General features: G+C 50.8%; 50 protein-coding genes and 5 pseudogenes (2 of these 55 running past the window's edge). 38 read left to right on the forward strand and 17 right to left on the reverse strand.

Translation table 11 applies throughout. The features are described 5' to 3' along the window. The 4 genes and pseudogenes from pknB to spoVM all read left to right on the forward strand — a co-directional run. On the forward strand, positions 1-1671 hold the 3' portion of the coding sequence (gene pknB / locus PVOR_RS10940; protein ID WP_006209228.1) for a Stk1 family PASTA domain-containing Ser/Thr kinase. Its footprint begins 459 nt before the window's first position; only the last 1671 of its 2130 coding nucleotides appear in the window; its start codon lies beyond the left edge, outside the window; its stop codon occupies positions 1669-1671. 53 nt (positions 1672-1724) lie between these two features. After that, a pseudogene (rsgA, locus tag PVOR_RS10945) lies at positions 1725-2634 on the forward strand (ribosome small subunit-dependent GTPase A). Positions 2635-2638: 4 nt separating this feature from the next. Next, complete coding sequence (gene rpe, locus PVOR_RS10950; RefSeq protein ID WP_006209229.1) at positions 2639-3298, forward strand: ribulose-phosphate 3-epimerase; 660 nt, start codon at positions 2639-2641, stop codon at positions 3296-3298. A gap of 159 nt (positions 3299-3457) precedes the next feature. Further along, positions 3458-3538, forward strand: coding sequence for a stage V sporulation protein SpoVM (spoVM, locus tag PVOR_RS10955; protein ID WP_034273235.1), 81 nt, complete (start codon positions 3458-3460; stop codon positions 3536-3538). 434 nt (positions 3539-3972) lie between these two features. Here spoVM and rpmB read toward each other — a convergent pair whose 3' ends face one another. Further along, positions 3973-4161, reverse strand: a complete 189-nt coding sequence (gene rpmB / locus PVOR_RS10960) for a 50S ribosomal protein L28 (protein ID WP_006209230.1) — start codon at positions 4159-4161, stop codon at positions 3973-3975. Positions 4162-4528: 367 nt separating this feature from the next. Between rpmB and PVOR_RS10965 the strand changes: the two genes are divergently transcribed. From PVOR_RS10965 to PVOR_RS10980, 4 genes are all read left to right on the forward strand, one after another. Then, entirely contained in the window at positions 4529-6307 is a 1779-nt protein-coding gene (locus tag PVOR_RS10965) for a DAK2 domain-containing protein (protein ID WP_006209231.1), read from the forward strand. Between the two features lie 77 nt (positions 6308-6384). Continuing rightward, on the forward strand, positions 6385-7242 hold the full coding sequence (locus tag PVOR_RS10970) for a DegV family protein (RefSeq protein WP_006209232.1): 858 nt from the start codon (positions 6385-6387) through the stop codon (positions 7240-7242). 14 nt (positions 7243-7256) lie between these two features. Then, positions 7257-9308 carry an ATP-dependent DNA helicase RecG gene (recG, locus tag PVOR_RS10975; protein ID WP_006209233.1) on the forward strand — a complete coding sequence of 684 codons (2052 nt, stop codon included), beginning with the start codon at positions 7257-7259 and terminating at the stop codon, positions 9306-9308. A gap of 87 nt (positions 9309-9395) precedes the next feature. Then, the gene (locus tag PVOR_RS10980; protein ID WP_006209234.1) at positions 9396-9683 is read left to right on the forward strand and encodes a stage VI sporulation protein F; all 288 of its coding nucleotides are present in this window, start codon (positions 9396-9398) and stop codon (positions 9681-9683) included. A 231-nt stretch (positions 9684-9914) separates the two neighbouring features. Here the strand turns inward: PVOR_RS10980 and PVOR_RS10985 are convergent, their stop codons facing one another. Beyond that, positions 9915-10616 (reverse strand): SOS response-associated peptidase, encoded by a 702-nt coding sequence (locus PVOR_RS10985; RefSeq protein WP_006209236.1) that lies wholly within the window; start codon positions 10614-10616, stop codon positions 9915-9917. Positions 10617-10786: 170 nt separating this feature from the next. Between PVOR_RS10985 and PVOR_RS10990 the strand changes: the two genes are divergently transcribed. Continuing rightward, positions 10787-12088 carry an NCS2 family permease gene (locus PVOR_RS10990; protein ID WP_006209237.1) on the forward strand — a complete coding sequence of 434 codons (1302 nt, stop codon included), beginning with the start codon at positions 10787-10789 and terminating at the stop codon, positions 12086-12088. A 353-nt stretch (positions 12089-12441) separates the two neighbouring features. Here the strand turns inward: PVOR_RS10990 and PVOR_RS10995 are convergent, their stop codons facing one another. Together PVOR_RS10995 and PVOR_RS29570 are read right to left on the reverse strand one after the other, a co-directional pair. Beyond that, the gene (locus tag PVOR_RS10995; RefSeq protein WP_006209239.1) at positions 12442-13062 is read right to left on the reverse strand and encodes a putative glycolipid-binding domain-containing protein; all 621 of its coding nucleotides are present in this window, start codon (positions 13060-13062) and stop codon (positions 12442-12444) included. Positions 13063-13445: 383 nt separating this feature from the next. Next, positions 13446-14353 (reverse strand): annotated as a pseudogene (locus tag PVOR_RS29570) (AraC family transcriptional regulator). A gap of 93 nt (positions 14354-14446) precedes the next feature. On the opposite strand from PVOR_RS29570, the gene PVOR_RS11005 reads away from it, so the two are divergent. From PVOR_RS11005 to PVOR_RS11055, 11 genes are all read left to right on the forward strand, one after another. Then, complete coding sequence (locus PVOR_RS11005) at positions 14447-15358, forward strand: DMT family transporter (RefSeq protein ID WP_006209242.1); 912 nt, start codon at positions 14447-14449, stop codon at positions 15356-15358. A gap of 217 nt (positions 15359-15575) precedes the next feature. Next, positions 15576-16466, forward strand: a complete 891-nt coding sequence (locus PVOR_RS11010) for a COX15/CtaA family protein (RefSeq protein ID WP_040680483.1) — start codon at positions 15576-15578, stop codon at positions 16464-16466. 153 nt (positions 16467-16619) lie between these two features. Next, the gene (gene cyoA, locus PVOR_RS11015; RefSeq protein ID WP_036636606.1) at positions 16620-17540 is read left to right on the forward strand and encodes a ubiquinol oxidase subunit II; all 921 of its coding nucleotides are present in this window, start codon (positions 16620-16622) and stop codon (positions 17538-17540) included. A gap of 14 nt (positions 17541-17554) precedes the next feature. Beyond that, positions 17555-19528 (forward strand): cbb3-type cytochrome c oxidase subunit I, encoded by a 1974-nt coding sequence (locus PVOR_RS11020; RefSeq protein WP_006209245.1) that lies wholly within the window; start codon positions 17555-17557, stop codon positions 19526-19528. Continuing rightward, positions 19528-20154 carry a cytochrome o ubiquinol oxidase subunit III gene (cyoC, locus tag PVOR_RS11025; protein ID WP_006209246.1) on the forward strand — a complete coding sequence of 209 codons (627 nt, stop codon included), beginning with the start codon at positions 19528-19530 and terminating at the stop codon, positions 20152-20154. The genes PVOR_RS11020 and cyoC overlap by 1 nt, the downstream gene beginning before the upstream one ends. A gap of 1 nt (position 20155) precedes the next feature. Then, a complete protein-coding gene (gene cyoD / locus PVOR_RS11030; RefSeq protein ID WP_006209247.1) occupies positions 20156-20479 on the forward strand; it encodes a cytochrome o ubiquinol oxidase subunit IV in 324 nt (107 codons plus the stop codon). After that, positions 20476-21348, forward strand: coding sequence for a heme o synthase (gene cyoE, locus PVOR_RS11035; RefSeq protein WP_006209248.1), 873 nt, complete (start codon positions 20476-20478; stop codon positions 21346-21348). The genes cyoD and cyoE overlap by 4 nt, the downstream gene beginning before the upstream one ends. A gap of 25 nt (positions 21349-21373) precedes the next feature. Further along, positions 21374-21787 (forward strand): FixH family protein, encoded by a 414-nt coding sequence (locus PVOR_RS11040; protein WP_040680486.1) that lies wholly within the window; start codon positions 21374-21376, stop codon positions 21785-21787. 32 nt (positions 21788-21819) lie between these two features. Continuing rightward, a complete protein-coding gene (locus tag PVOR_RS11045; protein WP_006209250.1) occupies positions 21820-22179 on the forward strand; it encodes a c-type cytochrome in 360 nt (119 codons plus the stop codon). Continuing rightward, on the forward strand, positions 22176-22736 hold the full coding sequence (locus PVOR_RS11050) for an SCO family protein (protein ID WP_006209251.1): 561 nt from the start codon (positions 22176-22178) through the stop codon (positions 22734-22736). The genes PVOR_RS11045 and PVOR_RS11050 overlap by 4 nt, the downstream gene beginning before the upstream one ends. A gap of 42 nt (positions 22737-22778) precedes the next feature. After that, entirely contained in the window at positions 22779-23300 is a 522-nt protein-coding gene (locus PVOR_RS11055; RefSeq protein ID WP_006209252.1) for a redoxin domain-containing protein, read from the forward strand. A gap of 98 nt (positions 23301-23398) precedes the next feature. On the opposite strand, the pseudogene pdxR reads toward PVOR_RS11055, so the two are convergent. Continuing rightward, a pseudogene (gene pdxR, locus PVOR_RS11060) lies at positions 23399-24836 on the reverse strand (MocR-like pyridoxine biosynthesis transcription factor PdxR). Between the two features lie 306 nt (positions 24837-25142). Between pdxR and PVOR_RS11065 the strand changes: the two are divergent. The 9 genes from PVOR_RS11065 to PVOR_RS11105 all read left to right on the forward strand — a co-directional run bounded on the left by PVOR_RS11065 (position 25143) and on the right by PVOR_RS11105 (position 32134). Beyond that, positions 25143-25607: a disulfide oxidoreductase gene (locus PVOR_RS11065; RefSeq protein ID WP_036636620.1), complete on the forward strand. Its 465-nt coding sequence runs from the start codon at positions 25143-25145 to the stop codon at positions 25605-25607. A 108-nt stretch (positions 25608-25715) separates the two neighbouring features. Next, positions 25716-25865 (forward strand): 50S ribosomal protein L33, encoded by a 150-nt coding sequence (gene rpmG, locus PVOR_RS11070; RefSeq protein ID WP_006209254.1) that lies wholly within the window; start codon positions 25716-25718, stop codon positions 25863-25865. A 113-nt stretch (positions 25866-25978) separates the two neighbouring features. Beyond that, positions 25979-26455 carry a hypothetical protein gene (locus tag PVOR_RS11075; protein WP_006209255.1) on the forward strand — a complete coding sequence of 159 codons (477 nt, stop codon included), beginning with the start codon at positions 25979-25981 and terminating at the stop codon, positions 26453-26455. 43 nt (positions 26456-26498) lie between these two features. Beyond that, a complete protein-coding gene (locus tag PVOR_RS11080; protein ID WP_006209256.1) occupies positions 26499-27113 on the forward strand; it encodes a DUF1349 domain-containing protein in 615 nt (204 codons plus the stop codon). Between the two features lie 80 nt (positions 27114-27193). Beyond that, entirely contained in the window at positions 27194-28963 is a 1770-nt protein-coding gene (gene dhaK / locus PVOR_RS29575; RefSeq protein WP_006209257.1) for a dihydroxyacetone kinase subunit DhaK, read from the forward strand. A gap of 167 nt (positions 28964-29130) precedes the next feature. Further along, positions 29131-30048 carry an alpha/beta hydrolase fold domain-containing protein gene (locus PVOR_RS11090; protein ID WP_006209258.1) on the forward strand — a complete coding sequence of 306 codons (918 nt, stop codon included), beginning with the start codon at positions 29131-29133 and terminating at the stop codon, positions 30046-30048. Between the two features lie 162 nt (positions 30049-30210). Further along, positions 30211-30411 (forward strand): hypothetical protein, encoded by a 201-nt coding sequence (locus tag PVOR_RS11095; protein WP_234972837.1) that lies wholly within the window; start codon positions 30211-30213, stop codon positions 30409-30411. A 363-nt stretch (positions 30412-30774) separates the two neighbouring features. Further along, a complete protein-coding gene (locus PVOR_RS11100; protein WP_006209263.1) occupies positions 30775-31752 on the forward strand; it encodes a Gfo/Idh/MocA family protein in 978 nt (325 codons plus the stop codon). 145 nt (positions 31753-31897) lie between these two features. Continuing rightward, positions 31898-32134 (forward strand): DUF6953 family protein, encoded by a 237-nt coding sequence (locus PVOR_RS11105; protein ID WP_006209264.1) that lies wholly within the window; start codon positions 31898-31900, stop codon positions 32132-32134. Between the two features lie 247 nt (positions 32135-32381). On the opposite strand, the gene PVOR_RS11110 is transcribed toward PVOR_RS11105, so the two are convergent. The 4 genes from PVOR_RS11110 to PVOR_RS11125 form a co-directional block, all read right to left on the reverse strand. After that, positions 32382-34871 (reverse strand): glycoside hydrolase, encoded by a 2490-nt coding sequence (locus tag PVOR_RS11110; RefSeq protein WP_006209265.1) that lies wholly within the window; start codon positions 34869-34871, stop codon positions 32382-32384. Positions 34872-34913: 42 nt separating this feature from the next. Then, positions 34914-35894 (reverse strand): ROK family protein, encoded by a 981-nt coding sequence (locus PVOR_RS11115; RefSeq protein WP_006209266.1) that lies wholly within the window; start codon positions 35892-35894, stop codon positions 34914-34916. After that, the gene (locus PVOR_RS11120; protein WP_006209267.1) at positions 35881-37761 is read right to left on the reverse strand and encodes a class I mannose-6-phosphate isomerase; all 1881 of its coding nucleotides are present in this window, start codon (positions 37759-37761) and stop codon (positions 35881-35883) included. The genes PVOR_RS11115 and PVOR_RS11120 overlap by 14 nt, the downstream gene beginning before the upstream one ends. A gap of 121 nt (positions 37762-37882) precedes the next feature. After that, on the reverse strand, positions 37883-38809 hold the full coding sequence (locus PVOR_RS11125) for an AraC family transcriptional regulator (RefSeq protein ID WP_006209268.1): 927 nt from the start codon (positions 38807-38809) through the stop codon (positions 37883-37885). Between the two features lie 207 nt (positions 38810-39016). Here PVOR_RS11125 and PVOR_RS11130 point away from each other — a divergent pair, with 207 nt between their 5' ends. Next, positions 39017-39607, forward strand: a complete 591-nt coding sequence (locus PVOR_RS11130) for a YdhK family protein (protein WP_006209269.1) — start codon at positions 39017-39019, stop codon at positions 39605-39607. Between the two features lie 62 nt (positions 39608-39669). Here the strand turns inward: PVOR_RS11130 and PVOR_RS11135 are convergent, their stop codons facing one another. Then, on the reverse strand, positions 39670-40578 hold the full coding sequence (locus PVOR_RS11135) for a TIGR01777 family oxidoreductase (RefSeq protein WP_006209270.1): 909 nt from the start codon (positions 40576-40578) through the stop codon (positions 39670-39672). 224 nt (positions 40579-40802) lie between these two features. Between PVOR_RS11135 and PVOR_RS11140 the strand changes: the two genes are divergently transcribed. Continuing rightward, positions 40803-41765 (forward strand): arsenic resistance protein, encoded by a 963-nt coding sequence (locus PVOR_RS11140; RefSeq protein WP_006209271.1) that lies wholly within the window; start codon positions 40803-40805, stop codon positions 41763-41765. Between the two features lie 149 nt (positions 41766-41914). Here PVOR_RS11140 and PVOR_RS11145 read toward each other — a convergent pair whose 3' ends face one another. The 5 genes from PVOR_RS11145 to PVOR_RS11165 all read right to left on the reverse strand — a co-directional run bounded on the left by PVOR_RS11145 (position 41915) and on the right by PVOR_RS11165 (position 47623). After that, entirely contained in the window at positions 41915-43105 is a 1191-nt protein-coding gene (locus PVOR_RS11145) for an ornithine--oxo-acid transaminase (RefSeq protein WP_006209272.1), read from the reverse strand. 161 nt (positions 43106-43266) lie between these two features. Continuing rightward, a complete protein-coding gene (gene rocF, locus PVOR_RS11150; protein ID WP_006209273.1) occupies positions 43267-44142 on the reverse strand; it encodes an arginase in 876 nt (291 codons plus the stop codon). A 193-nt stretch (positions 44143-44335) separates the two neighbouring features. Further along, the gene (locus PVOR_RS11155; protein WP_006209274.1) at positions 44336-45697 is read right to left on the reverse strand and encodes an ABC transporter substrate-binding protein; all 1362 of its coding nucleotides are present in this window, start codon (positions 45695-45697) and stop codon (positions 44336-44338) included. A gap of 124 nt (positions 45698-45821) precedes the next feature. Further along, positions 45822-46646, reverse strand: a complete 825-nt coding sequence (locus PVOR_RS11160) for a carbohydrate ABC transporter permease (RefSeq protein WP_006209276.1) — start codon at positions 46644-46646, stop codon at positions 45822-45824. Further along, complete coding sequence (locus tag PVOR_RS11165; RefSeq protein WP_040680488.1) at positions 46643-47623, reverse strand: carbohydrate ABC transporter permease; 981 nt, start codon at positions 47621-47623, stop codon at positions 46643-46645. The genes PVOR_RS11160 and PVOR_RS11165 overlap by 4 nt, the downstream gene beginning before the upstream one ends. Positions 47624-47857: 234 nt before the next feature. Between PVOR_RS11165 and PVOR_RS11170 the strand changes: the two genes are divergently transcribed. The 7 genes and pseudogenes from PVOR_RS11170 to PVOR_RS11200 all read left to right on the forward strand — a co-directional run bounded on the left by PVOR_RS11170 (position 47858) and on the right by PVOR_RS11200 (position 54816). Continuing rightward, complete coding sequence (locus PVOR_RS11170; protein ID WP_006209278.1) at positions 47858-48841, forward strand: LacI family DNA-binding transcriptional regulator; 984 nt, start codon at positions 47858-47860, stop codon at positions 48839-48841. Continuing rightward, positions 48841-49719, forward strand: a complete 879-nt coding sequence (gene rbsK / locus PVOR_RS11175; RefSeq protein WP_006209279.1) for a ribokinase — start codon at positions 48841-48843, stop codon at positions 49717-49719. Before PVOR_RS11170 ends, rbsK begins: the two co-directional genes overlap by 1 nt. 2 nt (positions 49720-49721) lie before the next feature. Beyond that, positions 49722-50121: pseudogene (gene rbsD, locus PVOR_RS11180) on the forward strand (D-ribose pyranase). Positions 50122-50139: 18 nt separating this feature from the next. Next, positions 50140-51621: a sugar ABC transporter ATP-binding protein gene (locus PVOR_RS11185; protein ID WP_006209281.1), complete on the forward strand. Its 1482-nt coding sequence runs from the start codon at positions 50140-50142 to the stop codon at positions 51619-51621. Position 51622: 1 nt separating this feature from the next. After that, positions 51623-52591 carry a ribose ABC transporter permease RbsC gene (gene rbsC, locus PVOR_RS11190; protein WP_006209282.1) on the forward strand — a complete coding sequence of 323 codons (969 nt, stop codon included), beginning with the start codon at positions 51623-51625 and terminating at the stop codon, positions 52589-52591. 15 nt (positions 52592-52606) lie between these two features. Next, positions 52607-53525: pseudogene (gene rbsB, locus PVOR_RS11195) on the forward strand (ribose ABC transporter substrate-binding protein RbsB). 214 nt (positions 53526-53739) lie between these two features. After that, positions 53740-54816, forward strand: a complete 1077-nt coding sequence (locus PVOR_RS11200; protein WP_006209283.1) for a Gfo/Idh/MocA family protein — start codon at positions 53740-53742, stop codon at positions 54814-54816. Positions 54817-54951: 135 nt separating this feature from the next. Here PVOR_RS11200 and PVOR_RS11205 read toward each other — a convergent pair whose 3' ends face one another. Both PVOR_RS11205 and PVOR_RS11210 read right to left on the reverse strand, forming a co-directional pair. Continuing rightward, the gene (locus PVOR_RS11205; protein WP_006209285.1) at positions 54952-56574 is read right to left on the reverse strand and encodes a response regulator transcription factor; all 1623 of its coding nucleotides are present in this window, start codon (positions 56572-56574) and stop codon (positions 54952-54954) included. Continuing rightward, positions 56571-57671, reverse strand: partial view of a sensor histidine kinase gene (locus PVOR_RS11210; RefSeq protein ID WP_234972838.1) — the 3' portion only. Its footprint extends 102 nt past the window's final position; the window shows 1101 of its 1203 coding nt (coding positions 103-1203); its start codon lies off the right edge, out of view; the stop codon is at positions 56571-56573. The genes PVOR_RS11205 and PVOR_RS11210 overlap by 4 nt, the downstream gene beginning before the upstream one ends.

The following is a 57671-nucleotide window of genomic DNA, read 5'->3' on the forward strand; positions in this document are numbered from 1 at the left end:
ATTGCCAGAGCGGTCACGTCGACAACGATTACGCAAACAGGCTCCGTTGTGGGCTCTGTGCATTATTTCTCACCGGAGCACGCCAAGGGCGTCGTGACCGGAGAGAAATCGGATTTATACTCGCTTGGTATCGTGTTATACCAGATGCTTACTGCCCGTCTTCCTTTTCTGGGCGAGAGCCCGATTAGTGTTGCTCTGAAGCATCTCCAGGAGGAATTTGATGAGCCGAGAGAGGTCAATCCGCTTATCCCTCAAAGCGTGGAGAACATTATTCTGAAATCCATGCGCAAAAATCCGGAGGAGCGCTACCAGTCTGCGGAAGAGATGATGGACGACCTAGAGACGTGTTTGCACCCGATGCGTCTCAATGAACCGAAGATGGAGTTTGAGGAAGATGCCGATTCAACCCTGGTCATGCCGGCACTCAAAACGATGCAGCGCAGTCAGCATGATGACCCGGACGATGATGCGGACAATGAGGAATATGAGGAAAAGCCCACCGGTAAACCGAAGAAAAAATGGGTCAAGCCGACCATTATCATCGGATCGGTACTCCTGTTCCTGGGTATCATGGCTGGTGTTGTCATGTATGTGAACAACATGCTGGAGGTACCGGAGGTTAAGGTTCCTCAGGTTGTAGGCATGACGGAAGAGGAAGCGATTCGCGAGCTCGAGGCGAGCGGTTTGACGGTGGATGAGGAAGTCCTCCGGGAATATAAACCGAATGTCGATGAAGGCATTGTTTTTGCGCAGAACAAGGAAGCAGAGACCATGCTGAAGAAGGGTTCTCCGGTTCAATTGTCGGTTGGGGATAAGAAGCCGCTCGAAAAAATGCCGGATCTCTCGGGCAAGACGTTTGATGAGGCCGTTGCCGAGTTGAAAGAGATGGGAGTCAAACCAATCTCCATTAAACAATCTTCGCAGAAAAATGATGATGTCGCGGAGGGTCTGATCTTTAAACAAAGTCCGGATTTTGAAACAGAATTCAATCCCGATGAGGTGGAAATCACCTTAACGGTAAGCGAGGGCAAAAATTTGGTCTCTATGCCGGGCGTGGTTGGTTTAGAGCAGGAGAACGCCGTCAATATTTTGAAGTCGAATGGTTTTAAGATTGGGCCAATTAAAGAGAGATCCAGCTTTGAAGTGAAGAAGGGCATCGTAATAGAGCAGTGGCCGCATGAGGCCAATCAACAAGTTGCACCAGGCGCCGAAATCACGCTGTTCGTCAGCTCCGGCTATCCATCGGATGCACTTGAATATAATTACAGCGTGCCGGTATCACCTAGCATGGAGGGCCAAGAAAGCAAGATTCGTGTGGTCTTTACCGATGCATTGGGAGAAAACCAGGAAGTCGTGAACAAGGTCATTACGACGTCGGAAATGGTGCCTGTCAAGCTGCTGCTGGCACCGAACAAGGATGCCACGGTGATGATATTCCGTGATGGCCGCCAGGTGGATACGTACAGCGTAAGTTACAGCGACGTCAAGAACGGAACCGTGCCGCAGCCGACCTTTGAAGAGCCGCCTGCTCCGCCTGATGTGCCGGTCGACACCAATCCGGACGAAGGCAACGGGGAAGAGGGTAACAATGGCGAAGACGATGCAGCCAATCATTGGGAATCCGGCAATAATGGCAACGGCAAGGGTCGAGGCAACAAGGATAATGATTAGGACACAAGTCATGAGAACACTAAAATTTCAACAAGAAAGGTGAGGCCTATTATATGCTTGAGGGATTGATCGTGAAGGCACTAAGCGGATATTACTATGTCAAACCACTGCAAGACGGCAACATTATATCCGGGGAGGACCCAGCGGTTCAATGCAGAGCCCGCGGCATTTTCAAAAAGAAAGGCATCTCTCCGCTCGTTGGAGATCACGTTATGTACTCACTGACTGAGAATGGGGAAGGGACCGTGGAAGAAATTCTTCCACGGTCTTCCCAATTAATTCGCCCGCCTGTCGCTAATGTCGACTTGGCGGTGCTGTTGTTTTCGGTTAAAGAACCGGACCTGAGCTTGCACCTGCTGGACAAGTTCCTGGTACATATTGAGCATGCCGGTCTTGAAGCGTTGATCTGTTTGACGAAGCAGGATCTTGCGGATGCCTCGGACGATATACTGGAGCAGGTCAAGCGCCAGTACGAGCAAATAGGCTACGTAAGTGATGATTACCAGCTCGGTCGAAGGTACAGGCACCGAACAGGTAAAGGATCGCTTGGCGGGCCATATTAGCGTATTCTCCGGTCAATCCGGTGTCGGGAAGTCGTCTTTGCTTAATGCGCTGATGCCCGGCCTCACGCTGGAGACCAGTGAAATCAGTTTGCGTCTTGGCCGGGGTCGGCATACGACGCGTCATGTCGAGCTGATCGAGCTTGATAACGGCGGGTACGTTGCCGATACACCGGGCTTTAGCCAATTGGACTTTTTGGAGCTGGGCGTCGAGGAGCTTTCGACCTGTTTCAGGGAGTTTGCTCTTTATGCCGACAACTGCAAATTCAGAGGCTGCAGTCATCTGCATGAGCCGGGCTGCCGGGTGATTCAAGCCAAAGAGGATGGAATCATTCTAGCCAGCCGCTACGAGCATTATGTGGAGTTTTTTGCAGAAATGAAAGACAAGAAGCGGAGGTACTGAAACTATGATAAAAATTGCCCCATCCATACTGTCAGCTGATTTTGCCAAGCTGGGACAAGAAATTAAGGATGCCGAGGCCGGCGGAGCCGATTGGATTCATGTGGACGTGATGGACGGTCACTTCGTGCCTAATATTACGCTGGGTCCGCCTATCGTCCAAGCGATCAGACCGCACACGAGCCTGACGCTTGACGTGCATCTGATGATCGAGCAGCCGGAGCTTTATATAGCGGATTTCGTAAAGGCAGGAGCTGACCTGATTACGGTTCATGCCGAGACCTGTCCGCATCTTCATCGTGTGATCCATCTTATTAAGGAGCATGGCGTAAAGGCAGGCGTTGCGATCAATCCGGCCACGCCGGCCCATGTGCTGCAGGAGGTGCTTCCTGATTTGGATCTGGTGCTGGTCATGACTGTAAACCCTGGATTTGGCGGACAAGCTTTTATCGAGCGGACCGTTAACAAGATATCACAGCTCCGTGAATGGATTTCAAGCTCTGACTTCCCCAATATCCATATTGAAGTGGATGGAGGCATTACAGCGGAGACAGCGCCCCTTGTGGTGGAAGCAGGAGCTGATGTCCTGGTGGCGGGAAGCGCGGTATTCGGCAAGCCGGATCGCGCAGCAGCCATCGCAAATATTCGAAACAGCGTAACATCTTGACCGGAACGTGAGCAAGGGATGCATAGGGCGGGGTTTTCCCGCATAAATATGGTTACATGAGCAGGGTTCTCATGTAGCCTTTTTTGTCTGTGTTCACATCTATGGGCTTGGTGCATAACATAATCTAGGAAGGCATGAGAATGATGGGGAGGGTGAGACATGAAATTCTATACGTTCAAGCTGCCGAAGTTTCTGGGAGGTTTTGTGAAGGCGATCTTAAATACGTTTCACAAGAGCTGACAGCTTGTCCCGGCGTAACAAAACCTCCGCCCGGGACTGGCACCGCCTTGCCGGTTCTAGGGAAAGAGGCAAGAACACTCCGATCCGCGCATGGAGGAGATACCGCATCTCGTGCGGAAGTTTCTCTTGCGGTATAAGTAAGCCAAGCGCGATGTCTCCTTCGCTTTCTTATATCAAAAGAAGAGTGTCTAGCGACGTACTTATCGAAGACAGACCGCGTTCGACCGGAAGTTTTCTTGCGATATAAGAAAGCGGGAGTTTTGCTCGTTCATTTTTCTTATATCTAAATAAAAAAAGCACCTGCTATCCGCTCAAGGTGCTTTTTGTTTAGGAGAAGAATATGTATCTAAACGCAAGAAAAACTTCCTTGTCCCGGATAGCCCACAAACGGTGCCTGGAGATTAAGAAGTTTTTCTTCATATAACACGAGATGATTATACGCGAGTCACTTTACCGGATTTCAAAGCACGAGTGCTGACGTATACACGTTTTGGCTTGCCATCCACCAAAATGCGAACCTTTTGAACGTTGACACCCCAAGAACGCTTGTTGTGATTGTTAGCGTGAGAAACGTGGTTACCACTGCTTGGTTTCTTGCCAGTTACATAACATTTGCGAGCCATTCATTACACCTCCTTGTACCTAACCCTGCATAAAACAATACTTAAATATAATATCACAGTAAAAATTGCTCCGTCAACTATCCTAAAAACATTTATTTCTCTTTCTTCTTATAGTACAATGTTGATTAGTCCATAATATTTCCGAAGAAATATATTGTGGGCTAGTCGGCATGGCTCTCAAGATGCTTGGGAACGCCGGCAGACGTAGAGGACGAGAGGGTAGCCCATCAAGATGTTATGATCGATTTAATCATGGCAAGTCTATTATTTACCGTTTGGGCATTTCGTCAGCTATAAGCTATGAAATAGATAATGAAATTTACGAAAAGAAGTGTTATGGGTATCAAGCCAGGAAGGGGAATTCTCATTGAGTAAGCGTTCTTTGAATGGAACAGAATTTACCGCGATGGTCCTAGCCGGAGCGGAGCAGCTGCAGCAGCATGCAGAACACGTCAATTCCCTGAATGTTTTCCCGGTGCCGGATGGCGACACGGGGACAAACATGAATTTGACGATGACTGCAGGCGTTGCAGAACTGAAGAGTAAGCACTCGGAATCCGTCGGACATAGTGCCGGTGTGCTGTCCAAGGGGCTTCTAATGGGAGCCAGAGGGAACTCAGGGGTTATTTTATCCCAGTTGTTCCGCGGTTTCAGCCGGTATGCAGCACCATATACAGAACTTAATACCCATCAATTTGCTGCTGCGCTCCAGACAGGCGTGGAAGCTGCTTACAAAGCGGTTGTAAAGCCCGTAGAAGGCACCATCCTTACGGTAGCAAAGGAAGCGGCTAAACATGCAGTCTATTTCTCCCGCCGCAGCAACGATGTTGTTGAGCTGATGGAGCAGGTGCTGGCGAAAGCGAAGGAAACGCTCTCCCAGACACCGGATATGCTCCCTGTTCTGAAACAGGTTGGTGTCGTGGATTCGGGCGGTCAAGGCCTGGTATACATTTACGAAGGTTTCTTGCAGGCACTCAGACAAGACGTCCCCTCCGGATCATATGCTGTGTCGGAAGGACAAGCCGAACAGAGCAATACAGCACCGGTCTCCCATGCGGTCCCTGACTTCTCTGCGGTTCAAGCTCCGGCTTCAGCCCAGTCCAGACTGTCCACAGAGGACATTGAATTTTTATATGATATGGAATTCTTTATTAACAGACAGCTTGGAGAGGGAGCAGGCGCGGAATTCGATGAAGATTATTTCCGGAAAGCGCTTGCAGTGAACGGAGATTCCATCATTGTCATTTCCGATGACGAAACGATCAAAGTGCATGTGCATTCCAAAGCTCCGGGCGAAGTGTTGAATTTGGCGCTTCAGTATGGAGAAATCACTCAGATTCACATTTTGAATATGCGTGAGCAGCATCGTGATCTTCTGACAACAGGGATGGATATTGCACCGATGCCAGAGCTGTTTGCGGATATCCCGGCAGAGCATGTAACGCCGGAAGCGCCGGCTGTTCCTCCTGCGGACGAAATTGCACCTTATGGTTTCATTGCGGTATCGTCAGGGGAAGGCATTTCCGATATTTTCAAAAGCTTGGGCGTTGACGTCGTTCTCTCCGGCGGACAGACAATGAACCCGAGCACGGAGGATTTTGTCAATGCGATTTCTTCGATCTCGGCTCAGCAAGTGTTCATTCTTCCGAATAACTCAAACATCGTGCTGGCTGCCCAGCAGGCTCGGGAGCTTCTTGAAGGCGAGCGCAGCGTGACGGTTATTCCGAGCAAGACGATTCCGCAGGGGATGGCGGCAGCTTTCGCATTCCAGGAGGACGAAAGTGCGGACATGAATACGGACAGCATGCTGGACGCCATCACCCGTGTTCAATCCGGTCAAGTGACCTATGCGGTTCGGGATACCACGATTGATGATCTGGAGATCAAGGCAGGCCAGTTTATCGGAATTCGCAATTCCAACATTGTTGCAGCCAATGCGGATCTGATTACAACCTCGCAGGATTTACTTGGCAAAATGCTGGAATCCGGCGACGAGATTGTCACGCTTCTTACCGGAGCGGATGCAACCGAGGAATCGACCAACGCCCTGACCGACTGGCTAGGGGAGCACTACCCGAACGCAGAAGTTGAAGTACACTATGGCGGACAGCCGATTTATTCTTATCTGTTCTCTGTGGAGTCCTGATTCAAGAAATAGGGAAGTATGTGTACGTGTATAGAGGATTCAACATTATGCAGGGTATATTTTTAGGAGGGGTTCCGGTGAATAAGACCGTTATTGTGACAGACAGCACAGCGGATATTCCGGCAGACCTGGCGAAGCAACACAACATTCATATCGTGCCGCTGAGACTTATGTTTGGGGAAGATACGTATTTGGACGGAGTCGAAATTACGCCAGGCGAGTTCTACACCAAGCTGGTACAATCGCCACAGCTTCCAACGACCTCCCAGCCATCTCCCGCAGATTTTGTAGCCGTGTATGAGTCCATCCTGGAACAGCATCCAGGCTGCTCCATCGTGTCGATTCACATCTCATCGGGCTTGAGTGGGACGTATCAGTCCGCATTGCTTGCAACTTCTCTTATGGAAGGTGAAGCGGATATTACCGTGTGGGATTCCAAATCAGCTTCCTACGGTTTCGGATTATTTGTTGTTCATGCAGCCAAGCTCGCTCAAGAGGGAGCTGCTGCTTCAGATATTATTTTATCCATGGAAGATCTTCGTTCTAAGCGCCGTCTCTACTTCCTGGTAGACACGCTGGAATATTTGCAGAAGGGTGGGCGGATCGGTAAAGCTTCGGCAGTGCTGGGCACGTTGCTCAACATTAAACCTATCCTGTCCATTGATGGTGAAGGAATCATTTTCCCGGTAGACAAGGTGCGCGGACGCAAGAAAGCAACCGCCAAAATCATTGAGCTGTTTCAACAGGATTTATCCGGCGTAAAAAATATTAAAGTGGCTGTGGGTCATACAGCTGACCCTGCTCAGGTTGAGGATTTTCTGCAGCAGCTGTCCGCTGTGTTTACGATTGAGGAAACGGTGTTCTCCGAGATCGGTCCGGTTATCGGTACGCATGTTGGACCGGGAACCATTGCAGCATATATATGGCCTGCTTAAGTGAGGTAGATGATATGAGTCTCAAACTCGATCAAATATCCGTCAGACAGATCAACGGCGTGAGCGCCCTGAAAGAAGGGGAGCTTCACGCCTTTGGCGTCTCTACGGTTAAGGATTTATTGGAATATTACCCCTTCCGGTATGAGGATTACCGGCTCCGGTCCTTAAGTGAAGTGAAAGACGGAGACAGAATCACCATTCAAGCGAAGATCGCCAGTGTGCCTGTATTGCAGCGTTATGGTGGGAAATCCCGTCTAACCTGCAAAATGCTCGCAGAGAATTGGATGTTCACTGCGACTTGGTTCAACCGGCATTTTCTCAAGGATCAGCTGACGGCTGGCCGGGAGATCGTGCTGACGGGCAAGTGGGATCAACGGAGAATGCAGCTTACGGTATCCGAATCGGAGTTCCCGGATAAAGGGGCCTTCCGCAGCGGGACGCTGCAGCCGGTCTACTCCATCGGTGGGAAGATTACGCAATCCTGGATCCGAAAAACGATGGGACAGGCTTTGGAGCAGTACGGGGAGATGATTCCCGAGATTCTGCCGCAATTTTTGCTTCGAAAGTATGATCTGATGCCCCGTAAAGGGGCTATCTTGACGATTCATCAGCCTGTGGATTCCAGGGAAGGTCAGGAAGGGCGACGCCGGATGGTGTATGAAGAGCTCTTTCTGTTCCAGCTGAAGATGCAGGCGTTCCGCGCACTAAACCGGGGGCGGATGGACGGTGTTGTACATACGGCTGACAATGCAACCATTCGGGAGTTTGTGCGCAGCTTCCCGTTTGAACTTACCGATGCGCAGAAGAAGGTGGAGCTGGAGATTTTGCACGATATGCGCTCCCCCTACTGCATGAATCGTTTGCTTCAAGGGGATGTGGGCTCGGGAAAAACGATTGTAGCTGCCATTGCCCTGTTTACAACGGTGCGTTCGGGCTTTCAAGGTGCCTTGATGGTGCCGACGGAAATTCTTGCGGAACAGCATATGCGTTCCTTGCAGAAGCTGTTTGAACCCTTTGGAATTACCGTGGGTCTGCTGACAGGCAGCGTTACGGGGAAGAAGCGCAAGGACTTGCTGGCTTCCCTGCAGATGGGGCTGATAGACGTTGTGGTGGGCACACATGCCCTTATTCAGGATGATGTGTACTTCCGTGAGCTTGGGCTCGTTGTGACGGACGAACAGCATCGCTTCGGCGTGAATCAGCGGAGCGTGCTCCGGCGTAAGGGTTATAACCCGGATGTGCTGACGATGACGGCAACTCCGATTCCGCGGACGCTGGCGATTACCGCTTTTGGGGATATGGATGTATCCACCCTGTCGGAGCGGCCGAAAGGGCGTATTCCGATCACAACTTATTGGGTCAAACACGAGCTCATGGAGCGTGTGCTCGGATTTATTTCCCGGGAAGTAGACCAGGGACGGCAGGCATACCTGATCGCTCCATTGATTGAGGAGTCGGACAAGCTGGATGTTCAGAACGCGATTGACCTGCATGTTCAGATGCAGCAGGCCTTTCCCAAGTATGCTGTCGGACTCCTGCACGGCCGAATGACGCCTGCCGAGAAGGATGAAGTCATGCGCCAGTTCTACAGCAATGAAGTGCAGCTGCTCATCTCTACAACGGTAGTTGAGGTTGGGGTGGATGTGCCGAATGCAACGCTGATGATCATTATGGATGCGGACCGCTTCGGCCTGTCGCAGCTGCACCAGCTGCGCGGGCGGGTAGGCCGGGGACAGCATGCTTCCTATTGCGTTCTTGTGGCCGATCCGAAGTCGGAGGTAGGACAGGAGCGCATGCAGGTGATGACCGAAACCGAGGACGGCTTTGAGGTATCCCGGCGAGATTTGGAGCTGCGCGGCCCTGGCGACTTTTTCGGTACGAAGCAGAGCGGGCTGCCGGAATTCCGGCTGGCCGACATGGTGGCCGACTTCAAAGTAGTGGAAGAAGCCAGAGGTGATGCCGCTGCTCTGGTCAGTGACACTGCCTTCTGGACGTCACCCGAGTATGAGCCTTTGCGTGAATTTTTGCAGCAGGAGAAGATTTTTCAGGGCGATATCATGGATTAGCGGCGTGTAATCTGTTGGCACAATGGACAGACCTTCGTCATATAATCAAAAAAGGTGACAGCATTTATGACTGGAGGTGCTTCAACATTGGGTTATCAGCAGTACGGGATTAGTCCGCAGCTGGTGGAGCGGATTAAACTTAAAATGAAAAACCCGGCAATCAAGGAGAAAATCAAGGGACTCACCCAAGGATTGACCAAAGCCGATCTTCAAAACAGTACCAAGGTGCATCAATTGGTCCGAACCGCCAGCGGCATACTGAATGAGAAGCTGAGTTCAACGCAGGAGCAGCAAATGGTGCAATTCGTGCTTGCACAGCGTATTGACCCGAACAATACATTCCATCTGATCAAGCTGTGGGGAATGTTTCGTTAAACCATTGGATGACATCAAGGTTTTACAAGCATAGAAGAAGCCCCTCTCTGGAGTACTCTTCTCCTTATGAGCAGGGGCTTAAATGTTGTTGAAACAGGAATGATAATTCTGCAAGCAATTCTGAATGACGACTGGGTTGTATGGATCCAGGCACAGGCGATTGAATCATTGCCCAGGCAATGTCGCGAGGAGACAGGAGGATAGGCAAAGGTTTTTTGCGTTCAGGCTGACTTAGCTGCGAGTAATGGAGCGGATACAGTCCTCCGTATCATTTTTGACGGAATTGACCGTTGTGCTAACTGGTACGGCTTGCATATCCTGAGCGGGATAAGGCTTCAGAAGCTCTTTGAGAGATTGCAGGTTGGAGGGGTTACGCTCACTTGCAGCTGTCGTCCGTTCCAGCCATAATGCCTCGTCCTCGGGTCTGAGAATAACCGGCATCCGGTTATGGATGGGCTCCATGAGTGTGTTGGGCTCGGTGGTGATGACGGTGCAGGTGCTCAGTTTTTCTCCGCTGGGGGTGATCCAGATGTCATACAGACCTGCCATGCTGAATAAATCACCGCTTCTCAAGCCGATGCGAAAGGGCTGTTTGCCATTCTCGTTTTTTTGCCATTCGTAAAAACCGTCTGCGGGAATTAGGCATCTTTTCCGATAAAAGGGCATCCTATAAGCAGGCTTCTCCTCCAGTGTTTCGCTGCGTGCGTTGATCATTTTGGCGCCTGTGGAGGAATCCTTGGCCCAGGACGGGACAAGCCCCCATTGCAGTTGTCCGATTCGGTTGGTGCTGCCGTCATTGATGATGGCCGTTACCATTTGGGTTGGAGCAATGTTGTATCGGGGAATGTGAAAGGGAGATACCGACTCGGGATCGATAAGATACCTGGTCATAAGCTCTTCCCACGTCACGGTGAGTGTAAAGCGTCCGCACATAGTCTATGGCCTCCTGTAATCGATGTGGCTTACGCCTACCTGAAAATAGCGTACCAATCGAGGATATAGAGTAAACACCTATTGTGTTTTGAGTATAACAAACATCATGCAACTTACCAAAAGGTCCAGACTCTTTGGCTGGTCCATGCATCATGAATGGAGGATATGTTGTGTTTGATTTAAAAGCTAACGGTACCTCGGTTAAGACAGAAGTTGTTGCCGGGACCACGACATTTTTCACGATGGCTTATGTGACCGTTGTGAATCCGCTGATATTATCACAAGCGGGCGTGCCATTTGAACAAAGCTTCACGGCTACGATTATAGCCGCTGTCATCGGTACACTGCTGATGGGGCTCGTAGCCCGTTACCCGATAGCTGTAGCGCCAGGGATGGGATTAAATGCCTATTTCACCTACTCTGTCGTTCAAGGACATGCCGGACTTGGGTATATTGAAGCTTTCTCCGCCGTTTTCATCGCGGGTATTCTGTTTCTGCTGTTGTCGATGACCTCACTTCGGCGCAGGCTGATCGAGATGATCCCTGCGAATCTCAAGCATGCAATCACGGTCGGAATCGGCCTGTTCATTGCTTTTATAGGTCTCAGGATGAGCGGCATTATTACGGCGCATCCGGATAATCTGGTAGCCCTTGGCGATTTGCATCAGCCCTCGGTGGTGCTCGCTTTGGTCGGGCTGGCGGTTACACTTGTATTGCTGTCCCGGGATGTGAAGGGTGCCCTCTTTATCGGTATGATCATTACCGGAATTATTGCTTATTTTGCCGGTATGCTGTCCTTTACGAGTGGCATTATGTCTGTTCCTACACTGCCGGAGGGCATTCTGGTATGGAATCCGATTACGGCAGCCTCGGATGTGATCAGGCACGGGCTTTACGCCGTTGTGTTCTCGTTCCTGCTTGTGACATTGTTCGATACCACTGGTACGGTTGTCGGTGTTGCGGAGCAGGCGGGGCTGATGAAGGATAACAAGCTGCCCCGAGCCGAGCGTGCCATGTTCTCTGATTCGGTGGCAACGGTAGCGGGATCCATGGTTGGCACAAGCCCGACAACCGCGTACATTGAATCCGCTGCAGGGGTCGGCGCAGGTGGGCGTACAGGCCTGACAGCGGTTGTGGTTGCCGGATTGTTTGTGGTTGCGGCCTTCTTCAGTCCGCTGATTGGAGCGGTGGCCGGACTATCTGCCATTACGGCGCCTTCACTCATCGTCGTAGGGTGCCTGATGATGAGCAATGTCCAGCACATCCGGTGGAATGATTTTGACGAAGCGTTCCCTGCGTTTCTGGTCATCTTGACCATGCCGCTTACATCCAGCATCGCGACCGGAATTGCGCTCGGTTTTATTTCCTACCCGCTCATGAAAATCGTGAAAGGCAAGTGGAAGGCAGTTCATCCGCTGATGTATATTTTTGCCGTGCTGTTTGTGCTGCAGCTTGTATTTGTCCCGCATTGATTGGAAAGTCAGGGCAGGAAGGATGAAGCAAGAGGGTAGAATCAGCAGTAAGCATGGAGCAGGGAGCAGAAGCAAGAAGCAAGACGCAAGAAGCAAGAAGCAAGAAGCAAGAAGCAAGAAGCAAGAAGCATGAACACATAAAGCCGTGATCTAAGAGATAAGAAGCAAAAAAAAGCCAGAGGTAAGAAGCCAGAGGTAAGAAGTATAAAAATCCCCTGCAAGGTCAAGCCAGACCGCGCAGGGGATATTTGTCATGTTGAAGGCAGGATGGGGAACGCGTAAAAGTTATTTTACCCGATCCGGCAAAATAAGGGGCAGGTCATCCTCGGCATCCAAACTCCGCCGGAGTTTATTCAGCGGGTTCGGCTCCAAACGTCCGCATATTTCGTGGCAAGCCCGTGCTCGTCGACCTCCAGATCCGCTTGATAGGCCCCGTTGTTGCTCTCATAACGGTAGGAGCATTCACCCGTACGCGTATATCGTTGAGGAAGAGGGCTGACGGTCAGACTTGGGAACTGAATCCAGACAGCGATCATGAACGCACTCTCCCCCGGTTTCAGCTGCAGACGCCGGATCGGGAGCGTGTTGGTGGACGGGGTGATCCCGAGATCAATGTCATTCATTCCCGCAAATGACGATAATTCTGTGCCGCTGCTCCACCAGCGGTTGTCCTCATCCTGTTTCAGGTGAAGGGACTGTTCCTCGGTGCCATTAGAGAGGTAAATCCGAACCTCACGGGTCTTCCAACTGCTTGTTGTTTCGACTTCATAGGAGCAATGGAGGGGCTGGGTATCCAGACTGGCTACAACCGTTCCGGTGAGCGTGAATCCCTCTTGATGCTGGTAGAGACGGCTGTGCTCCAGAGAGGGCAGGTCATGCCTGTTCCATAGCAGCGATTGCAGAAGCTGACGGGTTTCCCCGCTATCGTGTCCGGTTTGATGGGCATAGTTAACAGCGTTTGGGTTAAGATTCATAGTATTATACCTCGCTTCGTTGGTGTAGATCTTCTAGTCTCGCTCCGCACCCGCATCTGAATATGAAGCTCTCCCACGGTTTACAGCGACAGAGGGGAACCGATCGGATTGGCTTCACGTTGTGCCTCGCTAGACTCCTTTTTATTATATACCGAACGTATGTTCTTTTGGCAACTGATCAATATGCAATAGATGCATTTTTTGTTTATATAAAGAAAACAGTAGCCAGATGATGTATTGAAAGTGCGGTGGGGGACCGAAGAATATACGGGCGACGGAAGGAGCCGGAAGCTTTCTGGCTTTTTTTCATAGACAGGTTGAAATGTTAAATAAGGAAGCAAATTCAGATGGGAAGTACTGACCAAGTCAGCATGACCCTATATTTACGGGCTGATATCCTTCTGTCGAGGCACTTGGTTCTTGTACGTTAAGGGCGTCATGTTCATGGCATCTCGAAACTTGTCTATAAAATAGCTTGTGCTGTTAAAACCGACCCGATAACCGACATCTGTCACGCTCGATTCAGGATCGTGAAGCAGCACGAGACTTTGTTTGATCCGATAATCGATCACATACTGCATTGGCGATGTGTTGAGGATTTGCTTGAAATAACGGCACGTTTCGGAGCGGCTCAAGTTCCCCGCTTTTGCGATATCCTCCAATTTGATTTTCTCCGCATAATGCATATGGAGCCAGTTCAGCATTTCCTTCATGCGCTGATTCTTTCTTGTTTCGGCCTGATTGTACTCCAGTACCATTCCATTCTGCATGAAGTTTCTCCATATGGAAGCCAGATGTTCAACGATATGGATTTCATAATACGGCGATTGCAACTTGATACATGTGTTGATCGCCTCAATCGTAACTTAAAATACGGAGAGCCCATGGTTCGGAGGGGGCAAGGAACAGAAAAGGCAGATTGGTTGCATGGATATATGGATATACTATAGGTCGTATATAATTCTTGGGGCAGGACAAACGAAGGCGACACATTCAAACAAATGTAAACAGAGCCTGAATGATGCTCATCCTCGGCCATATGCAAGCTCCCGCTGTTGATAAATATGCCTTCGCCTTGTTTGACCACCTGCTGGACTTCGTTGATCCGAAAGACCGCTGTTCCTTGAACAACATAAACAAACTGTAACTCGGTATGCCAATGAAGAGGTATGTGACCGTGTATGTTTTGCTTAATGACCGTTTCATAGCAGGCAAGAGGAAGTACAACGGTACGATGGTCCGTAAGCTCTCTTAAGCTGCCCGCATCGATTTTGATCTCTTTGTGCTGCAAGAAGACACCTCAATATACTTATATTTTTATATCCCATCTGTTGATCAACCTTTACAATATCAATATTATGATATTTTGAATGGGGACATCAACATGGGAACACCTGCACGGAGAACCGGATTAGGTCTTGTCATCATCGGCGCATTATGTTGGGGAATAGGAGGAACCGTAGCGCAAAAGCTCATGCAGCAGTACGCTATAGATCTAAATTGGCTGGTGACGACACGTCTATGCTTAGCCGGAATTTTGCTGTTGAGCATACAGTTTTTCGTCAAGGACCGATCCCAGATATGGAAGATTTGGAAGAATGGCAAAACAGCGATGCAATTGATGGTTTTCGGATTACTTGGCATGCTAACGGTTCAGTATACCTATCTAGCATCGATAAAGCATGGGAATTCTGCGGTTGCGACGCTATTGCAGTATTTAGCACCTGTCATGATCATCGTATACCTTGCTATAAGGGAACGAAAGCTGCTGAGCAGGCAAGATATGATTACGGCTTTGCTAGCTTTATTAGGTTGTTTCTTGTTGCTGTCCAATGGCTCCGTCACGCAGCTTTCCGTGCCGACACCTGCGATCGTGTGGGGGGTTCTATCCGGAATTGCGTTGGCCTTTTACACGATATATGCAGTTCCTCTACTTGAACAATACGATTCCCTTGTTATTGTTGGATGGGCTATGTTGATTGGAGGAAGTGCTCTTGCTTGGTTTCATCCGCCATGGAAAATAAATCTGGCCGGCTTGCAATCAGAGGCCTATTTATATCTAGTCTTCGTGATCGTTTTTGGCACGATGATTGCATTTTGGTTCTACATCGAAAGTCTGCAGAGCCTTTCGCCCAAAGAAACAAGTTTGCTTGGAACGCTCGAGCCCTTGGCGGCTGTGCTAACCACCGTTTTTTGGTTGAAAGAGCCTTTTGGCGTTTTTCAGTGGGCGGGAACGGCCTGCATTATCGGAATGATTTTGTTGCTGGCACTGTATCAAAGAACGAATGATGGATAACGTAACAACGATTCAGACTAAGAGCGCCTTAGGGCGTTTCTTTTTTTTGTCAACTACGTGAAGCGGATGGCAGAAAAAGGCCCATAATGGATGGTCACGAATGGCCGACAACTCTTTATTCTGTGCAATGGGACAGGTCATAAAACGGATCTTGCTCCAGCTTAAATTCAGACACAAGAGGTGGATTATATTGTACGCAATAACATCACGGCACCGCATGCTGGCATGGTCATCTTTTATCGGCATGTTCTTCGTTTTGCTGGCAGGGGCGCTTGTAACCAAGACCGGTTCCGGTCGCGGCTGCGGCGATGATTGGCCGCTGTGCAACGGGAAATTCATCCCGGCATATACACTCGAATCCATGATTGAATATTCGCACCGGATGATAACCGGGGTGGTCGGCATCCTCGTTCTTGTCACGTATATCGTGATCCGGAAATATTACGGGGGCCATAAGGAAGCGCGTTATTATGCCGGTGGCACCTTATTCTTCACCGTGATCCAGGCACTGATGGGGGCCGCGGCCGTCATGTGGCCACAGCAGCCAGCGGTCATGGCTCTTCATTTCGGAATCTCTTTATTTGCGGTGGCCAGCAGCATGCTGCTGGTGGTATGGATGTATGGCACAAGCCCATACGATTACCGTTCCAATGCCAGGGTTCCGCGATCTATTCGTTATCTGGGCTGGGGGATCTGGCTGTATTGCTGCGGTGTGGTGTATCTTGGCGCCTATATCCGGCATACCGAGTCGGAGGCCGGTTGTATAGGCTGGCCACTGTGCAATGGCCAAGTTATCCCCTATCTGGGAGGCGCCTCGGGCATCGTCTTTCTTCATCGTGTTGCTGCTGCGATTCTACTGCTTTTGTTGATCATTCTGTTTCTAGCCGTAAGAAGATACGAGATCAGGGAGCGCTCAACAGGCCTGACAGCGCTGGCAGTTGGTCTCAATCTCGTGGTGCTCGCGCAGATTCTGAGCGGAGCGTGGCTGACACTTGCGATGAACAACAGCCATGTCTATATTTTTGCAAGCCTGATTCACAACGTGCTCGCCACCTTGCTTTTTAGTTTGCTTTCTGTTTTTGCGATCCGTACGTGGAAGAGACGATGAGTTGATGAGATTGAAATTCGGACTTGTATATGAAATTTGTTACAGAAAATTGAACTTGGCCTGTATTTTTAGTGAACGAACGGCTGGTGACACCGAATGTCTTCTCCACTAAAGTAAGTCACGACAAGTGAGCAGAGATTGGAGCTGAATGTAATGAAACGACCGAGAGCACTTCGATGGATGGGATTGGTTTTTTTGCTGTCCATCATGCTGCTGGCGATGACCGGATGCAGCGAGAATATCATTGTTCTGAACCCGAAAGGGCCCATTGCGGAGCAGCAGCGCGATTTGATGATTATTTCGACCCTGCTGTGCTGCATCGTCATCGTTCCGGTATTGATTCTGACTGCCGTCATCATCTGGCGGTATCGGGATAAAAAAGGAAGAAAAGCAGCGTATACGCCGGAATGGGAGCATAGCACGAAGCTGGAGCTGATCTGGTGGGGAATTCCCGTGCTCATCATATTGATGCTGGCCATTATCACGGTAAAAGCAACGTATGACCTGGAGCCGTCGAAACCGATCGCCTCCAGCGAGAAACCGCTTACGGTGCAGGTAACGTCCCTGAACTGGAAATGGCTGTTTCAGTATCCCGAGCAGGGCATAGCGTCGGTGAATGAGTTGAAGATTCCGGAGGATGTGCCCATCCGCTTCGAAATTACGGCGGATTCGCCGATGAATTCGTTCTGGATACCGCAGCTGGGCGGTCAGATGTACGCCATGTCGGGCATGGCGATGACGCTGTATTTGCAGGCCGATGAGGTAGGGGAGTATTGGGGCTCCGGAGCCAACTTTACAGGCACGGATTTCGCCAAGATGTATTTTGATGTGGAGGCCACGTCCAAGGAGGAGTTTGACGCATGGGTGGAGGAGGTCAAGACCGATTCGCCCAAGCTGACTTTGGAAGGCTATAAACAGCTGAGAGAGCCGTCCACATCTGAGGTTCAATCGTATTCCGCATTTCCGGAAGGTCTGTTCGAGATGACGGTGACCAAATATGCCGCTTCTCACAACCATGGCTTGTCATGGAAAAACACGCAAAACTTCGAATTCGAGGACCAGGTGACTAGGTAAGGAGAGAGCTTCTAATGTGGGAAAAAATAAAAGAGTTTGCTTCCGAGTTTTTTGTAACGGGCGATCCGTTAATCTATGGGGCGGATGTCACCATCGTGCTAACCTTGATCGCCACTGTAAGCGGCTTGACGTACTTCAAGAAGTGGAAGTGGTTATGGCGGGAATGGCTGACAACCGTTGACCACAAAAAGATCGGCATTATGTACATATTGGCTGCCTTCCTGATGCTGTTTCGGGGCGGAGTGGATGCGCTTTTAATGAGGGCGCAGCTGGCCATGCCGGAGCTTAATTTTTTGCCGCCGGATCATTATAACCAGATTTTCACTACGCATGGAGTTATCATGATTCTGTTCATGGCCATGCCGTTCATGTTCGGTTTGTTCAACATCATGGTGCCGCTGCAGCTCGGCGCGAGAGACGTAGCCTACCCGTTCCTGAATTCGCTCAGCTTCTGGCTGTTCTTCTCAGGGGCGATGCTGTTTAACCTGTCGTTTGTCATCGGAGGCTCGCCGGATGCCGGCTGGCTTGCGTATCCGCCGTATTCGGGTACCATGTACAATCCGGGCGTGGGGCAGGACTTCTATATATGGGGAATCCAAATCTCGGGGCTCGGCAGCTTGATGACCGGGATCAACTTCCTGGTGACGATTCTGAAAATGCGGGCACCGGGCATGAAACTTATGAAAATGCCGATGTTTTCCTGGTCGGTGCTATCCAGCTGCATCGCGATTATCTTCTCGTTTCCGATTCTGACCGCGACGCTTGCGCTGCTGTTTCTGGATCGTTATGCCGGGGCTCATTTTTTCACGCTTGACGGCGGCGGGAACCCGATGATGTATATCAACCTGATCTGGATGTGGGGACACCCTGAGGTGTATATCATCGTTCTGCCGGCATTCGGGATATTCTCAGAGATCGTATCCACGTTCTCGAAGAAAAAGCTGTTTGGCTACAAGTCCATGGTATGGGCCATGATGATCATCAGCGTCCTGTCCTTCCTGGTATGGGCCCACCACTTCTTTACGATGGGATCGGGCGCGGACGTCAATGCGTTCTTTGCCTTGACAACCATGCTGATTGCAATCCCTACCGGCGTGAAGGTGTTCAACTGGCTGTTTACCATGTTCCGGGGGAGAATCACATTCGAAACGCCAATGTTATGGACGATTGGATTCATTCCATGTTTTATTGTCGGCGGTTTGACCGGCGTTCTGTTATCCGTAGCTCCGGCGGATTTTCAGTTCCATAACAGTTACTTCCTGGTGGCACATTTCCATCAGGTGATCATCGGGGGCGTTGTATTCGGGTACTTTGCCGGATTGTATTATTGGTGGCCGAAAATGTTCGGTTTCACACTGAACGAACGCATCGGAAAATGGGCGTTCTGGTTCTGGAACATCGGGTTCTATTGCTGCTTTATGCCGCAGTATGTGCTCGGCCTGATGGGAATGACCCGCCGGGTGGTTACTTACAGCTGGGATAAAGGCTGGTGGGAGCTGAACCTGGTGTCCACGATCGGTGCCGTGCTGATGGCCATTGCTTTTCTGTTTCAGGTTTGGCAGATCGTGGATGGATTCAAGCACCAGGCCAAGAACCGGGACACCACGGGCGATCCGTGGAACGGCCGCACGCTGGAATGGTCCATTCCGTCGCCGGCACCGGTCTATAACTTTGCCGTTCTGCCGAATGCATCCCGTCAAGATGAATGGTGGGAGCAGAAACAATCCGCAGGGGCGCATCAAGCCATTAAGCAGAAGCTGGAGCCGATTCATATGCCTAAAAATTCCGGAGTCCCGATTGTCATGTCGGCTTTCTGGTTTATAGCAGGCTTTGGTTTCATATTCGATTGGACCGGATTCATATATACCGGATTGGCAGGCGTTGTTGGCTGTTTGGTGTACCATTCCTTTAACTATGATACGGATTATTATATTCCGGTTGATGAAATCGAGCGAACAGAAGCTGCCATAAGGAAGGTGAGTATCTAATGGCTGAGTCCCAAACATCAGAACAAATATTGCAAGCTCACGCGCATGATGAACATCATGGTCATCCGGATATGGAGGAAGTGCGAACGTTCGGTTTCTGGATTTATCTGATGACCGATGTCATTATATTCGGAACGCTTTTTGCCACCTATATCGTGCTGCAGCAAAATACGGACGGCGGTCCGGGACCTGCAGACCTGTTTCAAATGGGCGGAATTATAACAAGCACGTTTATCTTGCTTGCCAGCAGTTATACCTGCGGTCTTGCGCTGCTGTCCATGCACAAGCACAACGTTAAGGGTCTCATATCCTGGCTGGCGGTTACAGCTGGACTGGGCGCCATATTTATCGGGATGGAAATTGCCGAATTCAATCATCTGGTACACGAAGGCGCGACGATAGGAACCAGCGCATTTTTATCCGCCTTTTTCACCCTGGTGGGTACGCATGGACTGCACGTACTGTTTGGACTGGTCTGGATGATCGCCCTGATCATTCAGCTGGCCAAGCGGGGAATCACCCCGGTAACCAAACGGAAGGTGAATGTGATTAGTCTGTTCTGGCATTTCCTTGATGTGGTGTGGATCTTTGTATTTACGGTCGTGTACTTAATGGGGGTGAGTTAATATGGTTCCATCGAATTCGCATCAAACCCCGGAGGGTCACGGTTCTTTCAAATCGTATACCATCGGCTTCTTCTGCTCGATCATTCTGACCCTGATTCCCATCACCGTTGTGATGAATGATTGGCTGGAAGGAACCTGGAACTCGGTCGTGCTGATGACTGCCGCGGTGCTGCAGCTTATGGTTCAGCTCTTATTCTTCATGCATTTGCGTGAGGAGAACAAGCCGCGCTACAATCTGATATCGCTGGTGCTGGGTCTGGTTATCCTGCTGGTTATCGTAGCGGGGTCCATGTGGATCATGCTGTATAACATGGTAGCTGTATGAAGAATGCCACCTTACTGGGGGATTGGATGCAGCTTATAAAGCCGCGCATTATTCAGCTTAATCTGGTTGCTGCATTTGGAGGCTACTGGCTAGCCTCCAAATGGGTGGTGGACTTTGGCCTGTTGTGCTGGATGCTGCTTGGAACAACACTTACGATGGCATCTTCTTGCATCTTTAATAACGTTTGGGATTACAAGCTGGATCGCAAAATGGCCCGAACCTGCAATAGGCCGCTAGCGACGGGACGAATAAAGTTAACCCATGCTGTTTGGTGTGCTGTGGCTCTTGGTATCTCAGGAGAAGTCATTTTGTTCCTGAACGTGAACAAGGTTGCCGGGTGGCTTGGATTGCTGGGGATGTTCTTTTACATTGTCATCTATACGATGTGGCTGAAACGAAATTCAACCTGGAGCACCGCTGTAGGCGGGGTATCGGGAGCGGTTCCGCCGGTTATCGGATACTGTGCCGGCACGGGAACCGTGGATACCGGAGCTGTTCTGTTATTCTGCTTGCTGTTCCTGTGGCAGCCCGCGCATTTCTGGTCGCTGGCCATCCGGCGGGTGGAGGAGTACAGAGCGGCAGGGTTTCCATTGCTGCCTGTCCGTAAGGGAGTTAGGCGTACCAAAGTGCAGATGATTCCCTATGTAACGCTGCTGCTCCCAACCGTCATTTTGCTGTACGTTTACGGCTTCTCCGGTCCCGTATTTCTGACGGTGTCTGTGATTGGTGGTGTGATATGGCTCTTGCATACGCTGCATGGATTAACCGTTTCGGAGGATGAACGCTGGGCTAAAACCAATTTCCTGATTTCCGTAAATTATTTGATGATCGTGTTCATTGTCATGATTCTGGATACGACTGCGCTTTAATGATAGGCATGCATAATGGGGTGAAATGATGAAGAAATCGGGGTTGATTGTTCTTATATTGTGCGTGCTGCTATTAGTATCGTGTTCTTCGGCTCCTGCGTCCGATGCAGAGGTTGAAGAATTGATCCGGGTCGATCTGATTCTGCCGACGGGTCCGGTAAAGACCTCGGAGACCGTCCCTTTTGAAGCGCGAGTGACACAAGGCGAGTCGCCTGTTGAAGATGCCCAAGAGGTGGAATTCGAGTTCCGGCTGGCCGATCAGGTTGAGTTCCAACGGATAGAAGCTAAACATGAAGAAGACGGAAGGTACCGAATAGAGAAGGCTTTTGAGGTCGAAGGGACCTATGAAGTGACTGCGCATGTGACCGCAAGAGGCATGCATGTGATGCCAAAAAAAGAGATTGTTGTAGGAGATCTGTGGAGAAGTGAACTGAGGTAGAAGTGATCGGGTAAGAAGGGGTGGCGGATACAATGACCCGAAAATACAGGTTGATGCTTATTATGCTGGCGATGCTGGTGTTGTCTGCTTGCAGTGAAAGAACCGAGGACGACTCTGCGCTTCGCGCCAGTATTGTTACACCGGAGGATGAAAAGGCGGTTGCCCTCTACAAGAGTCAGTGCCTCTCATGCCATGCTATCGATTTAGGCGGAAGGGTAGGTCCTAGTCTTAAAGATGTCGGAACGAGGCTCTCGGAGGATGAAATACGCGACATTGTAACGGATGGCTATAGAGGCATGCCTTCCTACAGGAAGATTCTAGAGGAGAGCGAGATCCAATCCATAGCGGCGTGGCTTGCGAACATGAACGAGGAGCAGGAGGGGGATACATGAAAAAGATCATGCTCATAGGCGTGCTCATGCTGGTGTTGCTGGTGGCAGCCGCATGCGGCAATTCCAAGCCGAGTCAGCTGAGCATTCCGGTCCAGCCATTTGAATACATCAATCAGGATGAAGAGGAGGTCTCTTTAGCTGATCTGAAAGGAAAGGTGTGGATCGCGGACTTTGTATTCACACGCTGCATTACGGTGTGTCCAACCATGACTGCCAATATGGCAGAGCTGCAGCAGCGGTTGAGTGATGCGGGGCTCGAAGCCACGCTGGTATCCTTTTCGGTAGACCCGGAACGGGATGAACCTGCAGCACTCAAGAGTTACCTGGGCAAATTTGATGCTAACTTCACGAACTGGCATGCGCTCACGGGATATACCTTTGAGGATATTAAATCGTTTGTGCTGCAATCCTTTAAAGCACCTATTGCCATGGATACAGCAGCAGATCAGGTCATTCATGGCACGTCCTTCTACCTGATAGACCAATCGGGCACGGTTGTCGCGAAATATGATGGCAACATGGACCCGCCTTATGAACAAAATCCTGAAGGACGTTAAATCGCTGCTGAAGTAGGGGCGGTCTAAGCGAGGTGGAATGAAATGAACCGATTAGCTCATTCATCATGGATCCGATGGCTGATTCTTGCGCTTGTAACGGCAGCCGGAATATACGCTCTCGTACATGCCCTGCTGGGGGATCAGGAAACCGCTGAGATTGGCCAAACAGCTCCCGACTTTGAGGCGGTGAATCTTCAGGACGAGCCCGTCAGGCTCTCCGATTACAGAGGGCAGCCCGTGCTGTTAAATTTCTGGGCGTCTTGGTGCGGTCCCTGCGTTAATGAAATGCCGATCCTGAACGAAGCGTACGCGCAGGAATCCGGCACTCAGATTATCGCTGTCAATATAGGAGAAAGCCGAGAGAAAGCGGAGGCATTCGCTTCGAAGCATCATTTGGAGATGCCGATTGTGCTGGATCAGCACAATACAATCAAAGGCCAATACGGCATCAGTGGTCTTCCGGTAACCGTCTTGATTGATGACCAGGGTAAAATGGTTGATCGAGTCACCGGCGAGCTGCCGAGTCTTGCGTTCGTCAAGGAATTGATGAGCAGGATTCAATAGGAACAAGTGTGTTAGGTCACGAGAACAAGGTTAGCTTCTGGTAAGCTAACCTTTTCTTTATTCCATGGAGGAGAACATCCCCTTGTTAACGATCTGCCCTATTGAATCGTGGCGTGCAGAGCTTGAGCAAACCTCGAGATGCCGGACGGGATATCCTCAGCCCTGGCACGGGCATAAGTGAATCTAACGTAACCGGATGCTGAACCATATACGCTTCCCGGCGCAAAAATAACGCCCTTTTGTATGGAAGCTTCCAGCAGCTTGCTATCATTCACTTCCGGCATGATTTTGCACCAGAGATGCAAACCGCCCTCAGGCACATGGAACTGAACGAGACCGTTCAGCTCTTTCCGAAGGGACTCCATCAGTAAGTCACGCTTGTACAGTAAGCTAGCTCTCAGCTTGTCCAGATGAGGCGCAAAATAGGAGGAGCTGAGAAACTGTCCAGCGAGGCTTTGGGGAACCACGCTCAGCCCGAAATCCATCTGCTGTCTGGCGTCCGCGAGCCGTTCAACGACAGAATTCGGGGCGACCATCCAGCCTACGCGGAGGCCGGACGCTGCGATTTTTGATAGAGATCCAATGTACAGCACCGACCCGACTGAATCCACGGACTTCAGCGGTGCGAGGGGGCGAACACTGGTAGGCCGTTAAACTGAAGGGGTCATCCTCCACGATAGGAAGCCCAAGCTCACTTGCAACATCAAGCAGTTGGGCTCTTCTCTCTTCAGCCAAGACGGTGCCTGTCGGATTCTGAAAATTCGGATTAATAAAAATCATCTTGATCCGGTGTTTCTTGTACAGGGAGCGTATGTCCTCTGGCTGTACCCCTCGTTCATCAACAGGCAGTCTGAACAATCGAAGACCGGCAGATTGAAACATAGGCAGTGAATAGCAATATGACGGGTCTTCAATAGCCACTGCGTCACCAGGCGAAAGCAAGCACTGCGTAATGAGGTACAGCGATTGCTGGGAGCCTGACGTGATTAATATGGACGATTCAGTGGTATGAATCCCCCGATATTGTTTGAGATAAGTTACCAATGCCTGTCGTAGTGGACCATATCCTTGCGGATTGTCATAACCCAGATAGGGAGTATCCGGTTTCTGACTCAATATCGTGTTCATTTCTTCGTTCGGCGCCAAATCGCCGGCAAGCTCTCCGCTCGCAAAATCAATCAGGGAGGGATCATAAGCCAATGCTTCCCGAATGCGACGGAGAAAAGGCAGGTTAGGCAGGAAGTTTCCTCCCTCCGCGTAACGGTGCCAGTTCGGCGTATGCTTGGGTGTAGCTCCCCACTTGGAGCTGCTGACCCGAGTTCCGCTCCCGGAACGGCTCTCTATGATACCAAGCGCCCGAAGCTCCGAGTAAGCCAGAACCACGGTGCTTCGATTAACTCCCAATTGCTCGGCGAGTTTGCGTTCGGATGGAAGTAAACTCCCTGGCGGAAACTCACCGTAGGATATTCTTTGCTCCAGATCATCAGCAATTTGCTGATATAGAGGTTGTGTGCTGTTACGATCCGGCTTCCACACTTTCCTCATCCTCTCATGACATATTCAGGTTGTTCCTGTCTGTAATCTTGATCATATCACTATGCACAAATAAAGGGTTTTCATAATTTTATCATTATGATGACAAATCTCTATCAATCTGTTGAACATGGATGGTGCCTTCAGACCGTGAATTGGATGGGGTAAGCATGATAAACATTTGTGCCGATGATCATTCGTATTATCGTCCAGAGAACGAGCGAATATAGCCCGTAAGGGTCATTCTTCGGGGACAGCATGTGCACTATGATGATACAGAGCAGCATAAATATGAGATGAATAAGGAGAATGAACCCATTGACGACTTATAAATTCCAGCCAGATTTCCGACTCGGGGCTGCATGGATCATTTCGATTGCAGCAACTCTGGGAAGCCTTTATTTTAGCGAAATCAAAGGATATATCCCATGTGACTTGTGTTGGTTTCAGAGGATTTTTATGTACCCGCTAACCATTCTCTTGGGCATTGCGTATTACAAGAAAGATTTGGGAATCATGAAGTATGTTCTTCCTCTCTCTTGCATCGGAGGAGCCATCTCGGTATACCACATCGCGTATCAGCGCTTCTATTCGTTGTTTAGCAATCATGGTTTAGCAGCTTGCGGCCCCACTCCCTGCAACGTAAATTACTTTACCTGGCTGGGTTTTATTACAATTCCTGTTATGGCTCTAACCGCGTTTCTGTTAATCACCGTCCTGCTGTGGAGTTTATCCAGAGCCGCCAAGGCGGCGGGAGCCGGTACCGAAGACTAAGCGCAATCAGACCTGCTTCTTGACAAAGCATAAGAACAGGATTAAAGTATGGTTTAACTAATCGTAATCGTTACGATTAATAAAATGTGAGATGAGGAGGTGCTGAATATGAGAGTGACGGTAACTTTGGCATGCACGGAAACCGGTGACCGCAACTATACAACGACAAAAAATAAACGAAATCACCCGGAGCGGATGGAGTTGCGCAAATATAGTCCGCGCTTGAAGCGAGTAACACTTCATCGGGAAACACGCTAGTTCATACGAACCACCAAGAGCCGGACCCAAGGTCCGGCTTATTTGACTTCATACGAAATGGGACTACACTGAGATTAGCAGGTTCCTGCAAAATTGAAGAGAGGAGGGATGGTATGCATCAGGAACGACATGATGCTGGCGGCGAGCTGCTGCTGAGCACACATACCGACGAGCAGTGGCGTCGGAGAAGGCGGGAGTTAAACGATTGGATTAACAGACCCAAGGTGCGCAAGCTGTCCAAGCGTACGCGGCTATTCGGCAAAACGCCGGTTGACGAGCAGCTGCATCCGATATTGATCCGGCTGCAGCGTGCAGGACTGGTCACCGAGTTCTCCTGCGCTGGCGTGAGTCCCCTCGATGAACCTGTGGACCATTCGCTGTATGCCTATCTTACGTATTTTTCCGACCGCGGTCCTGCGGAGTCGTTCACGAACCTTCTTATGAGGAACATGAAACATCGAGCGCTCATAACCTATGAGCCTTCCCGTAGCCGCTACGATGTGTCTTCGTTTTTCATCGGACATAACCGTTCCTTCTGCATTCTTTTACTGCATAGCGCGGAGCAGTTCATTCAGGAATCCCGCTTGTGAAGATACTGAAATAACATTAGATGAGGTAAGGAGTCGTGATGGAATGATACGTAGCCGAATATCTTGGGATTCGGGTCAATGGACAACCGTGCCGATATCAGTCACCGAGACGAAGGAAGGACAATATTTGAAGGTAGAGTCCAGAGAAGGCAGTGATTATTGGGAGAAAACCTTATACGGGTTTCAACGCGACAGCGGACATTCTCTGCTCACACGGTGGGAAAAGGATACGGCCATGGAAGTAACGTTTCAGCTGCAATCGTTTACGGAGCTTTATGATCAGGCAGGAATCATGCTGATGAACGCTCCGGGGCAATGGATCAAAGCAGGGATCGAGATTAATGATGGAATCCCGCAGCTTGCTGTTGTTGTCACCCAAGGATACTCGGATTGGTCGCTCGCACCTGTACCGGAGTGGGTTGGCGAGAATGTCACGATCCGCGCTTCGAGAATGAATGATGCGGTCATCATTAGGGCGAGAACTGAGATGCATCCTTGGCGAACTCTTCGAGTGGCGCCTTTTCCGATCAATACAGCAAGTCAAGCAGGGCCTTTTATTTGTTCGCCGACCCGTTCCGGGCTGCACGTAACCTTCACACGCTGGGTAATGACCGATCCTGACAGTGACATTCATGTTGATCCGTCTACTGAAGATTAGGATCGTTTCTGTGACATCAGTCAGATTAATATAGGGTCTGCTCTAAATCAACCACTCCAAATCGTAAGGATGCGATAATTATGAAGAAAATCATGAACAAACCGGAAACCCTCGTCAGAGAGATGTGCAGCGGCTTCGTCATGGCTCATCCAGAGTTGGAATTTCATCATAAGCATACCTTTATCCAAAAGAAAAACATGAACCAGGACAAAGTAACCTTGATCAGTGGCGGGGGGAGCGGGCATGAGCCTGCGCATGCGGGTTTTATCGGCAAGGGCATGCTGGACGTCGCGGTTTGCGGCGATGTGTTTGCATCTCCATCCCAAATTCAGGTGTATCAGGCAATCCGGGCATCGGCCAGTCGGAAGGGCACCCTGTTGATTATTAAGAACTACAGCGGAGATATGATGAATTTCAAGAATGCCGCCTATCTGGCGAATGAAGATGGCATTCAAGTCGACTATGTGAAGGTTGACGATGACATCGCGGTTGAAGACAGCCTGTACACCGTAGGAAAAAGAGGGGTCGCGGGCACGGTTTTGGTACATAAAATAGCGGGTGCGGCCGCAGAGGCCGGCATGTCGCTGGAGCAGGTTAAAGAAGCGGCTCAGCATGCCATCGATAATGTCAAAAGCATTGGCTGTGCGTTCACGTCCTGCACGGTGCCTGCCAAGGGGACGCCGACTTTCTCCATTGGCGAGCAGGAAATGGAGTATGGCGTAGGCATTCACGGCGAGCCTGGAATCCGCCGTGAGCAGATGATTCCGGCTGACGAGCTGGCACGGAGAATGGTAGCGGAGCTGCTGGAAAGTCTGCAAGTAAACGGTGATAGCCCGCAGGAAGTTGCCGTATTGGTCAACGGCTTCGGGGGCACCCCGCTGCAGGAGCTGTATCTCTTGAACCGTTCTGTCATGCGGGAATTAAATCAGCGGAACGTTACGGTGCTTAAAGTCTTTGTCGGCAATTACATGACAAGCATCGATATGGTAGGCGCTTCGGTCTCCATCATGAAATTGACGGACCAGCTGAAATATTTGCTGGGCGAGCCATGTGACACGCCTGCACTCGTAACACGAGGACCGCTAGAGCCTGTCGTATTTCACGATGTTCTAGAGGAATCCCGGCATAAGAAGCAGCCGGAATCCTACAACATGGTGACACATGAAGAGTATGCTGCCGTTTCGGACGATCAATTGTCACTGAACAACATCATCTACTTGATAGACAAAATGAGTGAGGTCATTATTGCGAACGAAGTCCCGTTCTGTGAACTGGATGCGCACGCCGGTGACGGTGATTTTGGCATGAGTGTTGCCAAGGGATTCAAGCAACTCAAAGCCGAATGGGAGGAGCTTATATCCGAGGCCGCTGATATCGGAAGTTTCTTGAACGCCTGTTCACTGATTATCATGGAGCATTGCGGCGGCGCATCCGGTCCGATCTGGGGTTCTGCCTTTCGGGCGGCGGGCAAATATGCGTTGCATAAGAAGGAGCTGTCCATAGCTGAAATCGCCGAGATGATGGAAGCCGTGGTTCAAGGAATACAGGACACGGGTGAAAGATCCTTTGGAAGAGGGGCAGTTGTGGGGGATAAGACGCTGATGGACGCACTCATTCCGTATGCTGAGGCTTGGAGAGTTAGCGCGCATGACGGGGAGAATCTGTTGGCTGCCGGCGTTCAAGCGGCACGGGCAGCCGTGGAGGGTGCAAAAAGCACGGAGGCCCTCGTAGCTCGCATGGGAAGAGCCGGAACCGTCGGCGAGCGGAGCATCGGCTACCCGGACGCCGGGGCACATGCGCTCGGGGTTATATTTACGGAGCTTTCCCAATCGCTCACAAGAGCAAAATAGAATAATCAAACCAAGGAGCCTCGCTTTCATTTGTGAAAGGCGAGGCTTCTTTGCTGCGCGTTGTTCTGTATCAATTGCTACAGCCCGGGTGCAATGTGCAGTGATAATATTGAGGATAGATGGACTTACATACGATTAATAACACAAACAAAAGGGGATTGGACCAGATGCCGAGTAAAGAAAGCATAGCTATCAAACAGAAACTGACGGCTGAGGGATTTCATCATAAATGGGAAGATGCCAAGGCAATTCGGCAGTATATCGATACCTTGCCTCCTTATCCAGCCCTTACCGGCGAGCAGGAAGGATTTGAAATGCGATCTCTCCAGAGCGAAAGCGGTTTGAGTATGAACTATTATATATCGCATGGTGCTCGGGAGAAGGGAACGCTCCTATATTTGCACGGCGGCGCCTATATCGAAGAAATTCTCCCGCCTCATTTTGCTTTTGTTAAACAGTGGACGAAGTTAACCGGATTATCGATATATATGCCCAACTATCCGACCGTGCCAAGCATAGAAGCAGGGGATCTGACTGAGCTGATGCGCGAATATTATAAGTTTGTCTGCTCTAAGGCCCAGAGTCCGGTATTTCTGATGGGGGATTCGGCTGGCGGCGCATTAGCACTGAACGTGGCACAAGGATTCAAGGAGACGCCACTTACGCCCAAGCGATTAATTCTGATTGCACCTTGGGTGGACGTCGCCATGGACAATCCGCAGATAGCCAATCTCGGCATACCGCAGCGGGATGTCTTCCTGCAGCCGGCTGGTCTTGGAGCAGTCGGAAGGATGTATGCAGGGAGTCTGCCCATGGACGATCCTGCGGTCAGCCCATTGTTCGGCGATATGAAGAACCTGCCAAGCACGGTGATCCTGATCGGGACCGATGATTCCCTGCTGCCGGATGCCCGGCTGCTGCGTGATCGATTGGATGTTGAGGGTGTCGATACGGAGTACTGGGAGTATGAATATATGATGCATGTCTGGCCTCTTTTTCCAATGCCTGAAGCTGAAGAGGCACTGGACAGGCTGCAGCGGTTAATCATACGTGATTTAGAATGCGATGAAATGGATGGTGGCTGAAGGACCAATTGGATGGTCAGAACTGACGCGCAATTGGATGGTGTGCATTAACCGTTTGTTCATTATAATGAGGCTGAACGAACAAGTTATGATGCATGATGTTGATCCTGGTACCTCGGGTCAATAGCAGATTCTGTATAATGAATAATTGAATGGGGTTGTTTGGGGTTGGTTATGTACATGATTGTCATTGCGCTGGCATTAATTGGAGGAGTATCAACACTTCTTGTAGGGTTATCACAAGAGAATAAGAAGGCTAATCCGAATTATGAACGGAAAACCAAGACCAATCTCACGAAGCTGCTCATCATCTATCTGGCATCCTTAATTGCATTCATTGTTATATGGATGATTTTTAAATAACATACAGCAACTGCTCCCCGTTACAGTGAACGGGGGGCAGTTTTTTTATGATAAAGGACTTGGACGGGGCTTCATTCCCTCCACGCTGGACAGCTACATCTAACGTTCAAACCAGTACACACGATGTACCGGCTGCTTTTATTTTTTGCATCCTTTTTTCATGGATAGGGTCTGCAGCTATTATCTTTATGATTATCATTGGAACGCAGGTCCATTTGATGTAATCTGAAGACATCAGCTCCACAGCGGTTGATAGCATGGCCAACATTCTGATGTTTGTTATGTTCGCTGCTGGGTTTATTTTATCAATCGATGAGAGGAAAACCATTGCGTTTCTAATTCAGGAGGAGGTCTAGGAATCATATGGCATTGAACGTAGGAATCATCGGCACCGGCTGGTTTAGCAAGATGCATGCCCGTATTTTATCCGACATGGACGGAGTGAGTGTTGCTGCCTTTGTCGGAACAAGCCAGGATAAGGCAGACCAAGCGATAGAAGGATACAGCTCTGCCAAAGCGTATGCGAACGTTGAGCAGATGCTGGATGATAGCAAGCCGGATGCTGTTTATATCTGTGTTCCACCCTTTGCGCATGGGGAGATAGAGTCTCTGCTTGTGGATCGGCATATTCCGTTTATGGTCGAGAAGCCGCTTGGCACGAATCTGGAAATCCCGAAGAAGATTGCGCAAGGGGTGAAGAAGTCAGGGCTAATGACGTCAGTCGGTTATCATTTCCGTTATACGGACGCTGCCATCAAAGCGGCTGAGCTGCTGGAAAGCCGAAAGATCGGAATGGCTCTTGGCTACTGGATGGGTGATATGCCGCAGGTGTATTGGTGGAGGCAACAGGAAGGCTCTGGAGGACAATTCATAGAACAAACCACGCATATGGTTGACCTGCTGCGCTGCCTGCTGGGGGAAGTGGATGAAGTGTATGCGGCCTTTGCCCATAGAGCGATGAAGGATATGCATGATAATGTAAGCGTTCACGATGTGGGAACCGCTACACTGAAGTTAAAGAGCGGGGCAGTGGCAGCCATCTCCAATACCTGTATTTTGCCAGAATCGGAGAAGGTAGGCTTGGTTATCTATACGGAACAGGGGAGTCTTGACATCAGAGCAGACAGGCTGATCGTTAATGAACAAGGCAGGAGAACGGAATACCGGAATGCGGCCAACCCATATCAACGGGAGAACGAAGCATTTATTCATGCGGTACGCACAGGCGAAACTTCAGGAATCCTATCCTCTTATGAGGATGCCGTCCGCACAATGGAGATTACATATGCAGCTTTGCAGTCTGCTGAAACGGGATTGCCGGTCAAAATAGGAAATCATTAAACAAACGGCACATATCACATCTAACCATGTGCTTCGGAATTCTATCGAGGGTGAGGGGCAACGAGAAGTACGGTGGCCTTTCGTGTGTGTATGGGTTCAGTTCTGTTATAATAAGTGGACGCATGAAGGAAGGGAAAGATGTAATATGGCATTTACAGCACAGCAGGTGGCCGAATGGATGGTCGAGGAAATCAGATTCACAGGCAATTTGTATCAGACCGAGGCCATACGGTATGTAAGCGAGCACTTCGGTGAGGAGTTCGTTTTTGTTAACGAGAACGGAAATGCCTCGCTGTCCAAGGAAGTGAAGAAGGCATTCCGCAAACTGCATGGCGGCCGCATTGCCTGGGATCGTGACGGGTTTATGTGGGCTTGGACGTAGAAACTTCCAGGGGGGTTCGGTGTCAACACGTAAAAACAGTCTGCGACTGTTATTCTGAGCAGTCTGATCATTCAGGCTTCTGTTGGTTTTGATCAAAGGGATAACGGGGTACACAGGGTGCAACGGATCGAGACCACTGAGGAGTCGGATTCGGAAAAATGAGCAGGGGTCCGGTTATACGTCGATTCTCCCTATAAATAATGAGAACAGCTGCCTTGAAATCAAGGCAGCTGTTCTTCATATATGATTATTTTATCCGATGAATCGTAAATTGTCCGGTTGAAGCATGCAGAGCTTCCTTGGCCTGTTGCGGGTCGATCCCGTGATGCCGCTCTACCGCATATCGGAACTCATAGAAGCCGCCGAGCGTGGCTTTGAAGTTGGTTTCCCAGTAGTTGGTCAATATCCACGCATACGTGTAAGGCCGGCTGTCCGCCGATTGCATGGTATGGAGCTGGCGCGGCGTATGCTCCAGCGTCCCCAACTGCACAAGCGGCGTGTCTGTCATCGATACAGCGAGCGCTTCCCGGTCTTGGGCCGAGTGCCAGAATATGCCCTCTTGGGCACTGGTGTAATCGATGCAGCTTCCCGGAATTTGATCCTTCCATGGACGGATGTGGCAGCCGGCTTTTTCAACATAAAGCTCCGCTTCGGGACCCATGGAGAATGGAAGTGCCACATATACGTTTTCGGGGAGCCAGACACTGTCCTTGTGGAAGCGGACGGACACCTCGGCACGAGGCTGGTTCGCAAACAGCTTGATGTGGAGGGCATAGTAGCTGAGCCCCTTCACTTCGAAGACCAGCTCGATCAGAGCGAACAGCGGGCCATTGTCGAGCACGTTGACGCGAGTCAGGCGCCCGGCATCGCGCTGCACATGGGTACCCTTCCGGTTGCGGCCCATACGGGCACGGGTAGCGCATATCTGGGATGGGCTGTGCTCATCCTGTGCAGGCGTAACCTCGTAAACCGGCGTGAACGGCCCATGCCGGCGTGCATCATCCAGCAGATCGGTTGAACGTGTCTTGTCGATCCAAGCCGTAATGCCCGCGCTGATCTCCCATTCGATGCGGAACGAATCCGATTCGATGAAGCTCTCACCCACAATGACCGGATAAGGGACCAGAGGCTCCAACCGAATGTCGGCGATTCCTTCACAAGCAATTGGCTCGGTGTTGCGCGCAGTCACCATGTTCCCGGAAGGAGAGCCGACCTCTGCCGTTTCGAGCGGGTGGATCGACAGCGTGCGGGATTCACCCGGCGTTAGCGTCAGCTCGGCTGCGAGTGCGCCTGTGTGCGTCAGCTGATACGGGAGCGACTGTCCGTTCGATTCATCGATAAGCTCGAACTTCCTCTTCAAGATGACGTTCTCCCAGCCATCGAGCGGAATAGCGACCTGCAGTGTGGCTGTGGCGGGCTCTGTATTAATCACCTCATACCGCAGAGAGCGATGAGGGGCCAGAAGCGCACCCTGACGGGCAACCAGCGCTTTATCCAAAGCCCGGTATGCCAGCTTGCTTGCTTCAGCTGCATAGGCTTGCTTCCGAACCTCCAGCATTTGGACCTGCGGATGCCATGGCTCATACACGGAGGAATGATAACCCCACGTATGCTCCGCGTACATAGTTAGTGCTTGTGCAGCATCATCGATCTCGGCGGGGCTTACCGTTTCGGATGCCGGATCCAGCCGCTTCACTTTGCGAAGCGTGCGCTGGGCATCCCGGTAAATCTGGGTGTGCATCGCCGTGGAGGCAACACCGTCCGTCCACCAATCCGGCCAGTCGCCCCGGTGCACCGGCAGCTCGGATAAGTCCTCCTGCTTCAGAGCCGCAAAAAATTCGGAGAGGGTAGCCATCTTAATCGTAATGCGGTCACCGTTCTGCTCATTCCATTTGGTCATCCATTCCGCAATGTCCGCATTCGGAGATGCATTATCCGTCCCAAGACCGGACACCATGATCGGAACGAAGGAATAGGGATAGGATTCCTGTTCCAGATTCCATAAATATCGGTTAATCCGTAATGATGCGATGTTGTTGTGGCGATGTTCAGGCTCCATCAGGTTATGCTGGAATTCGTCTTTGATGATGTATTTGCCGAGTGCATCCGGACAGAATCCGAGCTCGTTGCCAAACATGTAATGTTCGCCGTTCCACACAAGCAGCTTGCCGCCCTCCGGACTTTCCCACCAGAATGGGGTCTGCTTGCGACCCAGTGGATACATGCCGTGATGCGTGTGGATGCAGGAGAACAGGTGCTCAATGTTATTCTGCAGCAGGCTGTCGGCATATCCCCATCCGTAGCCGTTAATATCAGCTGTCATGGCGCTGTCGATTCGGTGTCCGAAGGATTTCGCGTACTGCTGAGCCTTCCCGTGGTTGCGCTTCAGGAGGTCAAAGTCCGGGAGCTCGGTCATGTTCAGATAAGTTCCCGACAGCTCAATATCCCCTCGGATGACAGCTTGCTGAAAAGCTTCTTTCTCTTCGGGAGAGGCCGCTTCCAGAAATTTCTCCACGGCCCAGAAGGTTTCGCAGGTCCAGCGGAATGAGCTCCAATCCGGACACTCCCCGCGATGTGCGGCTTCTGCGATGCCGACCGCCTGGCGAATAAAGTCAACGTGGTACTGCTCGATCCTCTCCTGGCGCTCGGTGTAACCGATATCCGTGTGGGAATGATGGATGGCATAAATGGTCCAGGGACGAGCGGGTCTGTGATCACCTTGGTTTGATAAGTTCATGTAACAGTAACCTCCTATTTATGAAGTGGGACGTATGTGTGGCTATCCATCTACAAAAATTCCCTCTATGCCGTTAAACACAGCGCTGATTCCATCCTCGAGAGTGAGAATGGGGATGGCATATTGGCCTAAAGCCAGCTGTATATCCCTTTCCCATAAGGGAAAACTGCCTGAGATTTGCCCCCCGAGTACCAGGCGGTGGGGTTTAAAGTCAGCTATATAAGGCAGCAGCATCTCTCCCAGCCTGCAACCGTATTCGCGGAACAGGTCTTCAGCTTGCTTGTGACCGCGTGCAGCCGCTTCTGCAAGATCGGCTACATCCATTCCGTCCACGAGCAGTCCCCGCTCGCTAGCCAAATTCAGAATGCCCCTTCTCCCAAAATAACGGTCCACCGTATGATTCCGGTAGGGTTCGGCAAACAGCATTCCGCTGTCAGGAATCCTGTTCCTGCCAGCGATGATCTGCCCATTCTCTATAAAGGCTGACCCAAGGCCTGTGCCGAGCGTAAGGCATATTAACCGCTCGGACGGAAACCGGATACTGGCGCCAAGCCCGAACATGAAGGCATCATTGCCGAACCGGATATTGGCTGCGGTTAAACGATTGGTCATGATGCCCGGGAATAAGCTCTTCTGCTTCTGGAATTCCGTTCGGAGCAGGTCGCGCACCGACAATCTGTAGAGCGATTCATATTTGCCGACACCCTGAAGGAGGGCGATGCCTTCTGCATAATCGAAAGGTCCGGGAAAAGCAAAACCGATTCGGATCGAATCGTGATAATCCAATGGTCTGCAGGTGGAGGCAAATACGTTTAGCAGCTCCCGGCAGGCATTGGCAAAGCTGAAGATCGTATCGCTTGCCGAGCCCTGAGACTTCGACGGCCAGGTAAGGAACGAACCGGGAAGAAACGCCCCGTTCACGATGAGTGCCCCTTTCAGGAATGTGCCGCCGGCATCAAGCGTGATGGTGATTCGGGCAGGAAACGGCTCGCTTGGGTGATCTGCTCCATCATCGCAGGGCATGGAAATTCTCCTCTCCGGAAGTCCAAGAAGGCGGAAGCAGGGGATGGCTCCACTCCGGATTGACTCGGGCGGCGATCAGCGTGCAGGGAGAGCCGGAGAGGTTCTCCAGATGATACTCGCCCACACATGCCGGGACGATGTAGGACTCCCCGTAGCCCCACTCAACGGCAGCATCCTCGTCTGCTGCCGGGACAAGGCGGACGCGTTCACCCTCCACGAGGTTGTACATGATAAATTCCCCGTGTGTGTCTGCGTTCCACGTATCGTGCAGAGACAGCCTGCTGACCTGAAAGAGAAGATCATCCCTTTGGCCGAGCAGTTCCAGCGAGTTCTGACCTTGCGTGCTGATGAGCGTTGGCCGGGCAATAAGCCCGTGTTCTACGGCTGAAGTATTCATGGCATCGTTGATGTTGCGGCGTGCATGATCAGGGTTCATCGGACGAGGCCTGCCGTCCCCATCGAGCCGCAAATAATCGTATATTTTGAAAGTGAACCACCAGGTGGTTGAGGAAATTTCGAGCACCAGATTATCTTTGCCGGAGCAGTGCACCGTTCCCGGCGGAATGAGATAGAGATCCCCCGTCTGCGATTCATATTCGTTAACGTAGGAGGAGAGTTCAAGCGGTTGTTCGTGAAGGTGGGCATTCTCCACCGCTTCAAGCAGCTGTCCGCCGGTTATTCCTTCCTTCAGTCCCAGATACACCTTGGCTCCAGGGGTATTGCGCATGATGTAATAGGACTCCTGCTGTGTCATATGCTCATTGAACTGCGATTCGGCATACTCTTGCAGCGGATGCACCTGAAGTGATAATTGCCCGCCTTGCATCGTATCCAGATAGTCAAACCGGATCGGAAAGTAATCGCCGAATAACTCGACATTCCGCTGTCCCAATATGTCATGGGGCGATGCCTCCATCAACAGGGTGAAGGGAATTTCCAGGGTGACGTCCTGAACCCGCAGCAGCAGTGTATTCTCGGGAGCGATGGGTTCAAAGCTCCAGGCGCAGTTTGGCCATTCTTCGGGAAGGCCGCATAATTCCTTCAAGTATTGACCGCCCCAAATCCCGGGGGCAAAAAACGGCTTGACCCGAAACGGCTGCCGACCGGTTTTGTGCAGTACTTCCTTCAAGGCTGCTACAGGCAGCCACACCGGCTCATCCGGGTGATTCAAGTCCATGTAGAACGCCTTCTTATCCTCATGCTGGGCATAATAAGCTAACCAGTCGCGGCGGTAAGTTTCCCAAACAGGCCATTCGAGAAATAAACAGTTCTTGTACGTCTCAACCTTGTCGTGACTCATGCCCAAGCCGAAGCTGCCCATATGCTGGGCGTGTCGCCGCTGCTGGTTCTCGCGGGAATAGTCGGCATAGAAGCGGAGATCGGGATCTCTGTCCGCCAGCATGGAGGCGCCGGGTCCGTATACAACGTAAATGCCTTTTTTTGTTTCAAATTCGAGCGCGCTTTTTTTCAAGGATTCCCTTGCATTATGCTGAAAATATTGACTGGGTCTGACATCAACTGCCTTATAGCCGAACGCCCGGTTATCGGTCAGATAAGGCGCCATCTCGGCTCGGAGCTCGGCCTCGGATTTTAAATAATAGGACGTGGAATCACTCAGGAAGGGGATCCCCTCTTGGTCACAGATTTGCTGAAGCTCGACCAGCAATTGATCGAAATGAGCACCGTGAGTTCCATCGAAAGTTACAAAGATTCCGGGTTTTCCTGGCATCTCTTGCTGCGACTTCATGTTATAGGCGGATAGGATAAGAGAGCACCAAGCGTCTGCCCCATACTTCATAAACAGGGGTTCCTTGCGAAAGTCCAAATGGTTGATTGGATGTGATTGAAAGGCAGTTGCAGATGTCATGGATGGATGTATCCTCCCTTCGGATTGTCTGGTTACGACTTCATTGTAGAAGGCAAGGGAGGATACGTCTTTATAAAAAGAGGAAGTGTTTTTGTACGATCAGGACATCGGTGGAGAAATGCTAGAGCTCGGAGTCATAGCGACCCTCAGAAAACTGCGAGCGTCGGAACCGGGCGGGGGTCACGCCAATCTTGGACGTAAACACCCGTGTGAAGTAGTGTACGGACTCGAATCCGCAAAATACAGCAATCTCTTTAATCTGCCGGTCCGTATTCAGAAGCAGGTGTTTCGCCTTCTGCACGCGCTGCTCCTGCACATAATGGACAAAGGATTGATGACCGTATTTGCGAAACAGCCGTGTCAAATGACGGGTTGTGATGTGGAGATGGCCCGCCACCCGCTCAAGCGACAGCGGCTCGTTAAGATTATCCTTGATGAACAGCTCGGCTTGATGAAACATCGAGGTCCCTTCATCATGGGCCTCGGTTCCGGAAGGCTCTTGATAGAACCCGGGGCCGTGGGCTGCAGCAATGGATAAAATCAGTGACGTGGCTATGCTGTTCAGCACATGCGGGGAATAGGTTTTATCCACGGAATGAAACTGTGATAACAGCGACAGCCACAGGAGCCCGGGCGCTTGCAGCTGCCCTTCCTGAAGCACGGGAATGCCCTGTTTGGCTAACAGCCGGAATGCGGCCGCATAGAGCTCGTTATGTGCAGTTTCATCCAGCTCGAAAGCAACATAGCATAAGGACAAGCCCTCCTTGCTTCGGATTCGGTGCTGGACGCCTGGGCGGGAGAGAAACATGGTGCCTGGTTGAAGGGGGAACTCTGTAGCGTCTTCTATATACGAGCCGCTGCCTGTTAATACATAACAAGCTTCAAAAAAAGAATGTTTATGCTCGGTATTGTCGTAATGACGCGGCATGAATCCCCAATAGTGAATATGAACGGTTAGATCCTGCTGTTCAAGACGGTTCAGGGTACGGTTCAGGATGGAATTGGCCCGTTTATAAAACGATACAAATAAATGGTTGTCAATCAGCATGGGAGAGTCTTCTCCTTCTCAAAAACGGCTCTGTATCTGCCGGTCATGTAAGTTACAGGATAATACGATGTCTCTCTATTTTATATCATAATGATAAGTTATAAAGAAAAAATGGGTATAGTGATGTTGTGCATAGACAGCTACACAAGTTCTTCATAAGTAGATGCTATGCTATAAATATTCAATTCTAGAGAGGAGTTTATACTTATGTCAGCTAAGAAACGATGGAAGCCGATCATCCTGGGAGTGTTAGCATCTCTCATCTTCATATTGGGGGCCTGCGGAAACACGGACGGTGCAAACCCCGAGAGCACACCAAGCAAGGAAACCTCCGGGAGCATGGACGGGATGGATCACGGCAGCATGAACCATTCCGGCTCAGGCGAGGTACCGGAAGGATTGAAGGCGGCAGAGAATCCAACTTATCCGGTTGGTACCCAAGCGCTCATTGAAACTGACCATATGCCCGGGATGAAAGGGGCTAAAGCAACAATTGTTGGAGCGTATGATACCACGGTGTACACGATATCGTATACACCAACGAATGGCGGTCCCGAAGTGAAGAATCATAAATGGGTGATTCAAGAAGAGCTGAAGGATGCCGGTAAGGAACCGCTGCAGCCAGGTACGGAGGTTGTAGTTAACGCGGACCATATGGAAGGGATGGAGGGCGCAACTGCGGTCATCGATTCTGCGGAACAAACGACGGTGTATATGGTGGACTTCACATCAACCACGGGTGAAGAAGTCAAGAACCATAAATGGGTGACGGAAAGCGAACTGTCTCCGGTTCAATAAAACATGTATAAAAAAAAAATTGGTTTCCAATAATCGGAAACCAAGTGTTTTTTTATGAGTTATCAGCTTTCTCTAATCTGGCGCAGCGCTTCCGTCAATTCCGCATAGCGAAACTGAAAGCCGTGACGCAGGGCTTTGGCCGGGACGATTCGCTGGCCCTTCAACAGAATGAGGGACATTTCTCCGAGGATTGCTTGCAGCATAAAGGCAGGCAAGGGGAGCCAATGTGGACGATGATAGACCTTGGCCACACATCTGCCAAATTCATCGTTCCTGACCGCATGCGGCGAAGCGGCATTGACGGCTCCGGATATTTCCTTGTGCCGGACACAGTAGTCAATTAAATCTGCGATATCGTTGATATGTATCCAAGATAACCATTGCTTGCCGCTGCCTATCTTACCGCCGACGCCCGCTTTGTAAGGCAGCAGCATCTTGGGGAGCGCCCCGCCTGGATTGCCCAGCACGACACTGATCCGCAGCTTGATTAACCGGTCAACAGGGATGCGGTCTGCTGCCTGCTCCCACTCCGATACAACCTCGGACGGGAAATCCATAATGGTGGCAGGACTCTCCTCATCAAACGTTTTGTGCTCGGAAGTACCATAAATCGCCATCGCTGAAGCTTGAACAATGACCGCTGGTTTATGCTCCAACTTGTGCATCAATTCAGCTACAGAGGATACGGTTTTTTGCCGGGACTGCAGAATTCTCTGTTTGCCCTCCCGTGTCCAGCGCTGGCTCAGAGAGGAGCCGGCAAGATTGATGAGCGCGTCCAAATGCTCAAATCGCTCGGGATTGGACTTCATCTCATCCCAGGTCAGATAGGATAAGTGCCCGTTATGTTCGGTTTGTGCGTGAGATTTCGGAACCGATCTCGTTACAATGACAATGTCATGCCCGTCTTGGAGCCAACGCTTGCATAATGCTTGGCCTATAAATCCGGTGCCTCCGCAAACAGCGATTCTCATGAAAAAACCTCCTTGAGCGATATGTTGTCGGTGTATGATTAAAATACGATAAGCGTGATTCACGGAAATGAAGGGGAAAGGCTTAACGACCCTTTACGAATGACGCTTGGGGTTACGAATTGGAAGTCCATATTATACAATCAATTATACAGGAAATGCGGTAGGACTCCGCCATAAGATTTGCAGGAGCCTCGTACTCCGTAGCAAGAAGTAAGGAGTGAAGGATGAGTTTATTTGAGAAGCTTCAAACGTTGATCATTATGGGTGCGGTCGGGATCGGGCTGCTGTTGGGGCAGCTTCCGGCTGCTTCGGGTTATGCGGAATATGTGATTGTTCCCTTTTTGCTGCTGATGTTATATGGATTGTTCTTGACGATACCGCTGCGGCAATTAACGCAGGCCTTCAAGAACATCCGATTTCTAGGGTCGAGCACCATCATTAATTTTATTTGGACGCCGCTGCTGGCTTGGGTGCTGGGTGCTGTCTTTTTATCGGATTATCCTGCCCTCTGGATAGGCTTCATCATGCTGATGGTGACTCCTTGCACCGACTGGTATTTGGTGTTCACTTCAATTGCAAAAGGCAATGTGCCCTTGTCCACATCGGTTCTGCCCATCAATCTGATCCTTCAGGTGCTGCTGCTGCCGCTCTATCTGCTGCTGTTCGCCGGCACGATTGAAACGATGCGGATGACAACAATCATGGAGAGTGTACTGCTGGTGCTCGTGGTGCCGTTCACCCTCGCACATCTCACCCGGTTTTTGCTGAGGGAAAAGAAGGAGGTGCTGGACCAGAAGCTGGTGCCGTTCTTTGCCAAAGCACAGATTATGTTTCTGTCTTTGGCCATTGTGGCGATGTTTGCATCTCAGGGCTCGTATTTACTGAAGAACCTGGAAATGATCTATATTCTTATCGTTCCGATCCTGATCTACTTCACGGTCAATTACGTCCTGGGCAGTCTGGTAGGCAGAATGCTGCGTTTCTCCTATGAGGATTCGGTCAGTTTACATTTAACGATCATTGCCCGAAACTCTCCGGTAGCCCTGGCTATCGCGGTGACAGCTTTTCCGGACCAGCCCCTGATTGCGCTTGCCCTGGTCATCGGACCGCTGATCGAGCTTCCCGTGCTTGCCGTGGTATCTCAGCTGCTCCTCTTCACAAGAAGAATGAAGCCGACGTCCGGCTGAATCAACGAATTCGGGCTGCTTGTTAGGCGGCTGCACGGAATGGATAACGGATACCCATAAGAAAAACAGTTTGTTGCGCCCGCGTTCTTCTTGGCCGGGTGAACAAACTGTTTTTTATTGGTGCATATGCGGCGGCCAGGTATCCGTTGTCACGTAAACGCCTGCCGTACGATCTCCACGGCCTGGTCCAGCTCCGGTTTCGATATGATGAGCGGCGGTGCAAAGCGAATGATCGATTCATGGGTTTCCTTGCAGAGCAGTCCGAGATCCTTCAGCTTCTCGCAGTAGGGTCTGGCCGGTACATGCAGCTCCATACCGATGAATAATCCTCTGCCGCGCACGTCTTTAACATCGGGATGCCGAATGGAACGAAGCTGCTGGAGAAAGTATTCGCCAAGCTCTAAGGATCTGGCTTCGAGCCCCTCTTCGGCAAAAACGTCCATTGAGGCGATCGCTACCGCGCAGCCGAGTGGATTCCCGCCAAAGGTAGAGCCGTGGGATCCCGGCTCGAATACACCAAGAATATCTGCCTCCGCCGCCACAGCAGAGACAGGGAAGACGCCGCCGCCAAGCGCTTTTCCAAGAATGTACATATCGGGCACCACGTTCTCCCAGTCACAAGCAAACCGTTTTCCCGTTCTGCCGAAGCCGGTTTGAATTTCATCGGCGAGCAGAAGGACGTGGTGCTGTTTGCACAGTTCCATAGCGCCGCTCAGATATCCGTCAGGCGGAATGACAATTCCGGATTCTCCCTGGATCGGCTCGACAAGAAAAGCGGCAGTATTCGGTGTAATTGCCTGCTCGAGCGCTTCCAAATCCCCATAGGGAATGATGTTGAAGCCAGGGGTGAACGGGCCAAAGTCCTCCCGGTATTCGCTGGATGAGGAGAACGAGGTGACGGTAAGGGTACGGCCGTGAAAATTACCCTCGCAGACGATAATTTCTGCTTGATCCGCCGGGATGCCTTTGTTCCGATAAGCGTATCGGCGAGCCGCCTTGAGCGCGGTTTCAACAGCTTCGGCTCCGGTATTCATGGGAAGAATCATGCCTTTGCCGGTGAATGCGGACAGCTTCTCGTAGAAGTCTCCCAACTGATCGTTATGAAAAGCGCGTGAGGTTAATGTCACCTTATCCGCCTGATCTTTCAGCGCCTGAATGATTCGGGGATGACGATGGCCTGCGTTCAGAGCGGAGTAGGCGCTTAACATGTCGATGTATCGCTTGCCGTCCGCATCCGTGATATGAATCCCTTCCGCTTCCGCGATGACGATGGGAAGGGGGAAGTAGTTTCTTGCACCGTACGTTTCGGCTTTCTCGATATGAAGCCTTGTAGGGTCCATGGCGTAACCTCCTTAGTAGTCTGAAGAAGCCGGAGAGGTTGGAGAAGTCTAAGAAGCCCTGATAGGTAGTTGTTCCACGACGCAGACACTTCATCATGAAGCTTGCAGACGTGAGAAGCTTCATGATTACAAGATGCTTTCGCCCGAGCATGGTAGGCGAGTTAAGCCGAACAAGCTAGTCGGGACGTGGTCTGACCGCGGTCCAACAGCGGATTGTTCTCGACGAATTCGGCTGAGGTTACGATGCCGGATTCAGACAGCATCTCCATGGCAAGATGTGCTTCGCGGTAACTGAGTCCGCCCTGAACCGGCGTTCCCGTGCCAGGCGCGATTTTGGGATCGACACTGTCGACATCAAAGGACAGATGAACACCATCCGTCCCCGCCGAGGTAATGCGGATGGCTTCTTCCATGACCCGGAACATGCCCAAGCGGTCGATGTCCTGCATCGTGAAGCAAGTAATGCCTTCTTGCCGAATCAGGTCCCGTTCGCCCTGATCGAGGGAACGCGAACCGATGAGCACCACATTTTCCGGCTTGATGGGGGATTTTGCACCGCCTATGGATGTCAGGCGTGTATCGCCTTTACCCAAGCTGACAGCCAGTGACATGCCATGGATGTTGCCAGATGGCGTTGTATCCGGCGTATTGAGATCGGAATGGGCGTCCAGCCAGATGACCCCCAGATTGCGGTGGTGCCGGGTCAGTCCGGCCAGTGTGCCAATTGCGATGCTATGGTCACCGCCAAGCACAAGCGGGAAGACCCCTGTCTCTGCCAGGGCGTATACGCGAGCTGCGAGCAACTCGTTGATCGATAATACTTCCTGCACATGTTTTAATTGAGGATTGTGTGCCTCATCCTTCATTTCAGGGGGGGCAGCCAGCTCTTCGACGCGATAGGGGATACCGAGTGTGTCAAGCTTGCGCTTCAGACCCGATCCGAATATCGCATTCGGTCCCTGACCGGCTCCCCGCCGGGTAGCTCCGCGGTCAAAAGGCACCGAGAGGATTGTTACGGTGGACGGAAGATTTCTCATTATGGACTCACCTCCACTTTGTAACATTGTATTCACTGGCCCGGCTTCGTGACTTGGGTTAATCCCCATACAAGCTGATTGTAGCGGGCATATGAAGATTCACACAAAAAAACCCTCCGGCCAAACATCGGGACCCATAGGTCCAATGTCTGTGCAGGAGGGTGTTAGAAAGAATCGAACGATTTCTCTTTTATTATTTTACTGTTTTATTATAGGTTTCGATCTTGGAGCTGATTTCCGAAGCAGCTTTGTCCAGGGCTTCCTGTGGTGTTTTTTGACCGTTCAGCACCTCTTCGATGGCCGTTTCGGTAAGCTGGCGAGCTTCAGGGAATACCCCCATGACAGCGCCTTGTGTTGCCAGATTGGCTGTGGTTTGATGCAATTGATCCACGGCTGTTTGGAATTGAGGGTATTTCTCCAGATTCTCTTTCACAAGCTCTTCTTCATAGGCTTTGGTTGTAACCGGGAAGTAGCCGGTGTTGACATGCCAGTAAGCTTGCGTTTGCGGCTCGGCCAAATACTTCATGAATTCCCAAGCGGCCTGCTGCTCTTCTTCCGATTTGTTGTTCATCAGCCAGAGGCTGGCACCGCCGATAATGACGCCGCCGTCGCCGCCGTCAGCCGGTTTGGGCAGGAAGCCGGTACCGACTTCGAATTTACCTTCCGCCGCGCTGACAATGCCGCGAAGCGAAGCCGTGGAGTCCAGTGTCATGGCGATTTGTCCGGCTGCAAAAGCTTTTTTGGTGTCATCCGTTTTACGCCCCAGGTTCAGCAGCACTTTATCATCCACCATTTGCTTCCACCATTCCAGTGTCTTCACGCCGGCAGGGCTGTTAACCTGTGAAGCGGTGGCCGGGGATGTACGGCCGTTGCCGTTATTCAGCAGCTCAACGCCCTGGTTCGCAAGGAATTGCTCCATAAACCAGCCGTAGATGGCGAAGGATGCGCCCGCTTGATTGCCTTTTGTCAGGGCTTTTGCTGCTTCCGCTACCTCCTCATAGGTTTTTGGAGGATTCTCAGGGTCCAAACCGGCTGCTTTAAAGGCATCTTTGTTGTAATACAGAATTGGGTTGGAGGAGTTAAACGGCATCGAGTACAGTTTATCGTCGAACGTATAGTAATTTTTGATATTCGGCTCCAGGGAAGAGATGTCGTACTGCTCGGCATCCATAAAGTCCTGAACCGGACGGATTGCCTTGGTATCCATCATGAAACGGCTGCCGATCTCGTACACCTGAATCATCGTAGGGCCGCTGTTTGAGCCCAGGGAAGCTTTGAGTTTGTTCAGGCTTTCATCGTAGGTGCCCTGAAATACGCCCTCTACCTGTATGTCTTCGTGAGCGGCATTAAAATCGGAGATTAACTTGTCCGCGACCGTGCCGAGTTCACCGCTCATGGAGTGCCACCATACAACTTTTACAGGCTCCTTGGACGGCTCGCTGCCTGCGGCAGCAGTCGTCTCCCCGGTGGTAGGCGAATTGCTGCAAGCGGCGCTGATCAGCATTAAGCAGGAAAGCAGGAGCAGCGTGAAGGATCTTTTCCCAAAACGTTTCATGATTGGTTAATCTCTCCCTTTTGAAAATATAGTATGGTTCTATCTATCAGAAATTGCGTGGGCTCGTCTCTTAGAGACAACCGGCTCGCAAGGCTGATCATGCATGGTCTTGGCTATATAGCCATTAACCCTTTAATGCGCCTGCCGTGATGCCTCGAACAAGAGGCTTCAGCCCAAGTGCCAGCAGCAGCAGGGAAGGAAGCAGAAGCAGCAGAACACCGGATAGAATCAGATTCCACGAATTCATCTCCTCAAACTGCAGCATGCCGATCCCGATCTGGACGGTGCGCATCTCGACACGGTTTGTTGTCAAGAGCGGCCATAGGTACATGTTCCAATTGTTCAAGAACGAGTACACGCCCAGTGTGGCGATTCCGGGAATCGATAACGGCAGTACCATTTTCAGAAATATCCGGACATGTCCGCAGCCGTCCACCCGAGCCGCTTCAAACAGTTCCTTCGGCAGCTGCAAAAAGGTTTGTCTCAGCAGGAAGGTACCGAAGGCAGTAGCCAGAAACGGCACGATCAGCCCTTGATAGGTGTCCAGCCAATTCAAGCTTTTGACCGTTAAATAGTTCGGAATCATGATCACTTCCCAAGGAATCATCATGGTGGCGAGAAAGAGGCTGAACAGCAGGGTCTTTCCCGGGAACCGGAGAAAGGCAAAGGCGTAAGCTGCCAGGCTTGCTGTCACAATCTGCCCCAGCATAATCGCAATGGAGACGATCAAGCTGTTTCCAATGAAGGTCAGCACGGGAATCGTATCAATCACCTTGGCGAAGTTCGACAGATTGATGGCCTCGGGAAGCAGAGGCGGCGGATAAACGGCCGATTCGGCCTCACTCATAAGCGATGTTGACAAGGTGTACAGCAGCGGAAAAGCAACAGCCAGCGAACCTAGAAGAAGGGCGATGTAAACGAAGCTTTTGGGCAGGAGACGCATGTTCATTGATAATGCACCTTCTTCTCCACGAATTTGAATTGAAAGACGGTTAACAGCAGGATAATGGCAAACAGGATCAGTGCCTGCGCACTGCCGATGCCAAATCGGAAATTGACAAACGCATCCTGATAGATGTTAAACACCATGACGTTGGTGCTGTTAATCGGACCGCCCTTCGTAAGGATGTTAATCTGTCCGAACGCTTGAAAGGCGCCGATGACCGACACAACGGATGTGAAAAATAAAGTAGGGGAAATCAGCGGCATCGTAATCCGGAAGAACGTCCGAAACGGACCGGAGCCGTCTATTTTTGTGCTGTCATATATATCCTCGGATACGCCCTGCATCCCGCTCAGCATCAGGATGTAGTTGAAACCCAGGTTCATCCAGACTGTCATCAGCGCGATGGAGATCATGGCCCATTTCGGATCGGTCAGCCACTGGATCGGCTGAGTTCCGACTAGCGACAGGAAGTAATTCAGTACGCCCAGGGTTGGATGGTAGAGAATCATCCAGATCATGGAGCCGGTACCAACGGAGACGGCCATGGGCAGCGAGAAGATGAAGCGGAATACCTTCATGCCTTTCAGTTTGTTATGCGTCAGAGCTGCCAGCAGAACAGCAGCCGCAATGCCGGTTGGGACCGTCAGCAGTATAAACAGCAGTGTGTTGCCAAAGCTTTTATAGAACATCTCGGAGGTTAATATCTCCCTGAAATTGTCCATTCCGACGAATTCAGCCACCCGGCCCTGCGGATCGGTCAGGAACAGGCTGAGATAAACCGATTTGAGCAGCGGGTAGAATAGAAACAGACCGAAGATGAGCAGCGAAGGGGCTAAACAGGCATAGGCAAGCATGATTTCCTTGCGCTTGGTTTTCTTGATTGAGACGGGTTTTGTCTCATTTGAAGCCTGTGCCTCGCTGACGGATGGTGTTAGAGAGTGCCCCGGAGAAGGGAGCGTAAATTCTTTTTCCATAATCATGTTTACCTCACTTTCCAGCTTGGCCTTACAGGTATTGAGTATAGGAGTCAGATGTAAAATCCAGTGTGGGATTTTGTAAGATTACCGTAATTTATTACTTTATAATCTAAGAATGGAAGAGGATTTGACCGGAAGGGATGCAAGAATATCCCTTCTTCAAAAAGCTTGCAGCTCAGAAGAAGATGTGATATCTTATACCTGTAACCGGTTACACACGGATGAGGTGATTTTAGAATGACAACGATAAAAGATGTGGCAAAGCAGGCAGGAGTATCTGTAGCGACAGTTTCGCGGGTTTTAAATGGAAACGGTTACGTGCACGAGGACACCAGGTCCAAGGTGGAACAGAGCATTCGAGAATTGAATTACACGCCGAATGAAGTGGCGCGTTCTTTATATAAAAGAAAATCCAAATTGATCGGCTTGCTTCTTCCGGACATCATGAACCCTTATTTTCCGCAGCTTGCCCGCGGGGTTGAGGATGAGATGCAGGAGAACGATTACCGGTTGATTTTTGGAAATAGCGATGAGAAGAAGCAGAAGGAAATGGAATACATCCAGACCTTCGTTCAGAACAATGTAGTTGGCGTCATTTCGTCAACGAATGATCCGGAGGCCGATATGTACACCGGTCTGAACATTCCCGTTGTTTTTCTGGACCGAACCTCGAACGATAGGCCTTCTGTATTCGCAGATGGCCGCGAGGGCGGCAGAATTGCCGCACAGGAGATGATGCTCCGGGGCAGTAAGGAAATTACGGTTATGCAAGGTCCGGCGGATGTGCGGCCGGCGCTGGAGCGTTTTGAAGGAGCCGTCGAGGTTCTGGAAGAACGGGGGGCAGCATATCAAGTGCTGAAGACGACATCCTTTTCCCTAACCGACGCAGAAGGGTTTGCTTATGAATTGTTTCGCCAATATCCGGACACCGATGGCGTGATTGCAAGTAACGACATTGTTGCATCAGCGGTACTGAAGGAAGCGCATCGGCTGGAGAAAAGGGTGCCGGAAGACGTACAAATCATCGGATTTGATGATATTTTGCTTAGCAGCCTGCTCGCTCCCTCATTATCAACCATACATCAGCCCGCGTATGAAATGGGCAGGGCAGCGGCAAGATTACTTATTGAACTTATCGAAGGGCAGCATATTGAGAGAAGCAGCATTGAATTCCCGGTAGAATTTATGGAGCGGCAGACAACGAGAAAGGTGGAATCATAATGGCAAAAATCGTGGTGATTGGAAGCGCATCGATGGATCTGGTGGTAACCGCCGCCAAGCGTCCCGGCGCGGGGGAAACGGTGCTTGGCGACAGCTTCAAGACGGTACCCGGAGGGAAGGGAGCCAATCAGGCTGTTGCTTGTGCAAGGCTTGGCGCAGAGGTGACGATGGTCGGCTGCGTGGGCGACGATTCCTTCGGTAAAACGATTTTGAACAATTTGCAATCGAATGGTGTTGTTACGGACTATGTGGAACCGGTTACAGGTATAGAGAGCGGAACCGCGCACATCATTTTGGCGGAGGGTGACAATAGCATTGTGGTTGTGAAAGCAGCCAACGACCGGATTACCCCGGCCTACGTAGATCAGGCAGCAGCTGTGATCAAGGCTTCGGATATCGTGCTGATTCAACAGGAAATTCCGGAAGAAACGGTGGTGCACGTCAGTGAAATATGCGCGAAATACCATGTGCCGTTGATGCTGAATCCGGCTCCTGCTCGCCCGGTACCGAGCCGCGTTATCGAACAGGCGGCTTATATTACGCCGAATGAACACGAGGCCGCCATCCTTTTTGGAGATGAGCCATTAAGCGACGTGCTGCGCCGATATCCGAACAAGCTGATCGTGACGGAAGGCAAGAACGGAGTGCGTTATTTTGACGGAAGCCAAGAGGTGGTTGTGCCGGGCTACCAGGTTGAAGCGGTGGACACAACGGGAGCGGGCGACACGTTTAACGGTTCCTTCGCCGTGGCTCTCGCAGAGGGCATGAGCATTACGGACAGCTTAAGATTTGCGAACCGTGCCGCATCTTTATCCGTTATGAAGTTCGGAGCACAAGGCGGGATGCCGACACGCGACGAAGTGGAAGGGAGCCTCTGATTATGAAGAAGAGCGGAATGCTGAACAGTCATATCGACAAAAGTGCTGGCTGATTTGGGGCACACCGACACCATCGTTGTTGGCGATGTTGGCCTTCCGATTCCTCCCGGAGTTCTCAAGATTGATCTGGCATTAAAGTTAGGCACGCCAAGCTTCATGGAAGTGGTGGAGGCGATTGCCGAAGATATGGTGATCGAGAAAATCGTCATTGCCGAAGAAATGAAGCTTGATAATAAGGAAACACTGCATGATATACAGGACCTTTTTCAAGGCAACGAGATCGAGGCTTGCCCGCACGAGTTGTTTAAAGAGAGGACTCGAACCGCAAAGGCGGTCATCCGTACAGGAGAAGCGAGACCGTACGCGAATTGCATTTTACAGGCTGGCGTTCATTTCGGTTAAAAAAAAGGAGGAAGCACCATGAACATTGAGATGACGAATATTCATAAATCGTTTGGCACGAATCGGGTGCTTGCAGGCGTGGACTTTGATCTCCGGGAAGGAGAGGTCCATGCCCTGATGGGAGAGAATGGCGCAGGCAAATCGACGCTGATGAATATCTTGACCGGTCTTCACGGCAGGGATGAAGGCAAGATTGTCGTCGACGGTCAGGAGACCTATTTTGCCAACCCGAAGGAAGCGGAGGAGCGAGGTGTAGCCTTCATTCATCAGGAGCTTAACATTTGGCCGGAGATGACGGTGCTGGATAACTTGTTTATCGGCAAAGAGTTGACGTCGGGTATCGGATTCCTGAACATGAAACAAATGAAGGCGCTTGCGAAGGAACAGTTCCGCAAACTGGCGGTTACGATTCCGTTGACACAGGAGGCGGGATTGTGCTCCGTCGGCCAGCAGCAGATGATTGAGATTGCGAAAGCACTTATGACCCAAGCGAAAGTGATCATTATGGACGAACCGACGGCAGCGCTGACTGAAAGGGAAATCGAGAAGCTGTTTGACGTCATCCGCTCTTTGAAAAAAGAAGGCGTATCCATCGTCTACATTTCGCACCGAATGGAAGAGATCTTTACGATCTGCGACCGGATTACGGTCATGCGGGACGGTAAATCGGTGGACACCCAGGCGATACCGGACACGAGTTTTGATGAAGTTGTCAAGAAAATGGTCGGCCGGGAGCTGACCGAGCGTTATCCGGCGCGGCAGCCGTCTCCGGGAGAGACCGTTCTCGAAGTGAAGAATATTAGCGGAAAAGGCCGGTTCGAGAATGTAAGCTTCTCGGTTCGCGCTGGTGAAATTGTAGGTGTATCCGGTTTGATGGGAGCGGGACGTACCGAGATGATGAGAGCGATTTTTGGACTGGACCCGCTCGACAGCGGCGAGGTTTGGGTACGAGGCAAGAAGGTCTCCATCAGGAAGCCGGATGATGCCGTCAAACACGGCATTGGATTTATAACGGAGGACCGCAAGGATGAAGGATTGGTTCTGGATTTCTCGGTTCGCGAGAATATGGCACTGCCCAATTTGTTCAGCTTCTCTTCGAGAGGGTTCATCTCCGGGAAGAAGGAGCAGGATTTCGTGGATACGTTGACAAAGCGGCTGCAGATCAAGACACACAGCTCAGAAACGCAGGCACGCAATCTTTCGGGCGGTAATCAACAGAAGGTTGTTATCGCGAAGTGGATTGGCATCGGGCCGAGCGTACTCATCCTGGATGAGCCGACACGCGGCGTGGACGTCGGCGCGAAGCGGGAAATTTACCAGCTGATGAATGAGCTGACCGAGCGCGGCGTCGCGATTCTGATGGTCTCTTCGGAACTGCCGGAAGTGCTCGGGATGAGTGACCGGATACTCGTTGTCCATGAGGGCAGGATATCCGGTGAACTGGACCACGAGCAGGCAACGCAGGAACAAATCATGACTCTAGCTACAGGAGGACAGTAATATGACAACTATCAACGATGCCAAGGCGGAAAAAGGATTTAAGGTCTCAGGTTTGACGCAAAAGCTCGGTCCTCTGCTCGGACTAATCATTCTCATCGTCATTGTATCCGTCCTGAATCCAAGCTTCTTGGAACCGCTTAACATTCTGAACCTGCTGCGTCAGGTATCGATTAATGCATTGATTGCATTCGGCATGACGTTTGTTATTCTGACCGGGGGCATTGACCTGTCGGTCGGATCGATTCTGGCACTGTCCAGTGCGTTTGTTGCGAATATGATGCTGGCCGGGTTTGACCCGATTCTTGCGATCATTATCGGCGTTGCGCTCGGCGGGGTGATGGGGATGATCAATGGTCTCATGATCACCAAGGGCAAGATGGCACCGTTTATCGCCACCTTGGCCACGATGACCATATTCAGAGGACTTACACTTGTCTATACAAACGGCAACCCGATCACGGGCCTGGGTGACAGCCTGGCATTCCAGCTGTTTGGACGCGGATATCTGTTTGGCATTCCGGTGCCGGCCATTACCATGATCATTACCTTTGCCGTGTTGTGGGTCATCCTTCATAAAACGTCCTTTGGCCGCAAAACCTATGCCATTGGCGGTAACGAAAAAGCTTCGCTTGTATCCGGCATTAAAGTGCCGCGCGTGAAGATTATGATCTATTCCCTGGCAGGGATGCTGTCCGCCCTGGCCGGTGCGATTCTCACATCCCGTTTGAATTCCGCACAACCGACGGCGGGCACTTCCTATGAATTGGATGCAATTGCTGCCGTAGTTCTCGGCGGAACCAGTCTGACCGGCGGACGGGGCCGAATTGTCGGGACGCTGATCGGTGTGCTGATTATCGGCATACTGAATAACGGACTCAACCTGCTCGGCGTGAATTCCTTCTATCAGATGGTTGTCAAAGGCGTTGTCATAGCGATTGCCGTACTGCTCGACCGTAGAAAATCGGCTTAAGGGGGAGAATGAACGATGAAAAAAACAACTTTGCTGCTGGTATCACTTATGCTGATCTTCATAACCGGGTGTTCCCTGGAGCCGCCGGAATGGGCGAAGCCCAAAACCAGCGGAGATGTCAAAGATATCAAGATCGGTCTTTCCATCTCCACGCTGAACAATCCGTTCTTTGTATCCTTGAAGGATGGCGTTGTCGCTGAAGCGGCCAAACAAGGGATGCAGGTTGTTGTCGTTGATGCACAGAACGACTCGGCCAAGCAGAGCAATGACGTTGACGATCTGATTCAACAAGGTGTTCATGCATTACTAATTAATCCGACGGATTCCTCTGCGATTTCAACAGTAGTTCAAACCGCGAATAGCTTGGACATACCGGTTATTACGCTGGATCGTTCGGCGGATCAAGGCGAGGTCGCTGCGCTGGTTGCCTCCGATAATGTGAAGGGCGGCCAGATGGCAGCCGAATATATCGTGGAGCAGCTCGGCAAAGATGCGAAGGTGATCGAGCTTGAAGGCGTACCGGGCGCTTCTGCGACCCGCGAGCGCGGAAAGGGATTCCATGATATCGCCGATGAGCAGCTGAGTGTGGTGGCGAAGCAGGCGGCGGATTTTGTACCGGACGAAGGGGCTTACCGTAACGGAAAACCTGCTGCAGGGCAACCCGGACGCCAAAGCGATTTTTGCCCACAACGACGAGATGGCGCTTGGCGCGATTGAAGCCATTCAAAGTTCGGGCAAAGACATCATGGTCATCGGCTTTGACGGGAATGACGATGCCTTGAAATCCATCGAGGCCGGCAAGCTGACAGCAACAGTAGCGCAGCAGCCCGAGTTAATCGGCCAACTGGCTGTCGGCGCGGCCAGGGATGTACTGCAGGGCAAAGAGGTCGAAGAGAATATTGCCGCACCGCTAAAATTAGTGGTTAAGGAATAATCTGGAGTTGTGAGAAGCGTTACCCTGGTGAAATGGGCAGGGTAACGCTTTTTAGCAAGAAGAGAAATAATATCATCCACAGCGAAGTAACTCACAGCCTTGCGATCGCCGCGGTAATACAATATCGTAAAAGAGAACCGTTATTTCACGGAATATATTATAATGACAATGATGCAAGATCAGCTGAGAGATGTTAAAAAGGAGCCGGATATCTATGACTATGGGGAAAACCAAACAAACAATTGTAATTGTAGGCTATGGGGGAATGGGAAGTTACCATGCCAAGCTGATCAAGGACAATGAATATCTCGAGGTTACGGGAACCTATGATATTTTGGAAGATCGGCGGAAGGTGTCTTCTGAGGACGGATACCCTGCCTATGACAGCTACGAGCAAGTGCTTCAGGATGCTGCAGTGGACGTAATTCTGATTGCAACGCCGAATGACGTGCACAAGGAACTTGCGCTTCAGGCCTTTACCGCCGGCAAACATGTCATCTGCGAGAAGCCGGTAACGCTTTCTGTAAGCGACTTTAAAGAGATGGTGTCCGCTGCCGATGCTGCCCGGCGGGTGCTGATGGTTCACCAGAACCGCCGCTGGGACGAGGATTTCTTGACGATTAAACAGATGTACAATGAGAAAACGATCGGCGATTTGTTCCGGATTGAATCGAGGGTGCACGGAGCGAACGGCATCCCGGGGGACTGGCGCCATCTTGAACAGTACGGCGGCGGCATGCTGCTGGACTGGGGCGTGCATCTGCTGGACCAGATCCTGTTTATGGTGGACAGCAAGATCGTCAGCCTGAGCAGCCGATTGAGTTTTATTCTGGGTGATGAGGTGGACGACGGCTTTGAATCGGTACTGCAATTCGAGAACGGGGTCTCGGCTCTGATTGAAGTGGGAACAACAAATTTCATTACACTGCCCCGCTGGTATGTCAAAGGCACGGAAGGGACAGGCATTATTGAGGACTGGTCGTTAAACGGCAGAGTTGTTACCCGCAACCAGGATGCCGTAATAGTAGAGCCGAAGCCGATTCAGGCCGGAGTGGGATTGACCAAAACGATGGCGCCTCCTTCCGAAGAAGCTACCATTACAGGAGCCCTGCCTGAGCCGTATCGTCAATCCAGCAGCTTTTTCGATAACTTTGCGGCCGTTATCCGGGGCGAGGCAGAACCCATCGTGAAGAACGAGGAAGTGCTGCGCGTCCTGAATCTGATCGAAGCGGTGTTCGAATCGGCCAGAACGGGCGATACCCTGAAGGATTTTGACATATACCCTGCGTAACTCGCACGGATTGAGCATTCATTGAATATTGCAAAAAAAGTACCGCGGCCAAGCAGATTGTGCTTGAAGCCGGGGTACTTTTTCTTTTTCCGTCACTGGGCTTACAAGCTGCCCTGATGGCTGTGCAAGCTATCGTTATTTTACATGATCCACTTGCACGCGCTGCCCGGCCAGCAGCTCCCTTCGATAGTCGCTCGGCGCCCAGCCCGTATCCTGCTTGAATAGCTTCGAGAAATAGGAATAGTTGGCATACCCCACCTTGGCCGCAATCTGATATACAGATAACGAGGTTGCCTCCAGCAGATGTTTGGCCGCCTTAATGCGGGCTTGAATGATATAGGTGCCCAAAGAGATCCCCGTCTCTTTTTTGAACAGGCGGGCTAAATAATCCGGGTTAAGATAGACAATCTCCGCCAGGCTCATTCGTGTCAGCTCGTCACCGTAATGGGATTGAATATAGTGCTTGATTTCCTCCACAACGGTTTGGGAATGGTCGGCAAAGGAATGATATTCTGCTGCCGTGCTGACCAGATATTCCATATATTTCTCCATATCTTCAATCGAGTTCAGCGATTGCATGAATAATTGATCATTGGTTTTACCCGTATAGAGCTTGTGTGCCTGAATCTCTTTGTTCTTCAGATAGGCGTACACGAGCTGCACGATGTCCAGGCGGAACAAACGCAGCACGGAGGCGTTATAGACGCCATTCTTGGCCAGGTTCTGCAAGTAATTGCGGGTCTCTCCCAAAAAAGTTCCCGGGTTGTTCTGGTTCAGCAGCTCTTCCCAGTCTTGAAGAGGGGGAGGCGCATAAACGGCTTCCTGCAGCGGATACTGCTCCAGGAAAAAGATCTGATTCCGCTTTTTGATCATATCCTCGTTCATTTGGAGCAGGTCCCGTATGGACTTGTTGATCGCTTCCAGAGCCACCGAGGTCGATACGTTGCAGCAAGCATCGCTTCTGAGAAATTGATTGGCTTTTTCAATGAACGACAAGCAGATGCATTCGATTACCCGGGTATCGGGGGCCCGATTCCATTTCAGCATGACCACCCAATTGTAATCCTTATATTCCATAACCGTTTCGACGGAAATAAGAGGGTCCAGGAACAATTCGGACAACACGTTGAGGAACGCATAGTCAAACAGATCCTTGTCTTCCTTGCCCAGACTTTTGTCATACGGAAAGATGGTGATGAGCACGGGCAGAAACAGATCCGACAACTGGTAGGACAGGTTTTGTTCCGCGATATAACCTGCGATGGCCGCCCGGTCCGACGAAGCCTTCTTCTCCCGGATCAGCCTGCGCCAGAAATGGTCCTGCAGTTTCTTTTGATTTTTCTTCCAGAGTTGCCCATCCTGGATTGCTTCCTGATAACTTTGCTGTTCCTTGGCTTTGTAGGCCGCTTTAGAGATGATGAGGCTTAATTTATCGAATTCAATCGGCTTCAGGAAATAATCAAAACTTTGCAGCTCAATGGCTTTCTGGGCATAGTTGAAATCGGCGTAATTGGTCAGGAATATCGTTTGGATGCTGTACTGTTCCTCCCGTATCCAGGCGAGAAGCTCAAGCCCGCTCCCTTGCGGCATTTCGATATCACAGACAAGAATTTGAATGGAATGCTTCTGTAAAATGTCACGTGCTTGTGCAACACTGTAAGCAGTATGGACCTGCTCAATGGAGAGTGCACGCCAATCAATCTTCTTCTCCAGCGCAGCCACGACAAAATAATCGTCATCCACTAACAATACATTCATTGAATTTCCCTCCTTATATCCTGCATGGCCTGTGGAAGCGTCAAACTGACGCAGGCACCGCCGCCTGCCGGATTCGAAAACTCAACTTGAGCCCGATGGTGATAGAGCAGCTCCAGCCGCTGCATGGTATTCATGATCCCGATGTGTTTTCCTTCACTTTGATCCAGTGGCTTGCCGTTTGCGAGCTTATCTAATACCTCCACAGGAAACCCGGGTCCCGTATCGGATATCTGGATGACTGTATAAAACTTCTCTCCTTGTGTCACCAAGGCGACGGACAGCCGTATTTGCAGCTCCTGGTCTCTGGATACCGCGTATTTCACCGCGTTTTCGATGAAAGTCTGAAGTACCAAGGGAGGAATGGTTAGGCCGGCAAGATCATCCTTATACTCGATGCGGTAAGAAAAAGCATCCCGATAACGGTGCTTCTGGATCTCCAAATAGATTCGGACGTGCTCAATTTCGTCTTCCAGCTGTACGACATGATCCACGCTTTGAAAGATGTAACGGAAATACTTGGATGTGGACAGCGACATATATTCGATTTCCTTAAACATGTGCATTTGCGCCATGCTGTAGATGTTTGTCAAGCAGTTCAGGAAAAAATGAGGGTTGATCTGCAGCTTCATATAATCCAGCTGAATTCTTTGCTTCTCGAGCTCCTGTTCGTAAATATCGATTTTAAACTTCTTGATCTGTTCGATCAGATGTTTGAACTGGGAATTCACCTGCTCAAGCTCTATAATTTCGCTGCTCATAAAATCCAGATTCTCGCTATCCTCGTGAATGCGCCTCACATTCTCCGAGAAATTCTGAATCGGCTTCAACACCTTTTTCTTGAAATACAGCATGACAACACTGAGCGTACACGTGAGCACCACGAACAGAAGCATAATGAGCAGCTGGGCTATCATAATGGTCTCGAATACGCCGAATTGGATGACCAGCTGCACGTTGAAGGAAGCATTCGAGAACCCTTCGGTAACCGTTGAGCGCGGCTTCGAGAAGCTAAGCAGGGAAGCCTTGGTGCCTTCGAGATTCAGACTATCGGCTTTACGGGCACCCGGGCTGGAGAGGGACCCACCTTGAAGATCCAC

Source organism: Paenibacillus vortex V453, assembly GCF_000193415.1.
GTDB lineage: Bacteria > Bacillota > Bacilli > Paenibacillales > Paenibacillaceae > Paenibacillus_AQ > Paenibacillus_AQ glucanolyticus.

Excerpts from the sequence above, each read along its gene's own strand:
- dhaK (WP_006209257.1), top strand. The coding sequence starts at position 27,194 with ATGAAGAAAATCATGAACAAACCGGAAACCCTCGTCAGAGAGATGTGC.
- PVOR_RS11020 (WP_006209245.1), top strand. The coding sequence starts at position 17,555 with ATGTGGGAAAAAATAAAAGAGTTTGCTTCCGAGTTTTTTGTAACGGGC.
- PVOR_RS11090 (WP_006209258.1), top strand. The coding sequence starts at position 29,131 with ATGCCGAGTAAAGAAAGCATAGCTATCAAACAGAAACTGACGGCTGAG.
- cyoD (WP_006209247.1), top strand. The coding sequence starts at position 20,156 with ATGGTTCCATCGAATTCGCATCAAACCCCGGAGGGTCACGGTTCTTTC.
- PVOR_RS11105 (WP_006209264.1), top strand. The coding sequence starts at position 31,898 with ATGGCATTTACAGCACAGCAGGTGGCCGAATGGATGGTCGAGGAAATC.
- PVOR_RS11155 (WP_006209274.1), bottom strand. The coding sequence starts at position 45,697 with ATGAAACGTTTTGGGAAAAGATCCTTCACGCTGCTCCTGCTTTCCTGC.
- PVOR_RS11160 (WP_006209276.1), bottom strand. The coding sequence starts at position 46,646 with ATGAACATGCGTCTCCTGCCCAAAAGCTTCGTTTACATCGCCCTTCTT.
- PVOR_RS10995 (WP_006209239.1), bottom strand. The coding sequence starts at position 13,062 with ATGAATCTTAACCCAAACGCTGTTAACTATGCCCATCAAACCGGACAC.
- PVOR_RS11140 (WP_006209271.1), top strand. The coding sequence starts at position 40,803 with ATGAGTTTATTTGAGAAGCTTCAAACGTTGATCATTATGGGTGCGGTC.
- PVOR_RS11130 (WP_006209269.1), top strand. The coding sequence starts at position 39,017 with ATGTCAGCTAAGAAACGATGGAAGCCGATCATCCTGGGAGTGTTAGCA.
- spoVM (WP_034273235.1), top strand. The coding sequence starts at position 3,458 with ATGAAATTCTATACGTTCAAGCTGCCGAAGTTTCTGGGAGGTTTTGTG.
- PVOR_RS11080 (WP_006209256.1), top strand. The coding sequence starts at position 26,499 with ATGATACGTAGCCGAATATCTTGGGATTCGGGTCAATGGACAACCGTG.
- PVOR_RS11205 (WP_006209285.1), bottom strand. The coding sequence starts at position 56,574 with ATGAATGTATTGTTAGTGGATGACGATTATTTTGTCGTGGCTGCGCTG.
- PVOR_RS11170 (WP_006209278.1), top strand. The coding sequence starts at position 47,858 with ATGACAACGATAAAAGATGTGGCAAAGCAGGCAGGAGTATCTGTAGCG.
- PVOR_RS11110 (WP_006209265.1), bottom strand. The coding sequence starts at position 34,871 with ATGAACTTATCAAACCAAGGTGATCACAGACCCGCTCGTCCCTGGACC.
- PVOR_RS11200 (WP_006209283.1), top strand. The coding sequence starts at position 53,740 with ATGACTATGGGGAAAACCAAACAAACAATTGTAATTGTAGGCTATGGG.
- PVOR_RS11045 (WP_006209250.1), top strand. The coding sequence starts at position 21,820 with ATGACCCGAAAATACAGGTTGATGCTTATTATGCTGGCGATGCTGGTG.
- PVOR_RS11055 (WP_006209252.1), top strand. The coding sequence starts at position 22,779 with ATGAACCGATTAGCTCATTCATCATGGATCCGATGGCTGATTCTTGCG.
- cyoA (WP_036636606.1), top strand. The coding sequence starts at position 16,620 with ATGAAACGACCGAGAGCACTTCGATGGATGGGATTGGTTTTTTTGCTG.
- recG (WP_006209233.1), top strand. The coding sequence starts at position 7,257 with ATGAGTCTCAAACTCGATCAAATATCCGTCAGACAGATCAACGGCGTG.
- PVOR_RS11010 (WP_040680483.1), top strand. The coding sequence starts at position 15,576 with ATGCTGGCATGGTCATCTTTTATCGGCATGTTCTTCGTTTTGCTGGCA.
- PVOR_RS11185 (WP_006209281.1), top strand. The coding sequence starts at position 50,140 with ATGAACATTGAGATGACGAATATTCATAAATCGTTTGGCACGAATCGG.
- rpe (WP_006209229.1), top strand. The coding sequence starts at position 2,639 with ATGATAAAAATTGCCCCATCCATACTGTCAGCTGATTTTGCCAAGCTG.
- cyoE (WP_006209248.1), top strand. The coding sequence starts at position 20,476 with ATGAAGAATGCCACCTTACTGGGGGATTGGATGCAGCTTATAAAGCCG.
- PVOR_RS11135 (WP_006209270.1), bottom strand. The coding sequence starts at position 40,578 with ATGAGAATCGCTGTTTGCGGAGGCACCGGATTTATAGGCCAAGCATTA.
- rocF (WP_006209273.1), bottom strand. The coding sequence starts at position 44,142 with ATGAGAAATCTTCCGTCCACCGTAACAATCCTCTCGGTGCCTTTTGAC.
- cyoC (WP_006209246.1), top strand. The coding sequence starts at position 19,528 with ATGGCTGAGTCCCAAACATCAGAACAAATATTGCAAGCTCACGCGCAT.
- PVOR_RS11100 (WP_006209263.1), top strand. The coding sequence starts at position 30,775 with ATGGCATTGAACGTAGGAATCATCGGCACCGGCTGGTTTAGCAAGATG.
- PVOR_RS11120 (WP_006209267.1), bottom strand. The coding sequence starts at position 37,761 with ATGACATCTGCAACTGCCTTTCAATCACATCCAATCAACCATTTGGAC.
- PVOR_RS11065 (WP_036636620.1), top strand. The coding sequence starts at position 25,143 with ATGAACCCATTGACGACTTATAAATTCCAGCCAGATTTCCGACTCGGG.
- PVOR_RS11145 (WP_006209272.1), bottom strand. The coding sequence starts at position 43,105 with ATGGACCCTACAAGGCTTCATATCGAGAAAGCCGAAACGTACGGTGCA.
- rpmG (WP_006209254.1), top strand. The coding sequence starts at position 25,716 with ATGAGAGTGACGGTAACTTTGGCATGCACGGAAACCGGTGACCGCAAC.
- PVOR_RS11115 (WP_006209266.1), bottom strand. The coding sequence starts at position 35,894 with ATGCCCTGCGATGATGGAGCAGATCACCCAAGCGAGCCGTTTCCTGCC.
- PVOR_RS10985 (WP_006209236.1), bottom strand. The coding sequence starts at position 10,616 with ATGTGCGGACGCTTTACACTCACCGTGACGTGGGAAGAGCTTATGACC.
- rbsK (WP_006209279.1), top strand. The coding sequence starts at position 48,841 with ATGGCAAAAATCGTGGTGATTGGAAGCGCATCGATGGATCTGGTGGTA.
- rpmB (WP_006209230.1), bottom strand. The coding sequence starts at position 4,161 with ATGGCTCGCAAATGTTATGTAACTGGCAAGAAACCAAGCAGTGGTAAC.
- PVOR_RS11050 (WP_006209251.1), top strand. The coding sequence starts at position 22,176 with ATGAAAAAGATCATGCTCATAGGCGTGCTCATGCTGGTGTTGCTGGTG.
- PVOR_RS11040 (WP_040680486.1), top strand. The coding sequence starts at position 21,374 with ATGATGAAGAAATCGGGGTTGATTGTTCTTATATTGTGCGTGCTGCTA.
- rbsC (WP_006209282.1), top strand. The coding sequence starts at position 51,623 with ATGACAACTATCAACGATGCCAAGGCGGAAAAAGGATTTAAGGTCTCA.
- PVOR_RS11165 (WP_040680488.1), bottom strand. The coding sequence starts at position 47,623 with ATGATTATGGAAAAAGAATTTACGCTCCCTTCTCCGGGGCACTCTCTA.
- PVOR_RS11125 (WP_006209268.1), bottom strand. The coding sequence starts at position 38,809 with ATGCTGATTGACAACCATTTATTTGTATCGTTTTATAAACGGGCCAAT.
- PVOR_RS11075 (WP_006209255.1), top strand. The coding sequence starts at position 25,979 with ATGCATCAGGAACGACATGATGCTGGCGGCGAGCTGCTGCTGAGCACA.
- PVOR_RS11005 (WP_006209242.1), top strand. The coding sequence starts at position 14,447 with ATGGGAACACCTGCACGGAGAACCGGATTAGGTCTTGTCATCATCGGC.